Genomic DNA, 56664 nt, shown 5'->3' on the forward strand with positions numbered 1-56664 from the left:
GGAAAAGTCGTGGTGTGCGCGGCGATGAAGAAGCTGCTGCAGCTGGCTTATGGCGTGCTGAAATCGGGTCGTCCGTTCGATGCCGAAATATGTCTTGCCAGGTAACCGGCAAGACGGTATCTACAGGGTTGGGATTGTGTTTGTTTGCCGTAAATGGCAAACCCACAGGACGGTACAAGATTTTGTAGGGTGCGCATTTATGCGCACCAGGACAAAAACAAACAAATTGAACGCCGTACTCCCCTCACACCATCCGCTCAATCTCGCTCAACGGCACCGCCCGGCTGAACAAATATCCCTGCAGCTCATTACACCCGGCATCGGCCAGCGCGTTTTTCTGGCCCTCGGTTTCGACGCCTTCGGCGGTGACGGTCAGGCCCATGGCGTGGCCGAGGCGCACCACGGATTCAACAATCGCGGTGGAATTCTCCGCCACGCCCAGCGACTGGGTAAACGACCGGTCGATTTTAATCTTGTCGACCGGAAACGTGCTGAGATAATTCAGGCTCGAATAACCGGTGCCGAAATCATCCAGCGCGATACGGAACCCGGCGTCGCGCAGCGCGATGATGCTGTTGCGCGCTTCGTGTTCATCCTCAATCAACACGCCTTCGGTGATTTCCAGCTCCAGCCGCTGCGGATCGGCACCTTCCGACTGCACAATCTCAATCATGCGTTCGACGAACCCGCTGGCGCGGAACTGCACCGGCGAAACATTCACCGCCACAATCACCTGCGGTAACTTCAGGGCGGTTTTGCAGGCCTCGCGCAGCACCCATTCGCCCAGCGGAATAATCATGCCGGTCTCTTCGGCGATGGCGATAAAGTCCGCAGGCGAAACATCGCCGCGCTGCGGATGATGCCAGCGCAGCAGCGCTTCCAGTCCGACAATCCGCTGGCCGCTGATCTCCATCAGCGGCTGATACCACACCGCCAGACCGTCGTACGTGACCAGCGCCTGACGCAGATCCGCCGCTATCTGCTGCCGCGTGCGCAGCGATTCATCCATCACCTTTTCAAACTGACGATACTGACCGCGTCCGCCATTTTTCGCCTCGTACAGCGCTATGTCGGCTTTGCGCATCAGCTCCAGCCGGTCAATACCATCGCGGGGTGCCAGCGCCAGGCCAATGCTAACGCCAACCCACAGCTCGTTGCCCACCAGCTGATACGGCTCGCCCAGCGCGGCGATGATGCGCTGCGCCAGCGCCTGCACCTGACCGATATTCTCTACCTCCGGCATCACGATGATAAATTCATCGCCGCCAATACGCCCGACGGTATCGCTGGCGCGCACCAGGTGGCTCAGGCGGCGCGCCACCTCGATAATCAGGTCATCGCCGGCGTGATGGCCCCAGGTATCGTTAATGATTTTGAAGCGATCCAGATCCAGCAGCAGCAACGCCACGCGCTGGTCGTGACGGGTCGCGGCGGCCAGCGCCTGAGTCAGCCGATCTTCAACCAGCGCCCGGTTCGGCAGCCCGGTCAGCACATCGTGAAACGCCAGATGCTGCGCCTGCGCCTCGCTGGCACCGAGCTTCAGCAGCGACTGCGATAAATCGAGCGAGGAAGTCCAGATGCGCCGCACCATAAACAGACACAGCAGGGTGATCAGCAGCACCGAAATCAGCGTGGAAGGGCCGAGGGTACGCAACATCTGCGCGCCCGGCTTGTCCGGATCCCAGCTGAGGTAGCCGACGATATCGCCCTGACGCGAGGTCAGCGGATAGCGCGCTTTGTGTTCGTTCTGCGGTACGCCATCGCTAAAGAAGAGCTGCCGCAGCTGACTGCGTTCAGACAGGTTGCGCAGATAGCCATCATCAAGAAACTTAATACTCACCAGCCGGTAGCGCCCGGCCTCGCGCGTGCTGCTGATATCGCCCACCGCCAGCGCTGCCGCACGCTGGCCGATGCGCACAAAATCCGCGCGGTCGGCCGGACCGGGTACCTCATCACTGCTTTGCACCAGTGGCGTCTGCAACAGATCGCGCAGGTACGGCCCGATGCGCAGATCCGCCACCGGCTGGCCGTTGCGCCACACGGCGGTCGGCTGATTGGTGCGGTCAAGCAGCACAATCAGCTGATGATCAAACATATCGTACAGCCAGCTACCGACGTTTTGATTCAGCCAGTCGCTGTCCGGCTGCGGCTGCGCCAGTTGATCGGCAAGCGGGGACCAGCGCGTCAGGCTGCGCAGCTGGCGCAGATGTTCACTCAGGCTCTGATTGAACGAGGCGGCGATCATCCGCTGCTGCTGCTCGCGCGCCTCATGGTTGGTGGCCGAGGTGCTCCAGAACAGGCCGAAACCGGCACCGAGAAAAGTCAGCAGCAAAATCGCCACCAGCGGCAGGATCACTTCGCGCAAAAAATTGCGGCGAAAACCGTGCGAAAGTTTGAAGGTGTTTATCATTTTAAGGTTTCGCGCTCCGGGCAGGGCTTACTGATTAAATTAGCAGAATTTACGCAGCCTGCATCAGGTAAGGGAAGCGTTAAAGGCGTGAAACTGCACGCGATTTTTTTGCGCATAGTCACAAAGGTAACAGTTAAGTGGATTTTATTGAATTGGTCGCCGTCTGGCTGCCATCCTGCTGCCTTAAAGCAAATTCATCCGCACGTCACTGAGCCGTCACGGCACTGTCATCTGTCTCCCGCACTGTAGTCGCCATTCCGCAGCCTCTTCCGCTGCGCCCCTCAACCTGAAGCGAATGAGGTATTGAGCGTGATGGAGATATCCAGACATCCGACCACTGTCTATCAGGCGGTTGCCGCCCAGCTGGAGCAGGCGCTGCAGGAGCGCTATCGCTGCGGCGATTATCTGCCGTCTGAACAGCAGCTGGCCGATCACTATGCCGTCAATCGCCATACGCTGCGCCGGGCGGTAGATGAGCTGGTGAACAAAGGCCTGCTGCAGCGGCGCCATGGCGTCGGCATCCTGGTGCTGATGCGCCCGTACGACTACCCGCTGCATGCCCAGGCGCGCTTTAGCCAGAACCTGCTGGAGCAGGGCAGTCATCCCACCAGCGAACGGCTGCTGGCGGTACTGCGTCCAGCCAGCAGTGACGTGGCCGCCGCGCTGGGCAGTGACGAGGGTGCCAGCGTCATTCACTTACGCACTCTGCGCCGCGTCAACGGCGTGCCGGTGTGCGTGATCAATCACTATCTGGCCGACCTGCGCTGGTGGCCGGCGCTGCAGACGTTCCAGCACGGTTCCCTGCACGACTTCATGCAGCAGCAGCTCGGCCTGCAGCTGAGTCGCCGTCAGACCCGCATCAGTACACGCCGCGCACAGGCCAAAGAGTGCAAACAGCTGGAGATTACGCTGCACGCGCCGCTGCTGTGCGTGCGCACCCTGAATACACAGCCGGACGGTCAGGTGGCGGAGTACTCCGTCAGCCTGACGCGTGGCGACATGATTGAACTCACCCTGGAGCACCAATGAAACAGCAAACCGCCCGTCAGCACTGGCTTTCGGTGCTGGCGCACAGTGAAGCCAGCGCGCTGGCCAGCCACTGGCAGTCGCTACAGCTTACACCCGCCTTCGAGCGCCTGCGCCCGGCGGAAACCGGTTTAACCCGTCTGCAGGCGCGCATGGGCGGCAGCGGGAAACGCTTCGTCATGGGCGATGCCACCGTCACCCGCGCGGTGATCAGACTGCACGACGGCACGCTGGGTTTTAGCTATGTGCTGGGGCGCGATAAGGCGCATGCCGAACGCTGCGCGCTGATTGATGCGCTGCTGCAACAGCCGGAAACCCAGGCGCTGCTGCAGGAAAAAATTATTGCCCCGCTGGCGGCACTGCGTGAAGAGCAGCGCCAGCTGCGCGCGCGGGAGATCGCCAGCTCCAAAGTGGATTTCTTTACGCTGGTTCGCGGAGATAACGAATGACATTACTGGCAAGTTTTAACCATCCGGTTGCCGACGCCCAGCGCGCCTTCCGCCGCATTCTCAAAGCGATGAGCGAGCCGGGCGTGATGGTCTCGCTGCCGCTGGCGCAGGGCTGGGGCGATCTCTCCCCGGCCGCAACGGCGGTGCTGCTGACGCTGGTCGATCAGGAGAGCGCGCTGTGGCTGGATCGCCGCGTGGACAGCGATATCCTGCGCAGCAACCTGCGCTTTCACACCGGCGTACCGATTGTCGATGAGCGCGATGCCCCGTTTGCGCTGACCCACGCGGCGACCAATCCCGATCCCGCCTGCTTCGCTGCCGGTGACAATCTGTCCCCTGAGAAGAGCACCACGCTGATTGTCGAAGTGCCGTCGCTCAACGGCGGGCTGACGCTGCGCCTCTCCGGGCCCGGCCTGCGTGAGCCGCGCGCCATCGCGCCGCAACTGCCGGCCGCCATTCTGACCTATCTGCGTGAGCGCCCGCATCCGTTCCCGCAGGGGGTGGATCTGATTTTCACCTGCGGTGAAGCGATGATGGCGCTGCCACGCACCACCGACGTGGAGGTGTGCTGATGTATGTAGCCGTGAAAGGGGGCGAAAAGGCGATTGCCAGCGCCCATCAGCTGCAGGCCGATCTGCGCCGTGGCGATCGCAGCGTTGCGGAGCTGGGCTGCGATCAGGTGGCGCAACAGCTGGGGCTGGCGGTGGACCGGGTGATGACCGAAGGCGGCATCTTTGACACACAGCTGGCGGCCTTAGCCATCAAACAGGCCAGTGGTGATTTGGTCGAGGCGATTTTCCTGCTGCGCGCCTACCGCACCACGCTGCCGCGCCTCGCGGACAGCCTGGCGCTGGAAACCGCGGAAATGCGCATCGAGCGCCGCATCTCGGCAGTTTACAAAGATCTGCCCGGTGGCCAGGTGCTGGGCCCGACCTATGACTACAGCCACCGCCTGCTGGATTTTACCCTGCTGGCCAACGGCGAAACGCCGGCCGCCGCGCGTGACGATCAGGCGCTGGCGCAGCGTTGCCCGCATGTGTTCAGCATGATGACGCGTGAAGGGCTGGCAGCGCGTGAAGAGGATGACGGCAGCGAGCCGTGTGACATCACGCGCCAGCCGCCCGGTTATCCGGCGTCACGCGCCGCCCGCTTACAGCAGCTGGTGCGCGGCGACGAAGGGTTTCTGCTGGCGCTTGGCTATTCGACCCAGCGCGGCTATGGCCGCAACCATCCGTTTGCCGGTGAAATCCGCACCGGCTATCTCAGCGTGTCGATCTGCCCCGAAGAGCTGGGTTTTGAGATTGAAATTGGCGAGATCCTGCTGACCGAATGCGAAATGGTCAACGGCTTCACCACCCAGGGCGACAGCGCCCCACACTTTACCCGCGGCTATGGTCTGGTGTTCGGACGCGCAGAGCGTAAGGCGATGGCGATGGCGCTGGTGGACCGTGCGCTGCAGGCACCCGAGTATCAGGAGCGCATTGCCGGGCCGGCGCAGGACGAAGAGTTCGTGCTGTCGCACGCCGATAACGTCGAAGCCGCCGGCTTTGTCTCGCACCTGAAACTGCCGCACTACGTGGATTTCCAGGCGGAGCTGGAGCTGCTGCAGCGGCTGCGCCAACAGCATCAGGAGCAGAATGATGAGTGAGTTAACCGGCTACAACAACGGCTACCTGGATGAGCAGACCAAACGCACCATCCGCCGCGCCATTCTGAAAGCGGTCGCGATCCCCGGCTATCAGGTGCCGTTTGCCGGCCGCGAAATGCCGATGCCGTATGGCTGGGGTACCGGCGGCATCCAGATCACCGCCAGCATTATTGGCGACAGCGACGTGCTGAAAGTGATCGATCAGGGCGCGGATGACACCACCAACGCGGTCTCTATCCGGCGCTTCTTCCAGCGCGTCAGCGGGGCGGCAACCACCGAAGCTACCAAAGACGCCACGCTGATCCAGACGCGGCACCGCATTCCGGAGACGCCGCTTGAAGAGGATCAGGTGCTGATTTTCCAGGTGCCGATCCCGGAGCCGCTGCGCTTTATTGAGCCGCGTGAGACGGAAACCCGCACCATGCATGCGCTGGAGGAGTACGGCATCATGCAGGTCAAGCTGTATGAAGATATCGCCCGCTACGGCCATATCGCCACCACCTATGCCTATCCGGTGAAGGTTAACGATCGCTATGTGATGGATCCGTCGCCGATTCCCAAATTCGACAACCCGAAGATGCACATGATGCCGGCGCTGCAGCTGTTTGGTGCCGGACGTGAAAAACGCATTTATGCGCTGCCGCCCTACACCAAAGTGGAAAGTCTTGATTTCGACGATCACCCGTTCAGCGTGCAGAGCTGGGAACACCCCTGTGCGCTGTGCGGTTCGCGCCACAGCTATCTCGACGAAGTGGTGATGGATGATGCCGGTACGCGCATGTTTGTCTGCTCCGATACCGATTTTTGCCACCAGCAGCAGGAACAACAGCATGCACAGTGAACAGCCGCTGCTCGCGGTCAATAACCTGACGCACCTCTACGCGCCGGGCAAAGGTTTTGAAGACGTCAGTTTTGCGCTCTATCCCGGAGAGGTGCTGGGGATTGTCGGTGAATCCGGCTCGGGAAAAACCACGCTGCTGCGCAGCCTGTCGGCGCGTCTGGCGCCACAGCAGGGCAACATTCTCTACCGCGGCCGCGATCTGTATCAGCTCAGCGAGAGCGAGCGCCGGCGGTTACTGCGCACCGAGTGCGGCGTGGTGCATCAGCATCCGCTGGATGGCCTGCGTCCGCAGGTGACGGCGGGCGGCAATATTGGTGAGCGTCTGATGGCGATTGGACAGCGTCATTACGGCGACATCCGCAACGAGGCGCTGCGCTGGCTGCAGGACGTCGAAATTCCGGCCAACCGCATCGACGATCTGCCCACCACCTTTTCTGGCGGCATGCAGCAGCGTTTGCAGATTGCGCGCAACCTGGTGACGCAGCCGACGCTGGTGTTTATGGATGAGCCGACCGGCGGGCTGGATGTCTCGGTGCAGGCGCGCCTGCTGGATCTGCTGCGCACGCTGGTACGCGAACTGAATCTGGCGGTGATTATCGTCACCCACGATCTCGGCGTCGCGCGTTTGCTGGCGCACCGCCTGCTGGTAATGAAGCAGGGCAAAGTGGTGGAGAGCGGACTCACCGACCGGGTGCTCGACGATCCGCACCATCCGTACACCCAGCTGCTGGTTTCATCGGTGCTGGCATAGAACACGCTGGCGGTGCGCATTAATGCGCCCTACTCATGAGGTGTGCACCAATCGTAGCGGCGCAATTTATTGCGCCCAGTTGAACAGCGAGCGTTGCTGTTAAATGCGCGATAAATCGCGCCGCTACGGTTACGTGCGGCTGCACGAATCATTATCAGGACATCAACATGCAACCCATTTTGCGCGTAGAGAATCTCAGCAAAACCTTTGTGCTGCACAACCAGAACAGCGCCGAGCTGCCGGTGCTGCAGCACGCCAGCCTTGAGGTGGCCGCCGGCGAATGCGTGGTGCTGCACGGGCGCTCCGGCAGCGGTAAATCCACGCTGCTGCGTGCGCTGTACGGTAACTATCAGGCCAACAGCGGTCACATCTGGCTGCAGCATCACGGCCAGTGGGTCGATCTGGCACAGGCACCGGCGCGTCAGATGCTGGCGATCCGCCGTGACACCGTCGGCTGGGTCAGCCAGTTTCTGCGCGTGATTCCGCGCGTACCGACGCTGGAGATCGTCATGCAGCCGCTGCTGGAGCGCGGCGTCGAACGCGCCCGCTGTGAACAGCGCGCCCGCGAACTGCTGACGCGTCTTAACGTGCCGCAGCGCCTGTGGTCGCTGGCCCCCTCGACCTTCTCCGGCGGGGAACAGCAGCGCGTCAACATCGCACGCGGCTTTATCGCTGACTATCCGGTGCTGCTGCTGGATGAACCCACGGCGTCACTCGACAGCGCTAACAGCGCGGCGGTGGTGGAGCTGATTGAACAGGCGCGCGCCCGCGGCGCCGCTATCGTAGGTATTTTCCATGACGAAGCGGTGCGCGCCCGGGTGGCCGACCGCCTGCACGTCATGCAGCCGCTGCACACAGGAGAACAGGCATGATCGTGAATAATGTCCGGCTGGTGCTGGAAAATGAGGTCGTCAGCGGATCGCTGGAGATGCGCGGCGACCGGATCGCCAGCTTCAGCGACAGCGGCAGTCAGCAGCCAGGCGCGCTGGACGGCGGGAACGCGTTTTTGCTGCCGGGGCTGGTCGAGCTGCATACCGACAACCTCGATAAATTCTTTACGCCACGGCCCAAAGTCGACTGGCCAGCGCATTCGGCGATGAGTAGCCACGATGCACTGATGGTCGCCAGCGGCATCACCACGGTGCTGGACGCCATCGGCGTCGGTGACGTGCGCGACGGCGGTCATCGCCTCGAAAACCTGAGCAAAATGATTACGGCGATTCAGGACAGCAACCGCAAGGGCATCAACCGCGCCGACCACCAGCTGCACCTGCGCTGTGAGCTGCCGCACCACACTACGCTGCCGCTGTTTGAAGCGCTGATGAGCACCCCGGAGCTGTCGCTGGTGTCACTGATGGATCATTCACCCGGCCAGCGCCAGTATGCGTCGCTGGAGATGTACCGCACCTACTATCAGGGTAAATATCAGCTCAACGATGAGCAGATGGATCAGTTTGAGCGCGAACAGCTGGCGCTGGCTGCCGAATTTTCCACGCCGAACCGTAACGCCATCGCTGGCCTGTGCCAGGCGCGCGGTATTCCGGTTGCCAGCCACGATGATGCCACGGCGGCGCACGTTGCGGAGTCACACGCTGTTGGCAGCGCCATTGCCGAGTTTCCCACCACGCTGGAAGCGGCTCGCGCCTCGCGCGACTGCGGCATGCGGGTGCTGATGGGCGCGCCCAACATTGTGCGCGGCGGATCGCACTCCGGCAATGTCGCGGCGTGGCAGCTGGCCAGCCACGGCCTGCTGGACATCCTCTCGTCGGATTACTATCCGGCCAGCCTGCTGGATGCGGTATTCCGCCTGGTGGCCGACGAGCGTAATGCGCTGACGCTACCGCAGGCGGCGGCGCTGGTCACGCGCAACCCGGCACAGGCGATTGGCCTGCACGATCGCGGCACGATTGCGGAAGGGCTGCGCGCCGATCTGGTGCTGGCACACACCGATCACGGTCATGTGCACATTCGCCACGTCTGGTCACAGGGCAGGCTGGTGTTCTGATGGCGCGCCTCATCTGGCTGACCGGGCCCTCGGGCTCGGGTAAAGACAGCCTGCTGAACGCGCTGCGCGAGGCGCCGCCGGACAAGCTGGTGATCGCCCATCGCTATATCACGCGGCCGGCCGATGCCGGCGGTGAAAACCACGTGGCGCTGAGTGAAGCCGAATTCCGCCGGCGGGAAGCGCTCGGCCTGTTCGCCATCAGCTGGCGCGCACACGGCCTGAGCTACGCGCTCGGCGAGGAGATTGACCACTGGCTGGCGCGCGGTCTTAACGTGCTGGTCAACGGTTCACGTCTGCATCTGCCAGTCGTGCGCCAGCACTACGGCGAGCAGCTGCTGCCGCTGGTGCTGCAGGTCTCGCCAGCCGTACTGGCGGCACGGCTGCGCCAGCGCGGGCGCGAAAGTGAAGCCGACATTCAGCGACGGCTGGCGCGCGCAGCAGAACCGCTGCCTGCCCACTGCCACGCGCTCAACAACGACGGCGCGCTGATCGACACGCTCCATCAGCTGCGCCAGTTACTGGAGCATCCGCCATGAATCTGACCTTTCTCGGTACGGGCGGCGTGCAGGCCGTGCCGCTGTTCGGCTGCGACTGTCGCGCCTGTGAACGCGCCCGGCAGCAGCCACGCTATGCGCGTCACGCCACCAGCGCGCTGATCGACACCGGTCGCGAGCGCATCCTGCTCGATGCCGGTCTGCCCGATCTGCATCAGCGCTTCCAGCCCGGTGAGCTGAGCCGCATTCTGCTGACGCATTTCCACATGGATCACGTGGCCGGCCTGTTCAGTCTGCGCTGGGGCCGGGGCGCGTCGATTCCGGTGTGGGCGCCACCGGATGAAAAGGGCTGCGACGATCTGTTTAAGCATCCCGGCCTGCTGGCGTTTCGCCCGGCGCTGACGCCTTTTGTCGCGCACAGCTTCGGCAGCCTGCAGGTGACGGCGCTGCCACTGCAGCATTCGCGGCTGACTTACGGCTACCTGTTCGACTGGCATGGCACGCGGCTGGCGTGGCTGTGCGACACCTGTGGTTTGCCGCCGGACACCGCCGATTTCCTGCAGGGCCAGCCGCTCGATCAGCTGGTGATCGACTGCAACGATGCGCCGCGCGCCGCGGTGGGTAATCACAACGACGTTACCCGCGCACTGGACATCGTGGCCCGGCTGGCTCCGCGCCAGGCATGGCTGGTGCACCTGTCACATGAGATGGATAACTGGTTGCTGGACAATGGGTTACCGGAAAACGTCAGCGTACCGTTCGATGGCCAGCAGATTGCTGTCGGTTTGCGCGACGCTGTCACCGTTTAATCATGGTTCTGTCATCAGACCTTCATCGCCAGTGTCCGTAATAACGGGCAATCAACACCTCAGAAGAGATGGAGCGCAACATGGCACAGGCACTACTCAAAACCGTCGTCGACAATGCACATCCTGCCCAGCGCCATGGCGACAAGGTGCTGTCGGTGCAGGGGCTGTGCAAAGCCTTCGGTGATAACCGCGTGCTGGATGATGTCAGTTTCGATCTGCATGCGGGCGAGCTGGTGGCGGTAATCGGCCGCTCGGGCGCAGGCAAATCGACCCTGCTGCATATGCTGAACGGCACCATTGCCAGCAGCGAAGGCGCGATTCTCAGCATGCGTCACGGCGAGGCGGACCGCGATGTGGTGACGCTCAACAGCCGGCAGATGCGCGAATGGCGCAGCGAGTGCGGCATGATCTTTCAGGACTTCTGCCTGGTGCCGCGCCTCGACGTGCTGACCAACGTGCTGCTGGGCCGGCTCAGCCAGACCTCAACGCTGAAATCCTTTTTCAAAATCTTCTCCGACACCGACCGTGCGCAGGCCATTGAACTGCTGCAGTGGATGAACATGCTGCCGCAGGCGCTGCAGCGGGCGGAGAATCTGTCCGGCGGCCAGATGCAGCGCGTCGCCATCTGCCGCGCGCTGATGCAGCGCCCGAAAATCCTGCTGGCCGACGAGCCGGTGGCCTCGCTCGATCCCAAAAATACCAAACGCATCATGGATGTGCTGCGCCAGGTGAGCGAGCAGGGCATCAGCGTGATGGTCAACCTGCACTCGATTGAACTGGTGCAGCAGTATTGCACCCGGGTGATCGGCATCCAGCGCGGCAAAGTGCTGTTTGACGGCCATCCCGCTCAGTTGACCGACAGCCTGCTGCATGCGCTGTACGGCGACGAAATTAACCAGCTCCACTAACTCCCACGGCAAGAGAAAATCTCACAATGAAACTGACTGCTTTAGCTTTACTGACAGGCGCTCTGATGGCTTTTGGCGTCAACGCAGCGGATGCACCGAAACAGCTGAACCTGGGAATTCTGGGCGGGCAGAACGCCACCCAGCAGATTGGCGATAACCAGTGTGTGAAAACCTTCTTCGATAAAGAGCTGGGCGTGGATACGCAGCTGCGCAACTCGTCTGACTATGCCGGCGTGATTCAGGGGCTGCTGGGCAATAAGATCGATATGGTGCTGAGCATGTCGCCGGCCTCTTATGCCTCGGTCTATCTGCAAAACCCGAAGGCCGTGGATATCGTCGGTATCGTGGTGGACGACAAAGATGGCTCGAAAGGCTACCACTCGGTGGTGATCGTCAAAGCCGACAGCCCGTATAAGAAGCTGGAAGATCTGAAAGGTAAATCGTTTGGCATGGCCGATCCGGATTCCACCTCCGGCTTCCTGATGCCCAATCAGGCCTTTAAGAAAGAGTTTGGCGGTACGGTGGATGATAAGTACAACAATACCTTCTCCAGCGTGACGTTTTCCGGTGGCCACGAGCAGGACATCCTCGGCGTGCTGAATGGCCAGTTCGACGGCGCGGTGACCTGGACGTCGCTGATTGGCGATTACAACAGTGGTTATACCTCGGGGGCCTTTGGTCGTCTGATTCGTATGGATCACCCGGATCTGATGAAGCAGATCCGCATCATCTGGCAGTCGCCGCTGATTCCTAACGGCCCGATTCTGGTGAGTAATAACCTGCCCGCTGACTTCAAAGCGAAAGTGGTGGCCGCGATCAAAAAGCTGGATAAAGAAGATCACAGCTGCTTTGTTAAAGCGGTGGGCGGTGCCCAGCACATCGGCGCCGCCAGCGTCGCGGATTACCAGAATATCATCGATATGAAGCGCGACCTGATGAAGGGTGCTCGCGGGTAACGAGCGGGTGGCTTCGTGCGGTATTTCCCTCACCCCAGCCCTCTCCCGGGGGGAGAGGGGGCCGCACGTGCTACCGGACAATTCCCTCGCCGCTGGCAGCAAAGGATAGGGTACGTGCCTGCATCAATCTGCCGGACAATTCCCTCTCCCGCTGGCGGGAGAGGGTTAGGGTGAGGGCAATCCCTCGCCATCAACAAAGGATCTCTCCCTTGACCGATTTCGAACACTACTACCAACGTATTCGCCGCCAGCAAAAGCGCGACACGCTGCTGTGGTCGCTGCTGCTGGTGGCGCTCTATCTCGCGGCCGGCAACGTGGCGGAATTCAACCTGGTCACGGTCTGGCAATCGCTGCCTCACTTCTTTGACTACATCGGCGCGACGCTGCCGGTGCTGCACCTGCCGCTGCTGTTCGCGGACGTCAAAACCGAAGGTTCGCTGGCTTACTGGGGCTATCGCCTGCACTTTCAGCTGCCGCTGATCTGGGAAACCCTGCAGCTGGCGCTGTCCTCCACCCTGATTGCAGTGCTGATCGCCGCCGTGCTGGCGTTTTTCGCCGCTGATAACACCCAGACGCCGCGCAGCCTGCGCATGGCGATTCGCGCCTTTGTTGCCTTCCTGCGCACCATGCCGGAGCTGGCGTGGGCGGTAATGTTCGTGATGGCGTTCGGCATCGGTGCCATCCCCGGCTTTCTGGCGCTGGCGCTGCACACCATCGGCAGCCTGACCAAACTGTTCTACGAATCGATTGAGAGCGCCTCCGATAAACCGGTGCGCGGTCTCGCCGCCTGTGGTGCCAGCAAGCTGCAGCGTATGCGCTTCGCCTTCTGGCCGCAGGTGAAACCGACCTTTCTCTCCTACAGCTTTATGCGGCTGGAAATTAACTTCCGCTCCTCCACCATCCTCGGGCTGGTGGGCGCGGGCGGCATCGGTCAGGAGCTGATGACCAACATCAAACTGGATCGCTACGATCAGGTCAGCATGACGCTGCTGCTGATCATCGTGGTGGTGTCGCTGCTGGATACGCTATCCGGCTGGCTGCGCCGCCGTGTGGTTGAAGGAGACGTAAAATGATCGCCTTAGCGCCCGACGTGGCGAAACTGAAACAGCAGCACGCTGCACTGTTTGCCGCGCAAAACCGTTATCTGCGCCGCATCGCGCTGATTGTGCTGGCGCTGGTGCTCTATTATCTGTTTTTCTTCAGCGTGTTCGGCATCGACTGGCAGCGCTTTGTCATCGGCTGCCAGCAGCTCGGACGCTATTTCCTGCGCATGTTCGTCTGGCAGGATTTCGTCAACTGGCCGTTTGGCTACTATTTCTCGCAGGTCGGCATCACGCTGGCTATCGTGTTTGCCGGCACGCTCACCGCCACCGTCATCGCGCTGCCGGTCTCCTTTCTGGCGGCGCGCAATGTGATGCACGATCCGCTGATGCGGCCGATATCGCTGCTGGTGCGCCGGCTGCTGGATGTGCTGCGCGGCATCGACATGGCCATCTGGGGATTGATCTTCGTGCGGGCGGTGGGCATGGGCCCGCTGGCCGGGGTGCTGGCGATTGTGATGCAGGACATCGGCCTGCTGGGCAAGCTGTATGCGGAAGGGCATGAAGCGGTTGAACGCTCACCCAGTCGCGGCCTGAGCGCAGTGGGGGCCAACAGCCTGCAGAAACACCGTTACGGCATTTTTACCCAATCGTTTCCCACCTTTCTCGCGCTGAGTCTGTATCAGATTGAGTCCAACACCCGCTCGGCGGCGGTGCTGGGCTTTGTCGGCGCCGGTGGCGTCGGGCTGGTCTACGCCGAAAACATGCGCCTGTGGAACTGGGATGTGGTGATGTTCCTGACCGTGATTCTGGTGGTAGTCGTGATGGTGATGGACGCCATTTCCAGCCGACTGCGTAAACGCTACATCACCGGGAAAGGGGTGCCGCTGTGGCAGCCTGCCGCGCGCGACTGAGCCGTTCACTGCGCTGCCAGGCGCGCTCCAGCGCCTGCACCAGCTGCGCCTGCTGCCAGGGTTTCGCCAGCCGTTCACACAGCGGCAGCGTCACCGGCGTCTGGCGCAGATCCTGACCGCTGATCAGCAGGGTGGCCAGCTGTGGCCACTGCTGCTGCGCCTGACGAATCACATCCGCACCGTTCAGGGCACCCGGCAGCATCAGGTCACTGATCAGCAGATCGATATCCGGCGTCTGGCGCAGCAGCGTCAGCGCACTCTCGCCGTCAGCACACTCCAGCGTCAGATAACCCAGCTGATGCAGATGTTCGCACAGCGTCTGTCGCACCGCCGGCTCGTCATCCAGCACCAGTATCAGGCGATCGCGGCTGGCACGTGGCGTCAGCACCGGCGCGCTCACCAGCGGCTGCGCGGCTTCCGGCGCACGCGGCAGCAGCAGCCGCACCGTGGTGCCCTGGCCCGGCGCGGTCTCCAGTTCGATCTGTCCGCCGGACTGGCGCACAAATCCGTACACCATCGACAGCCCCAGCCCGCTGCCGCTGCCGGTGGCTTTGGTGGTAAAGAAGGGTTCAAACACCTGTTCCCGCACCTCGGCGGACATGCCGCAGCCGTGGTCAATCACTTCAATGGTGACGCGGTCGCGCTTGCCATCGGCCTCCTGATTCCGCTGATTCCAGATGCGCAGGCGGATCTCGCCGCTCTGGCGCTCCATGGCATCGCGCGCGTTCACCACCAGATTCATCAGGGCGTTCTCCAGCTGGCCGGCATCAATCCACGCCGGCCAGCCGGGGCGCTGCGCATCCACCACCAGATGCTGGCCGGGCAGCAGGGAGTGCTGCAGCAGCGACTGCAGATTTTCCACCAGCTCCACCACCGCAACGGCACGCGGATAAAGCGCCTGCTTGCGTGAGAAGGCCAGCAGACGCTGCGTCAGCTGTGCGGCACGATCGGCGGCCAGCCGCGCGCGCTCAATGCGGCTGGCCAGCGTGCCGGGCGGCAGCTGATCGACGGTCAGCGCCAGGCTGCCGATGATCACCGCCAGCAAATTATTGAAATCGTGCGCCAGGCCGCCGGTCAGCTGACCGACCGCTTTCATCTTCTGGCTGTGCAGCAGTGCCGCTTCCAGCGCCTTACGTGAGGTGCGCTCCAGCACCGTGTTGACCATGCCGCGCCGCGGCACCGGGCTGAAGCGCAGTTCCAGCGTGCGGCCATCCGGTAACCTGACTTCCTGCGCGTCGTGCAGGCTGCTGAGCTGCACATCGACGCGATCAAGCAAACGCTGATAGTGCATGCCGCGATGCAGCTCGCGCGGCGCGAAGCCCAGCAGTTCGGCGTACTGCGCGTTCCACACCACCAGCTGACCGCTGTTATCAAACAGCGCGAAGCCGTCGCGCATGGCGAGGAAGGTCGATTCCAGCTGGTTGCTTTTCTCTTTCAGCAGCTGCGAGGTGTGGGCCAGCGAAGCGGTGTTGCGCGCGAACACGTTAAAGGCGCGCGCCAGATCGCCCAGCTCATCGCGCCGTGCCAGGCCGGGCACGCTGACGCTTTTCTCCCCCTGCGCCAGCCGCGTCATGGCGTGCGCGATGGCGGTAAGGCTGGAACCGAGATTGCGGTAGATGTAGTAACCGGCGTAACCGGTAATCAGCAGCGCCAGTAACATAAACAGACCGATGAAACCGATGATTGAATCCAGTTCCTGATGGGCGGTGGCGCTGCGCGCATCGCTCTGCTGCGCTACCAGCTGAACGTAGTGGGTGATGTCTTCGTTGAGCATCGCCACCAGCGCCTTGATGCGATACGTGGCGTAGGCGATGGCGATGTCACTCTGCTCCAGCTGACCGGCCACCGGCAGCAGCTGCTGGCTGGTGCTGACCAGCCGAGCGCGCTGCATCGCCAGTACGCCCTGCAGCGGCAGCGCAGACCAGATCGGCAGCACGCTGTTGAGCTGTTGCACTGCGGCCTGCGGCGTGGCGGACTGAATCGCCACGGTTAACAGCGCGGCCGTCTGCTGGCGCAGCGGCAGAAACGCGCCGTCACTGGCCAGCAGGTCGATACGGTTGAGCAGCAGCTGCGCCTGCCACAGGCCGCTGAGCATCACGTTACGCTGTAAATGGCGCTGATGCCCCTCCAGCAGCAGCTGGCTGATGCTTTGCTCCAGCATCTGGCTGCGATCGCGGATGCGTGCCAGCAGCGCCGGCTGCTGTGCCGCCAGCGGCGCGCTGGCCAGCTGACTTAGCGATTGCTGCAGCGCCTGCTGAGTCTGCTGCAGTCGCGCCGACTCGCTCTGGTATTCGAGCGCGCCCACCACCTGCGCCAGCCGCACCGCGGCGATGGCGACATTGGCCGTATCACGCGCCAGCGCCAGGCTGCCGTTCATATCGGCCAGCGTTTGTGCCTGTGCCTGCTCCTGAATGTGACCGGCGTGGCGAAAACCGAAAATAGCCACCAGGCTCACCGCCAGCGTAACGCTCACCACCAGCAGGTTAAACATCAGCAGGCGCCCGCGCGCGCCGGCGTGCCAGTGCAGACTGTGACTCATTGCTGCCGCTCCTCACCGCTCAACTCCGGCGAGTATAGAAGCGCGGCCGGGGCGCAATATGACAAATATGAACGGCGTCTGACATTTTCCATTTATCTGGCGTTGCTTAACTCGCGGCTATCCACTGGCAGCAGGAGCCTGAAGATGGCGGCGACACCGATATTAGAAATGCGGGCAATTACCCGGCGCTTCGGCAGCTTCTATGCGCTGAAAGGCGTCGACCTGACCGTCTGGCCGGGTGAAGTGCACGCGCTGATGGGCGAAAACGGTGCCGGTAAAAGTACCTTAATGAAGATTCTGGCCGGCGCGTATACCGCCAGCAGCGGGGAAATTCTTATCGATGGTCAACCCTACGCCATCCGGGGCCCGAAAGAGGCGCTGGCGGCAGGGATCACCCTGATTTATCAGGAAATCAACCTGGCGCCGAATCTGACGGTGGCGGAAAACATCTTTCTCGGCAGTGAGATTTCCCGTGGCGGGCTGGTGAAGCGTCGCCAGATGGCGGAAGAAGCGCAGCAGGTGATTAACCGCCTTGGCGCGCAGTTCAGCGCCACCGATCTGGTGAGCCGCCTGAGCATCGCTGAACAGCAGCAGGTGGAAATTGCCCGCGCGCTGCATCGCAACAGCCGCATCCTGGTGATGGACGAACCCACCGCTGCGCTCTCGAATCGCGAAACCGAACAGCTGTTTGCACTAATCAAACGCCTGCGCAGCGAAGGCATGGCGATCATCTACATCAGCCACCGCATGGCAGAAGTGTATGAGCTCTCCGATCGCGTCAGCGTGCTGCGCGACGGGCAGTACGTCGGCAGCCTGACGCGCGAACAGCTGAACGCCAGCGAACTGGTGCGCATGATGGTTGGCCGTCCGCTCAGCGATCTGTTCAACAAAGATCGCGCCATTAGCTTCGGCGAAATTCGCCTGGCGGTAAATCATCTGACCGACAACCGCAAAGTGCATCCCAGCAGCCTCGCGGTGCGCGCCGGGGAGATTGTCGGGCTGGCCGGGCTGGTCGGTGCCGGCCGCAGCGAGCTGGCGCAGCTGATTTTTGGTGTGCATCAGCCAGCCGGCGGGGAAATCTGGATCGACGGTGAAAAAGTGCAGATTAACTCGCCGCGAGACGCCATTGCGCGCGGCATCGGTTTCCTGACCGAAAACCGCAAAGAGCAGGGGCTGTTTCTGGAACTGGCGGCGCAGGAAAACATCGTGATGGCCACGCTTGAGCGCGATGCCAGCTACGGCCTGCTTAACCGGCGCAAAGGGCAGAAGATCGCCAGCGAGGCGATTCAATCGCTGAATATCCGCGTGCCGCACGCCCAGGTGCGCGCCGGCGGCTTATCCGGCGGCAACCAGCAGAAGCTGCTGATTTCGCGCTGGGTATCGATAGCCCCCCGCATCCTGATTCTGGATGAGCCGACGCGCGGCGTAGATGTCGGTGCCAAGAGTGAAATCTACCGCATGATGAACCAGATGGCGCAGCAGGGCGTGGCAATTTTGATGATCTCCAGCGAGCTGCCGGAAGTGGTGGGCATGAGCGACCGCGTATACGTGATGCGCGAAGGCACCATCGCCGGCGAGCTGAGCGGCGAGCAGATTAGCCAGGAAAACATAATGACACTGGCCACCGGCGCGCAGCCGGTCCAGGCCTGAGGAGACGGGAATGACCAGTGAAACCGCACGCGTAAAAAGTCCAACGCTAAAACGTGCGTTGATGAGTGACCTGCTGCAAACCGTGGGTATCTTGCCGATTCTGATCCTGATCGTGGCGGTATTTGGCTTTGTCGCCCCGAACTTTTTTACCGAAGCTAACCTGCTGAATATCACGCGTCAGGCCTCCATCAACATTGTGCTGGCGGCGGGCATGACGTTTGTCATTCTCACCGGCGGCATTGACCTGTCGGTTGGCTCAATGCTGGGTACCACGGCGGTGGTGGCGATGGTGGTGTCGCTCGATCCGGCGTTTGCCGGGCTGACCATCCCGGCCGCGCTCGGAGCCGGGCTGATCATGGGGCTGTTCAACGGCATTCTGGTCGCCTGGGCGGGCCTGCCGCCGTTTATCGTCACGCTGGGCACCTATACCGCGCTGCGCGGGGCGGCCTATCTGCTGGCTAACGGCACCACGGTGATCAATTCGGATATCAACTTTGAGTGGATAGGCAACGGTTATCTCGGCCCGATCCCGTGGCTGATCATCATTGCCTTTGCGGTGATTGCGCTGTGCTGGTTTATTTTGCGCCGCACCACGCTTGGCGTGCACATCTATGCGGTGGGCGGCAACATGCAGGCAGCGCGCCTCACCGGTATTAAAGTCGGCGCGGTGCTGGTGTTTGTCTACGCCATGAGCGGCCTGCTGTCCGGGCTGGGTGGCCTGATGAGCGCATCGCGCTTGTACAGCGCTAACGGCAACCTTGGCGTGGGCTATGAGCTGGACGCGATCGCCGCGGTGATTCTTGGCGGGACCAGCTTTGTCGGCGGCATTGGCACGATTACCGGCACGCTGATTGGCGCGCTGATTATCGCCACGCTGAACAACGGCATGACGCTGATGGGCGTGTCGTACTTCTGGCAACTGGTGATTAAGGGCGGGGTGATCATCATTGCGGTGCTGATCGATAAGTACCGTACGCGGCATCACGTGGGGTGAGGGGCGGCCGCTGGCCCTGGCCCTCACCCCAACCCTCTCCCGCTTGCGGGAGAGGGGGCTGTCCGGAGAGAAGATTTAGAAAACAAGTGCTTCACCTGAACACCACGCAGAACGGTTCCCTCTCTCGCTCGCGGGAGAGGGGGCTGTCCGGAGCGAAGATCTGGAAAACGAGAGCTTCACCTGAAAACTATGCAGAACGGTTCCCTCTCCCGCACGCGGGAGAGGGTTAGGGTGAGGGCAAAGGCAAAGGCAATCAGGGCATAAAACCAAAAAAGCAGGAGAACATCGACTATGCGTTTTAATCCGATTATCACCGGACTGCTGGCCGCGACGCTGTTCAGTGCGCCATTTGTGCAGGCCAAAGAACTGAAATCCATCGGCGTGACGGTGGGCGATCTGGCTAACCCGTTCTTCGTCCAGATCACCAAAGGGGCGGAGCTCAAGGCGCGTCAGCTGGCGGGCGATAAGGTCAACGTGACGCTGGTCTCCAGCGGCTATGATCTTGGCCAGCAGGTAGCGCAGATTGACAACTTCATTGCCGCTAAAGTGGACATGATCATCCTCAACGCCGCCGACTCCAAAGGCATCGCGCCGGCGGTGAAGCGTGCGCGTGATGCCGGCATCGTGGTAGTGGCGGTGGACGTGGCTGCGGACGGTGCCAATGCCACCATCACCTCTGACAACACCCAGGCCGGGGCCATGGCCTGTAAATACATCTCCGACCGCCTGAAAGCCAAAGGCAACGTGGTCATCATCAACGGACCACCGGTGTCAGCGGTGCAGAACCGCGTGGAAGGCTGCATGAATGAGCTGAAAACCCACCCGGACATCAAACTGCTCTCTTACAACCAGAACGCCAAAGGCAGTCGCGAAGGCGGACTGGAAGTGATGACCGGCCTGCTGTCGGCCAATCCGAAGATTGATGCCGTGTTCGCCATCAACGATCCTACCGCTATCGGTGCCGATCTGGCGGCGAAACAGGCGCAGCGTAACGAGTTCTTTATCGTCGGCGTCGATGGATCGCCAGACGGCGAAGAGGCGCTGAAGCGCAAAGGCTCGCTGTTTGTCGCGACACCAGCCCAGGATCCGCAGGTGATGGCGGCCAAAGCGGTTGAGATTGGCTATGACATCCTGCAGGGCAAGCCAGCGCCGGATAAGCCGGTGCTGATTCCGGTAACGCTGATCGATCGTAACAATGTCAGCAGCTACAAAGGCTGGACGGTGAAATAAGCCACACGGGCGTCGCGGTGCACCTTGCGCGCCGCGACGTCCGCCGGAGACGCAGCTATGCAACGTTCCGAAGTTAACGCTATTTTGCAACTGACCCGCGAATTCTTTCTGCGGCAGGATGTGCATCTGCCGCCGTGGGCCGATTACGGTCTCAGCCAGTGGCGCGCGCTGGACACCTCAGCCGCTGCCGAACTGCTGGCGCTGCACCTCGGCTGGGATGTCACCAGTTTTGGTGCCGATGATTTCAGCCAGACCGGCCTGACGCTGTTTACCCTGCGCAACGGTTCACGCGGCAGACAGCCGTGGGGCAAACCGTATGCGGAGAAGATCATGCACGTGCGCGAAGGGCAGGTGACGCCGATGCATTATCATCCGCAAAAAATGGAAGACATTATCAACCGCGGCGGTGGCAACCTGATTGTCACGCTACACAATCGCGACGGCGATCGGCTGGCGGATTCGCCGGTACAGGTCACGCTGGATGGCATCTGCCAGACCCATGCCGCCGGTTCCCAGCTGCGGCTGTCACCCGGCGAGAGCGTCACGTTACTGCCCGGTGTCTGGCACAGCTTCTGGGGCGAAACCGGCTACGGCGATGTGCTGGTGGGCGAAGTCTCCATGCCCAATGACGATGAGCACGACAACGTCTTTCTTACCCCGCTGGCGCGCTTTAATCCGATTGATGAGGATGAAGCGCCGCGCTGGCTGCTGTGTAACGAATATCACCGCTGGCTGGCATAACAGGAGTGTTCCATGGCACTGATCTCTCTGGCGCAGGGCCTCGCCCATGCGCAGCAGCACGGTTACGCGCTCGGCGCGTTCAACGTTCTCGATACCCACTTTCTGCGCGCGCTGTTCCATGCGGCGGAGCAGCAGCGTTCGCCGTTTATCATCAACATTGCCGAGGTGCATTTTAAATACGTCAGCCTGGAACCGTTGATCGCCGCTATCCGTGCCGAAGCGGTGCTGCACGCCATCCCGGTGGTGCTCAACCTCGATCACGGCCTGCATTTTGATGCGGTGATGCAGGCGATTCGCCTCGGCTTCACCTCGGTAATGTTCGATGGTTCAACCCTGAGCTATGACGAGAACATTCGCCAGACGCGGGAAGTGGTGAAGATGTGCCACGCGCTGGGCATTTCGGTCGAGGCTGAGCTGGGCGCCGTGGGCGGCGATGAGGGTGGCGCGCTGTTTGGCGAAGCGGACAGCAATAAATTCACCGACCCGGCGCTGGCGGCGGAATTTGTCCAGGCAACCGGCATCGACTGCCTCGCAGTGGCCATCGGCAACGCGCACGGCAAATACAAAGGCGAGCCAAAGCTTGATTTTGACCGTCTGGCGGCGATTCGCGCAGCGGCCGGCATTCCGCTGGTACTGCACGGCGGTTCCGGCATCAGCGACGCTGATTTCCGCCGCGCCATCAGCCTCGGCATCCACAAAATCAACTTCTACACCGGTATGTCGCAGGCGGCGCTCGGGGCGATTGAAACGCAAATCACCCAGCGCGACGCGCGCTACGACTCGTTCGCCGAACTGTTAATGGCGGTTGAACGCGACATCGCCAGCGTTGTGGCCCAGCAGATGCAGGTGTTTGGCAGCGCCGGGAGGGCCTGACATGGCAGCACGCAACGGCATTCTGGCGGCGGGTAATATGCTGGTGGATCACGTGCAGCGCATCAGCCACTGGCCAGAACAGGGCTGGCTGGCGGAGATTAGCCACAGCGAGAAATGCAGCGGCGGTGCAGCGCTGAATGTGCTGTTTACCCTGGCGCGCATGCAGGTCGGTCTGCCGCTGGCCGCCGTGGGGATGCTGGGCGAGGACAGCGACGGCGATTATCTGCTGCAGCTGCTGGATGAACATCATGTGGATCGTCAGCACGTGCAGCGCACCGGTGCGTCAGCCACGGCGATGACGCAGGTGATGACCGCGCCGGACGGTCAGCGCACCTTTTTTCATGCGCGCGGGGCCAATGCGCAGCTCGATGTGGCGCACTTCGCTCACCTTGCCACCGCGCACCGCATCTTCCACCTCGGCTATCTGTTGTTACTGGATAAGCTCGACCAGCCCGATGCGCAGTACGGTACCCGCAGTGCCCGGCTGCTGGCGGAGATGCAGCAGCGCGGCTATCTCACTTCGCTCGATCTGGTCTCACGCGCCGGCGAGTATCAGACGCTGGTGAAGCCGGCGCTACGCTGGCTCGATTATCTGGTGATTAACGAACTGGAAGCGCAGGCGCTCACCGGCATCGAGCTGCGCAGCAGTGGCACGCTGGCGTCACCGGCGGCGTTTGCTGCGGCGGCACGCTGGCTGCTGGCGCAGGGTGTGCGCCAGCGCGTGGTGATTCATGCACCGGAAGGCGCCTGGGGCCAGCAGCCAGAGGGCGACGGTCTGTGGCAGCCCGCCTGGTGCTTAGCGGCAGAGGAGATTGTCGGCAGCGTCGGGGCGGGCGATGCCTTCTGCGCCGGCGTGCTGTACGCCAGCCATCAGAACTACAGCCTGCAGCAGACGTTAAAGCTGGCCCATACCTGCGCCAGCTTTAATCTGCATGCGGCCAACGCGCTGGACGGCATCCGGCCACTGAGCGAGATGCAGCGCTGGATGGATCAGGCGATTTGCGTCTCGCGCGCCGCGGCGGACGGGCGCATCACATCGGCGGAAAAAACATAGCCCAGTCCGCGAATGGTGCGGATCAGGATCGGCTGATGCGGATTAGCCTCGATTTTGCGTCTGAGGCGCATGATCAGCACATCAATGGTGCGATCGAACACGTCGAGGCTCTCGCTGTGGGTCAGCTCCAGCAGCTGGTCGCGCGTCAGGACCTTACGCGCGTGGCCGACCAGCGCGCGCAGCAGACTGTATTCGCCCTGAGTGAGCGGCACGCTTTCACGCTGCGGATTGAACAGCTGACAACGCACATCATCCAGCCGCCAGCCATTAAACTGCCAGCCGTCATCAATCACCGTTTCCGGCTGCGCCAGTCGCCCGCAGCGGCGCAGCGCCGCACGGGCCCGCGCCACCACCACGCGGGGATTAAAGGGTTTGGCGATATAGTCGTCGGCGCCCATCTCCAGCCCAACCACCATATCGGCTTCCGATCCCATGCCGGTCAGCATGATCACCAGCAGCTCAGGGCGCTGACGCTGCATCTGCTGTAATACCAGCAGGCCGTTGGTATCGGGCAGCATCATATCCAGCATCACCAGGGAGATTTCCGGATGCTGCGCCAGCAGCGCCAGGGCGTCGCGCCCCTGATGACAGCTATAAACGGTAAACACATGTTCGCTCAGCACATCGTGCAGCAATTCGCAGATGGCACGATCATCATCAACGACCAGAATCGCGGGCTTCATTGCACTGCCTCTTTTGTTGCGAAAGGGTTAAACGCAGTGTAACCCGGCGTTTTTAAGCTGCTGAAACGCGCAGCAGAAACGTGAGCGCCATCGCCTGGCAGAGTGTGAAAGCGTGCGTTACCGCAATATTTCACCCCCGGCTGCGCACGGCGGGAAAACGTTTGCGCGCAGGTGGTGCAATGCACCATAATCGCGCCTCGTTCTGGTTCAGAATTTTCTTAGCCGCAACGGCACGCTGAAACGGAAACGATTGCGTCAGGGAGTGGCATAGCAATTGCTATGTGGACAGGGGATAGCACACGACGTTCTGCTGCCAGCGGTGGCAAAACGCCGACATAAAAAAATAATTTTCCTCACTTTTTCCGCGTCAGCTTAGCCACCACGCGCGGAATAGCGGGAAAACGCCTTGGCAAGAGAGAGCAGGCCTGCGGGCCGTCTCCGCTGATGAGAGATGATGATGTTAGAAAAACTTTTTAAGTTAAAAGCTCACCACACCACGGTGCGCACCGAAATCATTGCCGGTATCACGACCTTTCTGGCAATGGCCTACATCCTGTTTGTGAACCCCAGCATCCTCGGGGCGACCGGTATGGATAAAGGCTCGGTGTTTGTTGCCACTTGTCTGGCTGCAGCCATCGGTTCGATTCTGATGGGCCTGATCGCCAACTATCCGATCGCGCTGGCACCGGGCATGGGCCTGAACGCCTTCTTCACCTACACCGTGGTGCTGCATATGGGCTACACCTGGCAGATCGCGCTGGGTGCGGTGTTCCTTTCGGCGGTGATCTTCTTTGCGCTGTCGATTTTTAAAATTCGCGAATGGATTATCGCCAGCATTCCGCTGCCGCTGCGTGCCGGGATTGCAGCAGGCATTGGCCTGTTCCTCGCACTGATTGCGCTGGAAGGAGCGGGCATCGTGGTGGATAACCCGGCTACGCTGGTCGGTCTGGGCGACCTGACCAAACCGGGTCCGCTGCTGGCGCTGCTTGGCTTCTTTATCATTGTGGTGCTGGAAGCGCGTCGCGTCACCGGAGCCGTACTGATCGGCATTCTGGTTGTTACCTTTATCTCGATGGGCATTGGCCTGACGCCGTTCGCGGGCGTGTTCTCTGCGCCGCCGTCGATTGCGCCGACCTTTATGCAGCTGGATATCGCCGGCGCGTTCAACGTTGGCCTGGTGAGCGTGATCTTTGCGTTCCTGTTTGTCGACGTGTTTGATAACACCGGCACGCTGCTGGGCGTGACGAAACGCGCCGGTCTGGCCGATGAGCAGGGCAACGTGCCGAAAATGGGCCGTGCGCTGATCGCCGATAGCGCCGCTGCACTGTTCGGTTCACTGCTGGGTACCTCAACCACCACCAGCTATGTGGAGTCCGCTGCGGGCGTCAGCGCCGGCGGCCGTACCGGTCTGACGGCGATTGTGGTCGCCATTCTGTTCCTGCTCAGCCTGTTCTTCTCGCCACTGGCGGGTAGCGTGCCGGTCTACGCCACGGCACCAGCGCTGCTGTTCGTCGCGGTGCTGATGGCTTCCGGTCTGGCAGAAATTGACTGGAAAGATGTCACCACGGCGGCACCGGTCACCGTGACCGCGCTGACCATGCCGCTGACTTACTCAATCGCTAATGGTATCGCCTTTGGTTTTATTACCTGGACGGTGGTGAAACTGCTGAGTGGCCGCACCAAAGAGGTCAATGCGGCGCTGGTGATTCTGTCGATTCTGTTTGTGATTAAACTCGGCTGGCTGAGTGCCTGATGCTGTGTAACGGAAGCCCGCCCGGGCTTCCGTGTAAGTTGTTACATGCGCGCAATGATTGTTTGCGTGATGTCTCGCAATTCCTGCCCGTACCCACTTTTCTCTTTCAGGCCTGATGTTTACTGTTTTTCCGTAAATTCTGCCATGCGCAAATTTTTTGCCTGCAGTGGCGGGATCGTGGAATGTTTAATCGCTGCCGCTCTGCTTAAATAGCGGTGGAGTGAGGCGATGACACAAGGTTGCTGAAGAAGGACAAGATAATGGATTATCCCGTTTGCACGCTGCCGCATCGGTTGCCGCCTCGCCTTCCGGCGTTAAGAAATCAGGGAGCACCGCTAATGGTACGATTAACCCAACACGTGGAACAGCTGGCGAACACCACCCGGCTGTTACAGCAGGATGTTGCGGTCCTGACCGCGCGTTTTGAAAACCTTGCCACCAGAGCGGACGTGGAACGCGTGCGTACCGAACAGGGGCTGATGTGCAATCAACTGATGAATGAGATCGGTCAGGTGGAGAAGCGTATCGATAAAAAGTTCGAACGGTTAAATGACAGACTGATCTGGACACTCATGTTACCGGCTCTCCTCGCCGTACTGGCATGGTTTGTAAAAGTGGCGGTGCTGAAAATTTAAGGTTGTCAGCAGAAATCCGGCCCGTCCATGGGCCGGAACAGCGGGTTTAGCGGAAGGGCGGTTCGTTGAAGGTGCGTAGTTTCCTGGAGTGCAGTTTGTCACCCTCGGCGCGCAGCAGCTCAACGGCGCAGATGCCAATCTGCAGATGTTCCGAGATGGCGCCCTCATAGAAACGGTTGGCCTGGCCGGGCAGTTTGATTTCACCGTGCAGCGGTTTATCCGAGACGCACAGCAGGGTGCCGTACGGTACGCGGAAACGATAACCCTGTGCGGCAATGGTGGCGCTCTCCATATCCACCGCCACCGCGCGGCTCAGGTTGAAGCGTAACGCAGATGCGGAGTAGCGCAGCTCCCAGTTGCGGTCGTCCGTGGTGACGACCGTACCGGTGCGCAGGCGCTGCTTCACCTCTTCGCCGGGCATACCGCTGACTGCTTTGGTGGCGTCGTACAGGGCACGCTGCACCTCCGCAATGCTCGGGATCGGGATATCCGGTGGTAATACGCTGTCCAGCACGTGGTCGTCACGCAGATAGGCGTGCGCTAGCACGTAATCGCCGATGCTCTGGCTTTCACGCAGGCCACCGCAGTGACCAATCATCAGCCACGCATGTGGGCGCACCACCGCGAGGTGGTCGCAGATGGTTTTGGCGTTCGACGGACCGACGCCAATATTCACCAGCGTGATGCCGCGACGATTGGGCGAGGTTAAATGCCAGGCGGGCATCTGATGCTTCTTCCACGCCAGATCCGACATCATCGCCGTTGGGTCCTGCGTTTCCGCCGTGATCACCACATCGCCGGCGCAGGCGAGACTGTCGTAAGGCGTGCTGGGGTCCTGCACCTGCTCAATCGCCCAGCGCACGAACTCATCGACGTAGCGCGTGTAGTTAGTGAACAGTACAAACGGCTGGAAGTGTTCTACCGCGGTGCCGGTGTAGTGACGCAGGCGCGCCAGGGAGAAATCGGTGCGCAGCGCGTCGAAATGCGACAGCGGGAACAGCGCGTCGGCGTTGAACAGGCCATCAGCGGTTTCATCGCCAATCTGCGACAGTTCGGTCGTCGGGAAATGGCGCGCAATACTGGCGCTCATGGAGCGGTCCAGCGACAGGTCGGAGCCATCAATCACATAGGGATAAGGGATTTCCTGCTGTGACGGACCCACCTCAATCAGCACGTCGTACTCTTTTTCGATCATCTGCAGCTGTTCGCTGAGATAGTGACGCAGCAGCGCCGGGCGCGTGATGGTGGTGCTGTAGCGACCGGTGTGGGTAAAACGTCCCCAGGCGCGGGTGCGATTTTGCTGCGGGCCTTCACCCTGCCAGGTGATGCGCAGCTCCGGATAGACAAACAGCCCCTGCTGGCGCAGCCCGGCGTCCGGCAGTGTGCCGCTGGCAGTGAACGTGCGAATGGAGTTGCGCAGCGCTTCAACCGCGTCGTCATACAGACGCTCCAGTTGATCCAGCGCCTGTTCGGTGGTCAATCCGTTCCGTTGCGTATTCATAGATTCTCCTTCAGCAATTTGGACCGATTTGACCAGAGCATAGCGGATAAACCTCTCATCACGATGAAGAATCTGTGATCGACCGCATTCTGCACCATCACGGTGCTGGTAGGCGGCAAAAGGCTGGCTATGTTTATCAGGTGCAGGGAGGCCACATCGCACGTTTTCCGCCCGGCTGCGATGCCGCTGCAAAAAAATTGTCACCGATTGTCTTCTCTGGCGAGCTTTTTGCTTAAATTTCAACCGTGGTCGCACAGACCACACTGCTCTCGAAGTGTTTCAGATTGATTTCTCCCAGGCCGTGGTATGGCTCCGTTCCTGACCCGTTGAGGATTGAAAGCATGTCTTTGAAATTCATAAAACACCCATTGAAGGTGGTGATGGCAGGTTGTTTAAGCATGGCGTTCTACGCGCAGGCTGACATAAAGATTGGCGTGGCCGGTCCGTTTACCGGACCGAATGCTACGTACGGTACGCAATACTGGAAGGGCGCCAGCCAGGCCGCGGCGGACATTAACGCTGCGGGCGGCATAAACGGTGAAAAAATTGTGCTGGTGCAGGGCGATGACGCCTGCGAACCCAAGCAGGCGGTGGCCGTTGCCAACCGGCTGGTGGATCAGGACAAAGTGATGGCGGTGGTGGGCCATTTCTGCTCATCCTCGACCATGCCAGCCTCAGAGGTGTATGACGAGGCGGGCGTACTGGCGATTACGCCCGGTTCAACCAATCCACAAATCACCGAGCGCGGCATGAAAACCCTGTTCCGCATGTGCGGGCGTGATGACCAGCAGGGAACTATCGCCGCGAACTATATTCTCGATACGCTGAAAGCGAAGAAAGTGGCGGTGATCCACGACAAAGACACCTACGGTCAGGGGCTGGCGGATGCCACCAAAGCGGCGCTGGAGAAACGCGGCGTCAAAGAGGTGCTGTATGAGGGGCTGTCGCGCGGTGAAAAAGACTTTAACGCGCTGGTCACCAAAATCGGCGCGGTGAAACCGGATGTGGTCTATTTCGGTGGCTGCCATCCGGAGGCGGGGCCGCTGGTGCGGCAGATGCGCGAGCAGGGCGTTAATGCGGCCTTCTTCTCCGGCGACTGCATCGTGACGGAAGAACTGGTGACTGCCGCCGGCGGTCCGCAGTTCACTAAAGGCGTGTACATGACCTTCGGCAATGACCCGCGCACCATCGCGGATGGCAAAGCGGTGATTGAAAAATTCCGCGCCAGCGGTTTTGAGCCGGAAGGGTATACGCTGTACGCCTACGCCTCCATTCAGGCTCTGGCCGCCGCCTACAAAGCGGCAGGTAAAGACAATGCCAAAGCCAGCGACTGGCTGAAGGCCAACAGCGTTGACACCGTGATGGGCAAGAAGGCGTGGGACGAAAAAGGCGACCTTAAAGTCTCGGATTACGTGGTCTATCAGTGGGATGACAAAGGCAAATATCACCAGCTGTAATTCGCTCTGCGGCCCCGCGCGCAGCGGGGCCGTTCGCATCTGAGCGTGTCCTGTGCACGCCTTCCACCTGCGAGAGACAATATGGACGCCTTCTTTATACAGCAGCTGATTAACGGCCTGACGCTGGGCGCGGTCTACGGGCTGATCGCCATCGGCTACACCATGGTTTACGGCATTATCGGCATGATCAACTTCGCCCACGGCGAGGTGTACATGATCTCCGCCTATCTGTGTGCGATCGGGCTGGCGCTGCTCAGCTACTTTGGCATTCACTCCTTTCCACTGCTGATCTTTGGCACGCTGTTGTTCACTATCGTGGTCACCGCCGCTTACGGCTGGGCCATTGAGCGCATTGCCTATCGCCCGCTGCGCAATTCCACCCGGCTGGCACCGCTGATCTCTGCCATTGGCATGTCGCTGATCCTGCAAAACTATGTGCAGCTTAGTCAGGGACCGAATCAGCAGGGCATTCCCACCTTGCTCAGTGGCGTGCTGCGTATGGAGATCGACGGCGGCGTGGTGCAAATCACCTGGACCAAAGTGTTTATCCTGGTGGCAGCGCTGTGCGGGATGGCGCTGCTGACCTGGATTATCCAGTACACCAAACTGGGCCGTATCTGCCGTGCGGTCCAGCAGGATCGGCGCATGGCGTCGATTCTCGGTATCAATACCGACCGGGTGATTTCGCTGGTGTTTGTCATCGGCGCGGCGATGGCCGGGCTGGCCGGGGTGCTGGTTACCATGAACTACGGCACGTTTGATTTCTACGCCGGCTTCATTATCGGCATCAAAGCCTTCACCGCGGCGGTGCTGGGGGGCATCGGTTCGCTGCCCGGCGCGATGCTGGGCGGTTTGCTGCTGGGCGTGGCCGAAGCGCAGTTCGCCGGGCTGGTGAACTCTGATTACAAAGATGTGTTCTCGTTTTCGCTGCTGGTGGTGATTTTAATCTTCCGTCCGCAGGGACTGCTGGGCCGGCCGCTGGTCGCCAAAGTGTGAGGAAGCCAGAATGAATGCAATGACGCAAACAAGCGGCATCCGTCAGGTGCTGCTCGACACGCTGCTGGCCGGTGCCGTCGCGCTGGTGGTGTTCGGCCCGGTAGTGGGCGTGGTACTCAGCGGCTACAGTTTTACGCTGTCGCCGCTGCGCGTGGCGCTGCTGGTGGCGGTGGTGATGGCAGGACGTTTGCTGCTGGGGCTGTTTCTGCATACCGCCGTGGGGCGCCGTTTTCTGCGCAAGTTTGAGGGTAACGATGACGGCGTATACGTGCGTGAACCCGGGTACCGCTCGCGCCTGCGCTGGATAATACCGCTGCTGCTGGTTGTGGCCCTGGCGTTTCCGTTTCTCTCCAGCAAGTATCTGCTGACGGTGGCGATTCTCGGGCTGATCTACGTGCTGTTGGGTCTCGGGCTCAATATCGTGGTCGGCCTCGCCGGGCTGCTCGATCTGGGCTATGTGGCATTTTACGCCATTGGTGCTTACGGGCTGGCGCTGGGCTATCAGTATCTCGGGCTGGGTTTCTGGAGCATGATCCCCATCGCTGCGCTGCTGGCGGCATTGGCCGGTGCGCTGCTTGGCTTTCCGGTGCTGCGCATGCACGGTGACTATCTGGCCATCGTCACGCTCGGCTTCGGTGAAATTATCCGGCTGGTGCTGAATAACTGGCTGTCGTTCACCGGGGGGCCGAACGGCGTCTCGGTGCCGTCACCGACCTTTCTCGGCCTTGAATTCGCCCGCCGGGCAAAAGAGGGCGGCATACCGTACCACCAGTTTCTGCATCTCGATTACAACCCCAACATGAAGTTCATCTTTATCTACGTGGTGCTGGTAATGGTGGTGCTGCTGGTGCTGTTTATCAAGCACCGGCTGACGCGCATGCCGATTGGCCGGGCGTGGGAAGCGTTGCGTGAAGATGAAATCGCCTGTCGCGCCATGGGGCTGAATCACGTGCTGGTGAAGCTGTCGGCCTTTATGCTCGGCGCCTCAACCGCCGGTATTGCCGGGGTGTTTTTTGCCAGTTACCAGGGGTTCGTTAATCCCACCTCGTTTACCTTTTTTGAGTCCGCGCTGATTCTGGCTATCGTGGTGCTGGGCGGGATGGGCTCGACGCTCGGCGTAGTGCTGGCCGCGTTTGTGCTGACGGTGGCGCCCGAACTGCTGCGCAGCTTTGCCGAGTACCGCGTGCTGCTGTTTGGCATGTTAATGGTGCTGATGATGATCTGGCGTCCGCGCGGCCTGGTGCGCACCGCACGCGTCGGTGTGCCGCTGAGAAAAGGAGTACGCCATGAGTGATGCCATCCTGCAGGTTGATAACCTGATGATGCGCTTTGGCGGCATCAAAGCGCTGAATGATGTCAGTCTGCGCGTGGAGCGCGGCTCGGTCACCGCGCTGATTGGCCCCAACGGCGCGGGCAAAACCACGGTATTTAACTGCCTGACGGGATTTTATCGCGCCAGCGGCGGGCGCATCGTGCTCAATGCCCATCAGCGCAGCACCGATGTGATTCAGGTGCTGGGCCAGAAGATTCAGCCGGGTGACTGGCTGCGGCCGGCGCGGCTGGGCTCGCGTATCTGGTACAAGATGTTTGGCGGCGCACATCTGGTCAACCGCGCCGGTCTGGCGCGCACCTTTCAGAACATCCGCCTGTTTCGCGAGATGTCGGTGGTGGAGAACCTGCTGGTGGCGCAGCATATGCAGGTCAACCGTCAGCTGCTGGCCGGCATTCTCAATACCCGCGGCTATCGGGCAGCGGAGAGTCGCGCGCTCGATCGCGCTTTTTACTGGCTGGAGCGTGTTGATCTGGTCAGCAGTGCCAACCGGCTGGCCGGTACGCTCTCTTACGGCCAGCAGCGCCGGCTGGAGATTGCGCGCGCCATGTGCACCCGGCCGGAGCTGATCTGCCTGGATGAGCCCGCAGCGGGACTCAATCCGGTCGAAACCGAGGCGCTGAGCCAGATTCTGCATCAGCTGCGCGCCGATCACCGCATCAGCGTGCTGTTGATTGAACACGATATGCCGATGGTGATGCGCATTTCCGATCACATCGTCGTACTGGATCACGGTGACGTGATCGCCCAGGGCACGCCGCAGCAGATTCGACACGATGCGAAGGTGATCGCCGCTTATCTCGGCGCGGAAGAGGAGAGCGAGCATGGCTGAAGCAATGCTGGCGTTTGAACAGGTGGATGTGTTTTACGGCCCGGTGCAGGCGCTTAAGCAGGTGTCGCTGACCGTGGCGGAAGGGGAAACCGTGGCGCTGATTGGAGCCAACGGTGCGGGAAAATCCACGCTGCTGATGTCGATTTTTGGTCAGCCGCGCATTGCCAGCGGTGAAATTCGGCTGCGCGGAGAAGCCATCAGCCAGCGGTCGACCCATTTTATCGCCGCCAGCGGTATTGCCCAGGCGCCGGAAGGACGGCGCATCTTTCCGGATATGACAGTGGAAGAGAACCTGCTGATGGGCACGATCGCCATCGGCGAGCGCTACATGAAGCAGGATAAAGAACGCATGTACACGCTGTTTCCACGCCTGCTGGAGCGGCGGAAACAGCGGGCAATGACACTCTCCGGCGGCGAGCAGCAAATGCTGGCGATCGCCCGCGCGCTGATGAGCCGGCCGCGTCTGCTGCTGCTGGATGAACCCAGCCTCGGGCTGGCCCCGCTGGTGGTAAAGCAGATTTTCAGCATCCTGCGTGAGCTGACGCAGCAGGGCATGACGCTGTTTCTGGTGGAGCAGAACGCGCGCCACGCCCTGCAACTGGCGGATCGCGGTTATGTGATGGTCAATGGCGAAATTCGTCTGAGCGGCAGCGGCAGCGAACTGTTGCACAACGAAGAGGTGCGCAGCGCCTATCTGGGCGGCAGCGTCGGCGCGGGCGGGGAGTCAGCAAAAAGTTTGTAATAATGATTAAATGGTGACGGGAAACACTTTGCATAATCGTTAGCAGCCTATCATCATTATTACTCTACTTCTTAACCAAAGTGATTTGGTACTCCCTTGCAAAATCCTGGCGTAGCAGTAATGCGGGCGATCAGAAACACGGCGTGGTATCCCAAACGCCGTGCTTATCGCACGCTGTTGTGGCGTGAAATCACGCCACTGGCGGTGCCCATCTTTATTGAGAACCTGTGCGTGATGCTGATGGGGGTTCTCAGTACCTTTCTGGTGAGCTGGCTGGGCAAAGAGGCGATGGCGGGCGTGGGGCTGGCCGACAGCTTCAACATGGTGATCATCTCCTTTTTTGCCGCCATCGATCTCGGCACCACGGTGGTGGTGGCATTCAGCCTGGCCAAACGCAACGGCAAGCGTGCGCGTGCGGCGACGCGGCAGTCGCTGGGATTGATGACGGTGCTGGCGTTTGTGCTGGTCATCGCCATCGAGTTCTGGGGGCATCTGATTGTTGATGTGATTGCCAGTAACGCCGAGCCGCAGGTCAAAGAGCTGGCGCTCAGTTATCTGCAAACCTCCGCGTGGAGCTATCCGGCGGCGGCGATTGCGCTGATAGGCAGCGGCGCGTTACGCGGTGCCGGCAACACTAAAATTCCGATGCTGATTAACGGCGGCATGAATATCCTGAATATCATCATCAGTAGCGTGCTGATCTACGGTGCGCTCGGCTGGGAAGGGATGGGATTTGTCGGTGCCGGGCTGGGATTAACCATTTCACGCTATATCGGCGCGGCGGCGGCCATTTACGTGCTGTATCGCGGCATCAGTCCGGCGCTGAAAATCACGCTGGCCAGCTATTTCCGCCGCTGGGATCGCAACATCCTGATGGAAGTGCTGGGGATTGGCGTACCGGCCAGTATCGAATCAGTACTGTTTAACGGCGGCAAACTGCTGACGCAGATTTTTGTCGCTGGCATGGGCACCAATGAGATCGCCGGTAACTTCATTGCCTTCTCCATCGCCACGCTGATCAACCTGCCGGGCAACGCGCTGGGTTCGGCGTCGACCATTATCACCGGCAGGCGGCTGGGGAAAAATCAGGTGATGCAGGCGGAGCGGCAGATCAAGCACGTATTCTGGCTGGCGATGATTGGGCTATGTACGCTGGCGTTTATCACCGTGCCGCTGGCGGGCACGCTGGCGCGATTCTACACCCGCGATCCGCAGGTGATTGAGGTAACCAAACACCTGATCTGGCTGAATGCCGCCTTTATGCCTATCTGGACCGCCTCCTGGGTACTGCCGGCCGGGCTAAAAGGCGCGCGCGACGCACGGTACACCATGTATGTATCGATGTTCAGTATGTGGGGCGCGCGCGTGGTAGCCGGTTATCTGCTGGGTATAGTGCTGGGCATGGGGGTGATTGGCGTCTGGCTCGGTATGTTCCTCGACTGGACGGTGCGCGGTATCTGTTTCTGGTGGCGTTTGACCAGCGGCAAATGGCTGAACAATTACCGCAAAATGCTCGCGAAGAGCAGTGGCCCACAGGGCTGAGGAATCCCCACAAAAAGACAGGCACAGGGTTTTGTGATCGGGTTATTGCGCCAGCAAAAACAGATCGCACCCTATGCCTGCCATACCCGGCCCCGCCTCAAGCCGCACGGCTATTTTCGGACTGACCGCTGCCTTTCCGCTGGCAACCTAACTCAGCGCTTTCGTGAATTCGAACGTGATGCGACAACTGTGCGCCTTGCCAGTAAACCTAAAAAATTTTTTTAATTTCCTTAAGAATTGTCTTTATTGCGCCGTCCTGAAAATGAGAGCTTTCTTAGTGCGATGGGTGTAGAGATGATGGCAGTCAACTGGCAGACAATAGATAAGGTTGTATACATCAACCTGAACAAACGCAAGGATCGCAGGGTACGTATCGCTCGTCAATTAAAAGCAATTGGCGTACCACGTGAAAAGATTGTCCGTTTTGAGGCTATTGAAGAAGCGCCAGGCTATATCGGCTGTATTAAATCACATATTCTCGTGCTGCAAATGGCTCAGCAAAACGGCTGGAAAAATGTATTGATTCTGGAAGACGATATGGTTTTCCATGATGATATTCAGACCAAACAGCGAATTGATCTATTTCTCTCCTCTTTACAGCAGATCAACTGGCATGTCGCGCTGCTCGCTGCCCACTATGATAACGTCGTGCCGTTAAAAAGTGTGGATTATATTGTTAAGCCGCAATATGCATGGTGCGCTTGCGCTTACATTGTGAACGGTGATTACTACGCCACCCTCATTGATAATTATGCAGAAAGCTTGCAGGGGTTGCTGGCGGGTGGCGTTCCTCAGTGCTGGGCTTTAGATGTACGCTGGAATAGTTTGATAAAACGTGACCGCTGGTTGGGTATCTTTCCCAATGCGGGCTATCAGGCCGCTGATAAAAGTGATATCGAAAAACAACCTGTTGATTATCGAGCGCATTTCGCTAAAAAATTAGAAGAAATAGTCTGGCCAGCCTATCAACCTGGCGAAGAAAAGATAAAAGTGGATATCTTTTTCCAGTGGGCCCCCGGCTGGACTAACTTTGAGTCGGTATATCGCGCTATGCAGGCCAAACCGCATTTTGATTGTCAGATTATCCTTGCGCCCTATTTCAGTCGGGGCGCAAAAGCACCGGATTACACTGCACAGCGTGATTTATTAAATGATAAGGGTATCCGGTATACCGAGTATCACGAGTATGAGATTACGGCGCGTAAGCCGCATGTGGTTTTTTTACAAAATCCTTATGATGATGCACGTCCCAATGAACTGCAAAGTTTGACGCTTAATCGACGCAATATTTCTATCGCCTATATTCCTTATGGATTAGATATGGGTGATGGTGAGAGAAACCGTGTTTATCAGTATAATCTTCCCTGTCAAAATGTTGCCAGGTGGGTATTCGTTCGCTCTCAGCGGCATAAAGATGAGTTTGCTAAATATTGCGGAAATGGCAATCATCACGTCTATGTTAGCGGACATCCAAAGCTAGATAACTATCCATCACGCTTTGGCGTCCAGACGGATGGCAAAGTTAATAAAGGCAAGCCAACGCTATTATGGGCGCCGCATTTCGTCATGCCTGATGATGAAAAGATGTGGTCTACGTTTAATTTATATACACAGGCAATGCTCGATATCATCAAACGTGATGACGTCAATTTGATTATTCGGCCACATCCGCTTTTTAAACAATTTCTGGATATTCGTAAAGAGCGCGGAACACACAGCGAAACTGCTCAGAACTGGCAAATGCTGCGCGAATACTCTCATCTCAAATCACATGTGGAGTGGGATTTTTCTGCAGATTATCGCTACGCCTTTTCACAATCAGATGCGCTGATGGCAGATGCAGGATCGTTTTTGCTGGAGTATTTACCTTCGCGTAAGCCAATCCTTTTCCTGACTCATGAAAATTGCCTCGGTATTAACAGTAGCGCTGAATTTATTTATGACGCTTATGACGTTGCGAATGAATCCGCAGATATTAAAACTTTCGTTGATAATCTTGTTTCAGGCAAGGATCCCATGCGTGATAAGCGACTGCAGGTTTTACGTGATGAACTTCATATGCCAGAGCAGGGCGCAGGCAGTGAGATTGTAAAAATCATTGAAAAAACCCTTATGCCCGCTGGAGTTCATCACAATGTCTTCTAAACGCGCCGCAATATTACTGGTTGCTGGTCAGGGAACGAGAATGGGGCATCTGACCCTGAATTATCCTAAATGCTTGCTGCCGGTCGGTGAAATCACCGTGCTGGATACGTTGCTGACTGAGCTGTTAAAATGCGGCGAGCGTGAAATTGTACTGGTTACCGGTCATCAGTCATCAGTTGTAGAACGCTGGATTAAAGATAATTATGCTGATGCTAATATTAAGTTAGCGCACAATGATAATTATAAAAATGATGTCAACATATTATCCGTTGAAAAAGGTGTCAGCGCGCTTAATCATCCTGAATATGGCTATACAATTATCGAAACGGATGTTCTGCTGGATCCACGTGTATGGCCGCGGTTAATGCAAGCTGAAATGGGCAGTGACAGTTTTTGGCTCACCCATGGTTATTACAACTCTTGCCTTACTGGCGGTATTGTCGAAGCCAGTAAAGCTGAACCTGCTATAAAGAAAATTGCCTATGTGCCCGATTACGACTCCGCATTTGATGGCTGGATGAAAATGGTCGGCTTGCTAAGTGTCTCTCCGGAACAGGTGGAAAACGATCGACGCCTGCGGCAGACGTTTTTACAGACAAGTACCCAGCAATATTACATGGCACCCTGGATTGTACACCGCTCTTGCTTACCCTGCCGTGCTGTAGATATTACGGATTTGTTTGCAAGATCTTTCAACGAAGAAGTCGATTACCGGCAGGCGGTTGCGGATTATCATTTATTATTAGAAAATTTTGAGGCACTAAAATGAATGTAGAGTTTTTTGAACCACAAAAATTGCGCCATATTGAAAAGTTCAGTTCACGTCGCGTTGAATGGTTGCGTGATAAAATTCTTCACGAAGGCGTATGGGTAAAACCTCTGGCGCTTGATCTACACCATAATCTGGTACTGGACGGCCAGCACCGTATGGAAGTCGCGCTCAGTCTGGGACTAAAAAGAGTGCCGGTCGTACGATTTGATTACGCCTCGGTGCCATTAAGATCGTTGCGCGAAAATCATCAATTTGACTGGCAGGAAGTGGCGAGACGTGCATTAATTAATGACATCTACCCTTATAAAACGGTAAAGCATGATTTCGTTGTACCCATGCCGGTATGTCAATTTTCGCTGCAGGAGTTAGGCTATCATGGTTGAAAATGCCATCATTCTGGCCGCCGGCAGAAGCCTGCAACTGGATGGTAAAAATAAAGTTTTAATTCGCCATCCCAAAACGCGGAAAACGATTCTCGACTATGCTATTGATGCCTTTCATGGGAAAAAAATCACCGTAGTGATTGGCTTTGGTGCGTTACAGATTATGGAGTCCTACCCTGATCTGAATTACGTTATCAATGACAACTGGGCAACGACTAATAATGCAATGAGTCTGGGACTGGCCCTGAATCAGATTAATAGCCCCACGTATGTTGTCTCGGGAGATATGTTTTTTTCTCCTCAACTTATCAATGAAATGGATCACGCTGAGGGAAATCTCGTTTTGACTCACCAGCGGCATAATCGCATGCTGACCTCCATTCATTGTGACGTTAATCGCCAGGGCATCGTGGAGGAGACGTATCTGGGACCGATACGCGCCGCAGAGCACCCTGAGGCTATGGGTCTGTTTAAAGTCAGTGACATGGCACTCCTGAGTCAGTGGCATAAGCAATGCCTGCGTTATGGTAATTTGTATGCCGCCCAAACGTTACCGTGTCAGAAAACGACAGCACTCTACGCTCACGACCTGGGGGCGCATGCATTTAATGAAATTAATACGCTGGCAGATTACTGGCGTCTGATGCAGGAGGATCACGGTTAATGATACGAGCTATTACGCTGGGCTTGCCTTACTCCGCTATTTCCGACGGGCATTCTGAGTCACGTTTACATCACTTTCGCACGTTAGTAATTGATAAACTCCAGTCTCGTCGTTGGCCACTGCGAACATTACGTTTAACCCTGCCACCATTGAATGATCGTGATGAAGATGAGATTTATACCCTGCCAGCACGAATAAATTCAATCAATGCGTTGGCTGAAAGACTTGATATTCGTTGGTTTTGCTTACCGCTGGACTTAACGCATGGCGATAATTACCGCGGACGGTTAGATGCCGCGTTTGCTTTACTCTTCAGGCAACCGCGTATGTTTCTGAATCTGATGGTTGCCGATGAGCAGGGTATAAATATTCGAGCCAGCCATGACGTTGCCCGTTTCATGTTACAGGTAGCACATCGCAGTAATAATGGCTTTGATAATTTTCGCCTGGGTGCCTCATTGCGCTGTCCACCAAATGCCCCGTTTTTTCCCTTTTCCCGGCATGAAGGTGAGACACTGAAGTTTAGTTTTGCCCTCGAAACTACCGATATTGCTTTGGAATTGAGTGAGCAGGTGCGGGAAGGCAACATGCTGCTGGCGGACTTTGCTGACCAGTTTATTCTTCGACTCTGCGCACGCTTACGCGAAATTGATGCATTCGGTCATGAGCTGGCGTCTGATTCAGGGCTTGACTATGCCGGTCTGGATGCCTCACTGGCGCCTTTTCCGGATGGCAGTATTTCTGTCGGCAGGTTAGTTGAAAATCTTGGTGCGCGTCCTGGTGGCGTTCAGGGATCACTCTTTATAACCAGTATTCTGACGAATGCGATTAAAAGCGCAGTCGCAATCAGTGGTGCTCGCGCAACGGGTTTCAATGGCGTCATGTTCTCAGTACTGGAAGATGATGCCCTGGCGAGTACCAATAATCGTCGTGCATTAAGCATTGATACGCTTAATGCATGGTCAACTGTTTGTGGTTGTGGATTAGATATGCTTCCGGTGCCAGGTTCGACTCTGCCTGAAGATATAGCCGCGATTATTCTTGATACGGCTGCACTCGCGGTGCGGTTAACGAAACCGCTCGGTGTACGTTTATTACCTATTCCTGGCGGAGAGGTAAATGAATTTACACGCTTTAATTATGACTTCCTCTGCAACAGCCGCATTATGAGTGTCGCGAAAAGTGATGTTGATTTTTCTGCTGATAATGAACGCTGGACGTATCGCTAAAATCAGGCTTAATGAAATGTTAGATGCAAAAAAAGTGAAGAATTTTTGGGATCGTCGAGCGGATAATTACAATAAATTATCGTTAGAAAGTTTAGCAAACCTGGAAAACGATCCAAAGTTTCTCGATATTAAAATTCGCACAGAGATGCAAAAAGTTTTTGCCTGGTTGCCTGACCTGACAGGGAAAACGGTACTTGATCTCGGCGCCGGGGTCGGGCAGTGGGCTTTTCGTTTTCAGCATGAGGGCGCAAAAAAAATCACCGCTGTAGAGTTTTCAGCTGCAATGATTGAAGTGGGTAAGCTTGAAGCCAGCAAACGCAATATTGATAATGTCGATTTCATTCTTTCATCTGCCGAGAATTATTGTAGCCAAGAGCAGTACGATGTCATTTTCATATCTGGCCTGATGATCTACCTTAATGATGAGCAAGCTGAAAAATTGTTAGGTAATTTGCGTGCTTACAGTAAACCAGAAAGCACTATATTATTGCGTGATGGTACGGGTGTCGGTGAAAGATTCGAAATCAATAACCGCTATTCTGCGAATCTGCAAGCAGAGTATTCGGCTACATATCGAACTGCTGAGCAATACGAAGACCTATTTGCGCGACATGGTTTCAGCTTAACCAGGAGTGAAAATATGTTCCCTGAAGGTCATATGCTTAATAAGTATCCTGAAACCCGATTACGCCTTTATCACTTTGAGCAAAAAAATGATTAATATCTCACCTCTCTATGACGATGTTAGCTGGCCGGCAGATGAAGGTGTTTTAGGCGTCGTAGGCGTAGCCCCCTGGGCAACACTGGATTTTTGCCAGCAGCTGTATGGCCTGGTTCAGGCAGATAAAGAGTGGCAATATCCGCGACTTATTATTGATAATAATAGTAAAATCCCCAGCCGCGGGCGTCATTTGCAACTGGGTGAACGTGATCCTTCTCCCTGGATCCACGCAACTATTACAGAACTCGCTGCTGCGGGTGCGACGGTTGCCGTTGTGCCTTGTAATACCGCTCACCTCCTTTGGTCGCGCTGGAGCAAGGACGTAGCTATTCCGGTTATTAATATTATTGATGCCACACTTGAGCATATTGCGCCTCAGGGCAAGCGGGTCGTTGTGCTCGGTTCGCAAATGTTGTACCAGAGCAGGCTGTATCAGGATGCGCTTACGCAACAGCACGCCGAGATCGTCAATGTAGCTGCATCCACCCAACAGCTAGTGACACGCTGTATTAACGAGATAAAAGCCACAAAAAGCGTGTCTGAACTATCAATGCGCCAGTTAGCGGACGCCGTAAATAGCTGGAAGCAACAGGGTGCTACGCACATTATTCTGGCTTGCACAGAGTTGAGTTTGTTAAAACACAGCGCGATCTGGCAGGAAATGACGTTAATTGATTCGAGCGAAGCTCTCGCGCGTGCCGCTTTGCGCGCCATATCATTTCGCCGCCTGCGTGATTAAGGCGGACGAATTATTTCCACGACGAAGGGCCACTTATCTCATTAATTTTCCCGCCCCCGGGCCTGTGAAAATCCTGCTTTGATTTTCCCCCGGGCGGGGTAAACACCAATTTGTATCACACTGTATCTCCCGCCACACAGCACACACGCCGTTGCATAACCCGCCAGTCTGTACATATCCGCTATACATCGCCGTGGTCTTCTGTACGCATCAACCGAATGCATGGAGATACCACGATGTTAACCCGACTGTTTATTTCAACGTTACTGATGGGCGCCTCTGCGACCTGCGCCTGGGCGGAGCGACTGAGCGCTGCTGACGTGCTCGGCCCGGCGGCCGTGGCGCCACTGGATCATCCCCAGCCGCCTGCGCGATTAATTGTCGATGCGCCGCTGGCCGGACCGCTGCGCAAGGGCGCGGTGTTTATCCAGTACCGGGCAGAAAACCTGCGCATCGAGCCAGTGTTTGGTCAGGAAGCGCTGAAAATCACGCCGCGCATCGGCCACATTCACGTCATCGTGGATGACAACCCGTGGCACTGGGCGGACACCAGCGGTGAGCCAGTGATTCTGGTCGGTCTGCCTGTCGGGCCCCACAAGGTTACCCTTATTCTTGCCGATCCCATGCATAAACCGATCGACAGCAAAACCATCACTTTTAACGTGCCCGTACAGATTGCACCGCACTGATGACCCGGAGATAAATTATGAAAACACTGTTACGTCAGACTCTGCTGGCAACGCTGGTTCTCACGGCGGCAGGCACCGCGTTTGCCGCCTCCCCGGCCTCACACGATTACGCCGCTGACTTCAGCCACGTTCAGCAGATCAATGCGGGCGTACTGAACACAGGCTATGTGGACATCGGTCCGCGTGACGGCCAGGCGGTGATTTTGCTGCACGGCTGGCCGTACGATATCCAGAGCTATGCTCAGGTGGCACCGGCGCTGGCGGCAAAAGGGTATCGGGTGATCGTGCCGTATCTGCGCGGCTTCGGCAGCACGCGTTTCCTGTCGGATAAAACGCCGCGTAACGGCCAGCCTTCGGCAATCGCAGCGGACGTCGTGGCGCTGATGGATGCGCTCAATATCAAGCAGGCCGTGCTGGGCGGCTTTGACTGGGGCGCACGCACGGCGGACATCGTCGCGGCGCTATGGCCTGAACGGGTAAAATCGCTGGTGTCGGTCAGCGGCTATCTGATCAGTAGCCAGCAGCTGGGTAAAAAACCGCTGCCGCCACAGGCGGAACAGCAGTGGTGGTATCAGTTCTATTTCGCCACTGAGCGCGGTCAGCAGGGGTATGCCGCCCATACACACGACTTTGCGAAACTGATCTGGCAGCAGGCATCGCCCGGCTGGAAATTCAGTGATGCCACCTTTAATCAGAGCGCCAAAGCGCTGGATAATCCGGATCAGGTGGCGATCACTATCAGCAACTACCGCTGGCGCCTGGGCCTGGAAAAAGGCGAGCAAAAATATGCCGCTTATGAGAAAACATTAGCCACATTACCGGCAATTCGCGTCCCCACTATCACCATCGAAGGGGATAATAACGGGGCGCCGCACCCGGCACCGGAGACGTACCGCACCAGGTTCAGCGCCAGCTACCAGCATCGCACCTTCACGGGCAATATCGGACACAATCCGCCAGCGGAAGCACCGCAGGCGTTTGTGCAAGCCGTTGAGGATGCGGCCGCACTGTAGCGGAGTAATTCACGACCCGGACCGGCCATCGCGTGCCGGTCTTTTTTGCATAAGTGGCTGACAGGAGGCTGTTTTGGAGCACGTTGATCACATTCTGGTGGTGGATGATGACCGGGAGATCCGCGAACTGATAACCGACTATCTGATTAAGTCCGGTTACCGCGCCACCGCTGCGGCCAATGGCCGCGAAATGCGCGCCGTGCTGAGCAGCAGCCTGGTGGATCTGGTGGTGCTGGATATCATGATGCCGGGTGACGATGGCCTGACGCTGTGCCGTCAGTTGCGCAGCGATCCCCGGCAGAACCTGCCGGTACTGATGCTTACTGCCCGCAGCGAAGAGACCGATCGCATTCTCGGGCTGGAGATGGGTGCGGATGATTACCTGATCAAACCCTTTGTGGCGCGTGAGCTGCTGGCGCGCATCAAAGCGATCCTGCGCCGTACCCGGGCGCTGCCGCCGAATTTACATATTACCGGGGCCGGCCGCATCATTGCCTTTGGCGAGTGGCAGCTGGATACCTCCGCGCGCCATCTGCTGGACAGCGACGGCGTGATTGTGGCGCTGAGTGGCGCAGAGTACCGCCTGCTGCGCGTGTTTCTCGACCATCCGCAGCGCGTGCTGAATCGCGATCAGCTGCTCAACCTGACGCAGGGCCGCGACGCGGAGCTGTTTGAACGCTCGATCTGCTGGTTAGCCGGCTGCGCCAGCGGTTACGCGAAGATGCCCGTGAACCGGCCTACATCAAAACGGTACGCAGCGAAGGTTACGTACTGGCGAGCACGGTGGTGATCAAAGAGGCGCATCAATGAGGCTATGGCCGCGATCGCTGCTGTCACGCCTGCTGATTATCGTGTTGGGCGGGCTGCTGCTGGCAAATACTCTCACGCTGGCAAGCCTGCTGATTGAACGCATGAGCAGCGCTAAAAGCGTGATGCTGGGCAACCTGGAGTACGATGTGGCGACCAGCGTGGCAATCCTCGATCGCCTGCCGGCGGACGAGCGTCCGGGCTGGCTGGCGAAGCTGGCGCGCGGCAACTATCGCTACAGTCTGTCGCCGGGCGAAGCGGGGCCGTATCCCTCCAGCTGGCGCACGCGCGACGCGGTACGCTCACTGCAGGAGACGCTTGGCGGGCGCTATCAGATGAGCATTCATGCGATTCCGGGGCCGCGGGAGCATATTCAGGTGCATCTGACGCTGCATGACGGCGCGCCGCTCACGCTCGATCTCTGGCCGCGCATGCCGGCGATTGCGCGCTGGCTGCCGCTGGTGCTGATGGGGCAGCTCCTGCTGCTGCTGTGCTGCGCATGGCTGGCGGTGCGGCAGGTGGTGCGGCCGTTTGTGCGCTTTACCCAGGCGGTGGATGCGCTCAAACCGGCCGCCAGCCACGCACAGCTGATGGCAGAGAACGGCCCGGATGAAGTGCAGCAGGCGGCGCGTGCGTTTAACGCTATGCAGCTGCGGATTCAGGATCACCTCAAAGCGCGTGCGCAAATCCTCGCGGCCATCTCCCACGATCTGCAAACCCCGATCACGCGCATGAAGCTGCGGGTGGAGATGGCGGAGCAGCCTGAGCTGCGCGAAAACTGCTGAGCGATCTCGATAACATGAGCCGCCTGGTGCGCGAGGGCATCGCTTATGCACGCTCATCGGAAGTGCTGGAGGAGAAGCGCCAGAGCGTCAGCCTCAACGCGCTGCTGGATAGCGTAGTCTGTGACTATCAGGATGTCGGTAAAGCGGTGAACTTTGTGCCGTGCACAGGTCATGACACCTTCGCCGTGCGGCCGCAGGCACTCCGGCGCATCATGACCAACCTGATAGATAATGCGCTCAAGTTTGGCGGCGAAGCGGAGGTTGAACTCTGTTCACCCCAGGGTGACAGCGTGGAGATTCGGGTGCGTGATAACGGGCCCGGCATCCCGGAGGAGGCGTTACAGGCGGTGCTGGAGCCCTTCTACCGCGTGGAGAGTTCGCGCAATCGCCACACCGGCGGGACCGGGCTCGGCCTGGCGATCGCCACCCAGCTGGTGAGCCAGATGGCGGGTAGCCTGCAGTTGCGTAACCGGGCAGCTGGCGGGCTGGAAGCGTGCATCATCCTGCAGCAGCAGGATATGTAACCTGATGTATCTGCCTGCCCGCTACACACATAACCCGACAAAACGGCGTTTCCCCGACACAGCCTGAACACATGCGGTGGATGTAATAGACGTACTACCGGACGCGCAGACGTTTATCCACCGTATGAGGTTCTTTATGACACTGCTTATCGCTTTTCTTGCCGGGATGCTGACGCTGCTCAGCCCCTGTACCTTACCGATTATTCCTTTTGTATTTGCCAGCGTACGCGGCCGTCGCGGACAGCTGCTGGCGCTGCTGAGCGGCATGGTCCTGATGTTCACGCTGGTGGCGCTGCTGGTATCGCTTACCAGCCACTGGGTCAGTCAGGTCACCAGCATTGGTCGCGACCTGGCGCTGTTGTTCCTGGCGATAGTCGCACTGACGTTAATCTCCACGCGCATCGCCCAACGCGTTACCCGGCCGTTTGTCGCGCTGGGTAATCGCCTCAACGATGCCAGCCAGCGGCGAAGCGGGGTGCTCGCCGCGCTGCTGGCGGGCCTGGCAACCGGTCTGCTGTGGTCGCCCTGTGCCGGACCGGTGCTGGGCGCGATCCTCAGCCTGGCCGTCGTGGGCGATCATCCCCTGTCGGTTGGCGTGTTGCTGCTGGCGTATGGCAGCGGTGCCGCGCTGATGCTGGCGCTGCTCTATTTCGCCGGACGATCGCTGGTGGCGCGACTGCGTCCGGGGCTGGCGATGAGTGCGCGGCTGCGTCAGGCGGCGGGCGTGCTGATGCTCGCCTCGGTGGGCGTGATTGTTACCGGCTCACAGAGCCAGCTGCAGGCAGCGCCCGCTTTTGCCCTGAACCTGGAGCAGCAGCTGAGCCAGTGGCTGACCACGCCGGCACCCAAAGTACGCCTGGAGCCGGTTAGCCAGCCGCAAACCAGCAGCGCGTTGCCGTCGCTGGAGGGGGGCACAGCGTGGCTGAACGGGGCGCCGGTGACGCCTGCCACGTTAAAGGGCAAAGTGGTACTGGTCGATTTCTGGACCTGGGATTGCATTAACTGCCAGCATACGCTGCCATACGTGCGCGACTGGGCCAGTAAGTACCAACGTGACGGGCTGGTCGTTGTGGGGGTGCACACGCCGGAGTACCCGTGGGAGCGGGATGAAAAGGCGCTGAAGCGCGCGATTACGCGCTGGCAGCTGCCCTACACCGTAGTGGCGGATAACCACTACAGCATCTGGAACCGTTTTGGTAATCAGTACTGGCCCGCGCACTACATCTTTGATGCACACGGACAGCTGCGCTACACCGCGTTTGGTGAAGGCAACTATGAAGAGCAGGAGAGGGTGATTCAGCAGTTGCTGAAAGAGGCGCGTGCATGACAGCTCAGGCGGCCCGCCCGGGCCGCCACTGCTTCTCATTTAGGTTGTGGTTCGCGGGGGATGACGTTGAAAGCCGGGGGTTTCACAGGGACTATCAGGTAAACAGCGTGCGGCATTGCCGGGGACCTCCCAGCCCGTAAGGTCACCCTGCAGAGTGACCGTCATGGCGCAGCCACCCTTATCACCCCGATATGCAAAATGCAGTAATCCTACGCATAACTTGTCGTTTGGTTCCGCGTCCAGGCTGGGGTTTACTGTCAGCGTTAACCTTTTTTGGAGAAGCTGACAATGAAGAAGATCCTGCAGCAGTGGCTGGCGCGTCTGGCAGCCAGCAAAGCCGCCACCCCTGACGGGCGCGAATTCGACCCCGGTGAGCATATCGATCTGCTGATCCCGATCAGCCAGCTGTACGGCGTGGAGTTTCATCCTTCCGTGTATCGCTACTATGAACGATAACCGCCGCCACCAGCGCATGCGCTATTGCTACTGGAATGAACTGTGCACGCCAGACTAAAAACCCGCTCACGCCGAGCGGGTTTTTTTATGCTGTTTACCCGCCTGATGAAAAAATTGCCGTAACCTCCCGCCGGTTTGTTCAATTGTATTGATTTCGTAATTTTAACGTAAAGAAAAGTATTCCCAAGCGGCAGCGCGCGTGTAAGAATATAAAGGTAAATGATAACCATTGGCGTTATCATTTAGGTGTTGTCTGGGAAAACCGTGTTGATTCAGTGCTATGCCTGAATGGCAGGTGCGGTTAAGACAATGAGTGCGTTAATAACGATAAGAAACTCACCTTTTAACATGGATAAAAATCGCCAGCTGCCGTTTGGTAGCTTCAATTCGCTGACCCTGTTCACCGGGCTTTGTATTGGTATTTCGCCGGCTGCGGCGCTGGGGGCCGATAACTCCGGCAAAAAATCTGATGATACGCTGGTGGTTGAAGCGCGCACGCCGTCGCTGTACGCGCCAAATGCCTCGGCCGATCCCAAATTTACCCGTCCGCTGGTGGATACCACCCGCACCATGACGGTGATTCCGGATCAGGTTATTAAAGATCAGGGCGTCACCAATCTGACCGACGCGCTGAAAAACGTGCCGGGCGTCGGGGCGTTTTATGCCGGGGAAAACGGCAGCTCAACCACCGGCGATGCGGTGTACATGCGCGGTGTCGATACCTCCAACAGCATTTACGTTGATGGCATTCGCGACATCGCCAGCGTCACGCGTGACACCTTCAACACGCAGCAGGTGGAGGTGATCAAAGGGCCTTCCGGCACCGATTATGGTCGCAGCGCGCCATCCGGCTCGATCAATATGATCAGCAAACAACCGCGGCTGGATACCGGGCTTGACGCGTCAGTCAGCGCCGGCAGCGCGTGGATGCGCCGCGGCACGCTCGATTACAACCAGGCAATCAACGACAATGCGGCGTTTCGCCTTAACCTGATGGGTGAGAAAACCCATGATGCGGCGCGCGACAACATCCAGAACGAGCGATATGGCGTCGCGCCTTCGCTGGCGCTGGGGCTGGACACCGCAACGCGGCTGTACGTCAACTATTTACACGTCCACCAGAACAACACACCGGACGGCGGTATTCCGACCGTTGGCCTGCCAGGCTATTCGGCACCGTCTGCCGCGTATGCTGCGCTGAACAATTCCGGCAAGGTCGCCACCAGCAACTACTACGGCACCGATTCTGATTTCGACAAGTCGACCACCGACAGTGCCACGCTGCGCTTTGAACACGATTTGAGCGATAACACCACGCTGCGCAACACCACGCGCTGGTCGCGGGTGAAGCAGGAGTATCTGCTGACGGCGGTGATGGGCGGAGCCAGTAACATTACTGCACCCAACCCGAACGATGTTGGCAGCTGGCGCTGGTCGCGCCTGGCAAACACTAAAGATATCAGCAACCGTATTCTCACCAACCAGACCAATATCACCTCGAAATTTGCCACCGGTTCCGTCGGGCATGATGTGAGTGCCGGGGTAGAGTTCACGCGTGAAAACCAGACCACCTATGGCGTCAACGCGCTGACCCCGCCTGCGGTGAATATCTACCATCCCATCAGCAGCATTTCGATTGGCGGTCTGGACCGCAACGGTGCGAACGCTAACGGGCAGACTGACACGTTTGGCATCTATGCATTTGATACGCTGGCGATTACCTCTGACTTTGAGCTGAACGGCGGCATTCGTCTCGACAACTATCACACCGAGTACGACAGCGCGACGGCCTGTGGCGGCACCGGACGCGGCGCGCTGGCTTGTCCGGCGGGCGTGGCGCGTAATACGCCGGTGACCACGGTGGACACGGCGAAATCCGGCAATCTGGTGAACTGGAAAGCGGGGGCGCTCTATCGTCTGACCGAACAGGGCAACCTGTATGTGAATTACGCCATCTCCCAGCAGCCACCGGGTGGCAGCAGCTTCGCGCTGGCGGCGGGTGGCAGCGGCAACAGCGCCAACCGTACTGATTTTAAACCGCAGAAGGCCAAATCCAGCGAAGTGGGCACCAAGTGGCAGGTGCTGGACAAGCGGCTGCTGCTGAACGCCGCACTGTTCCGCACCGACATCGAAAATGAGGTCGATGCCAATGATGACGGCACTTACTCGCAAACCGGCAAGAAGCGCGTGGAAGGCTATGAACTCTCAGCAACCGGCAACATAACGCCAGACTGGGAAATCATTGCCGGTTACACCATGCAGCACGCGTCGGTGCGTGAAGGTGCCAGCGTGGCGCAGGATGGCTCATCCGCGCTGGCCTATACGCCGAAGCACGCCTTTACGCTGTGGACCAACTATCAGGCCACTGATGCGTTGTCGGTGGGCGCGGGCGCACGTTACGTTGGCAGCCTGCGTCGCGGCAGCGATGGGGCCGTGGGCACGCCGGATCACACCGAAGGCTACTGGGTGGCTGACGCGAAGCTTGGGTATAAGGTCAACAATAACCTCGACCTGCAGCTCAACGTGTATAACCTGTTTGATACCAACTATGTGGCATCGATCAACAAGAGTGGCTACCGCTATCATCCGGGCGAGCCGCGTACCTTCCTGTTGACGGCTAACGTGCATTTCTGATGGTCAACCGTGGGGCGTTCGCGCTCCACGCTTAATGGCGAGAACTACGCGATGATGTATCACATTCCTGCCGTGCTTAACGCTGAACAGCTGGCGCACTTTACCGCACAGCTGCAGCAGGCTGACTGGGTTGACGGACGGGCGACGGTCGGCAGCCAGGGCGCGACCGTAAAAAATAACCAGCAGATTGACACCGGCACGCCACTTTACGATCGGCTGCAGGCTGCAGTGCTTCAGGCACTGAATAGCCATCCGCTATTCTTTGCCGCCGCGCTGCCGCGCACGCTTTCTGCGCCGCTGTTCAACCGGTATCAGCAGGGGGAAACCTACGGTTTTCACGTTGACGGTGCGGTGCGCCACAATGGCGCGGCCGGCTGGATGCGTACCGATCTCTCCGCCACGCTATTTCTGTGTGAACCCGACAGCTACGAGGGCGGGGAACTGGTGATCGAGGATACTTACGGTCAGCACCGCGTAAAACTGCCGGCGGGCGACCTGGTGCTTTATCCCTCCAGCAGCCTGCACTGCGTCACGCCGGTCACGCGCGGCGCGCGGGTCGCCTCGTTTTTATGGATTCAGTCGATGGTGCGCGATGATAAGCAACGCGCGATGCTGTTTGAACTGGACCGCAACATTCAAAGCCTGAAAGCGCGCCACGGTGACAGCGAAGAACTGCTGTCGCTGCTGAATATGTACCACAACCTGCTGCGCGGCTGGACGGAAGTTTAGCCGTCACGCAACAACAAAAAGCCCGCTCAGGTTTCCCTGAGCGGGCTTCTTTAAATCTGGCTCCTCTGACTGGACTCGAACCAGTGACATACGGATTAACAGTCCGCCGTTCTACCGACTGAACTACAGAGGAATCGTTGGAACGAGGCGAATATTAATGGCAGCCCCTGTGGGTGTCAACCGCTAAAAACACATTTGTATTCAACTGGCTAGCAAAGCGGCAAAGCGATCGTGATTTAAGCAGATTCCGGTGCCTGCTGCGCCAGACGCGCCAGCGGATCCTGATGGTAAAACTGCTGCAGGTGGCGATACATGGCCGGAAAACGGCTGGCGAGCAGGTCGGGAGCGCTGAAAAAGTACTCCGACAGCACGGCAAAACATTCCGCCGGATCGCTGGCGGCATAGGGATCGAGGGTCGCGGCCTGTTCACCCACCAGCTCTACTTCCGCTTCAATCTCGGCCATCGCCTGCAGTAAATCTTTTTCCCAGCTGGCCACATCGCGCAGCGCGATGGCCGGGATGCCGCTGGTGTAACCGCTGCCGCGCGCGTCGAGCTTGTGCGCCACTTCGTGGATCACCAGGTTGTAACCAGAGAGATCGTATGAGTCCTGGATGTCCAGCGCGTTCAGCACCACCGGTCCCTGCGTCCAGCTCTGGCCGGCATGCACGGCCGGCGCGTGGTGCACCAGGCCGCTGTCGTCCTCCCAGCGATCGTCAACGCTGAACGGCTCCGGGTAGATCAGCACTTCGTGGAAGCCGTCGAGCCATTCCAGACCCAGCTTCAATACCGGCAGGCAAAACAGCAACGACAGGCGAGTCAGGCGCAGTTCGCTGAGTTCCAGACCCTGCAGCGGGGTGATTTTTTTCTGCAGCAGGAAGCGTTGCGCCAGCGCCACCAGCGCCTGCTGTTCGTCGCTGCTCAGCAGAGAAAAGATCGGCTGCCCCAGCGCCTGTTGCCAGGGCAGGGCAGTCACGGCAGCATCTTTTTGTGCACGCCACGGCCATTTGATCATTGCGTCACTCACTCTGCAGGGCGGAAATCATATCCTGACGCGGCAAACGATAAATTGCCAGCGTGGAATCAAAGCCGCTTATTCAACCTGTTAGCGGCGGATTTGTCTGTGACAGGGATTGCAAACTGGCAAGGTGGGAAAGGGGGGGCGCAGTGCCGCCGGTGAGGAGGCAAGGGCTGGTGACTCACTGAATCGCGCAAAAGACGACGCCCTCTTCCGTGCGGAAGAGGGCAAACGCTTAGCCTTCACGCTCCACACGCTGGAATGCGATGACCCAAACCCAGGGATTCACCTCCCAGCTGGTGGCGCCGTACTGCTTTTGCCACGCCTTGCGGTAAGCTTCTTTCGGCGATTCGGAATTCATGTTCATCGTGAAGAAATTATTGAGGAAGTGCGAATCGGTCTGCACGCCTTCCGCCATGATGTCATCTTCGCTGATGTCCTGAATTTTCTCCGCGCGTACCGCCGTGATTTCCAGATCGATGCGGCTGGCCCAGCGCGGCATATGGATGGCGGTCTGCCAGCCAAACTGCTCGGCGACCTGCTGATTTTCTTCCTGTTGTCCAAGTTCATGGCTGTCGGCGCGATACTGGCAAAATGCCGGATTGCGGAACGGCAGCGGATCGCGCTCGTATTCCGCCAGCTGCGCTTCAGGCACAATCGGACCCCGCCAGGTTTCACGCACCCACAGGCGATCGCCGACCTGGCCAAACGGGCACTGGGCGCCAATGTCCGCCATCGACATCAGCTTATAGCCATGCAGATGATTAGCGCTGACATCAAACGCGTGCACGCCTTCATGATGATCCTGTCCCGGGCCAAACGCCTGAGTTTTCATAATGCGCCGGGTCTGAGTTTGCTGGCCAACCAGCAGGGCGCGCACCCGCTGTTCGGAAAAAAGAATCGGCCGTTCTTTCATTATGTACCTCATGTTGTATCACGTACCCGGAGAACTTCGACGAAACATCCGTATCCTCGGATGAGAGCATTAGCATAATGGGTTTGAATCAATTTGCTTAATAATTTGTCGCCTTATTATCGGGCAATAACTGCCGCTTCCGGTATTAAAAATGGCTCATAAGCAAACAGTGTGCTGACGAAGGCTCCGGGTACAGGTGAGAGCCGTAAATTTCCCCTATACAGTACGTTATAACGGTCGCAATGGGAATCTTTTCAGATTATGTCGCTATGCAAATGGACGTTTTAATGCTGGGGTTGCGACAGGCTAAACTGGACCTTTGGCAATGCTGAAAATTCACCCAGCGGGAAATGCATCACCGAAATTAAACAGAGTGGCTTAACTAAAACAGGTTAAGGAAATACTGAAAACCGTATCGCGACTGGGCAAGCGGCTTTAACAGCGCTATAACATGATCGGGATCGCATTTTTTTGCGCTGGACATCCGGGAAGGGTGTAAAGAAAGTGTCATCACCGGGCCGCTATGATGGGCGTAAGCCGTACCCGGTGCGAAATAATAGCAATAACAGGAGAAGCACGATGTCACTGACCCATTGGCAACACCGTTACGAAAGCTGGCTGCAGCTGAACTGGCTGCACGATGATAAAGCCCATGATATCGCGCACCTGCGCCGCGTCTGGATGAGCGCGGCCCGCATTATGCAAAACACCAATGCCGATCCGCTGGTGGTGCTGACCGCCTGCTATTTCCACGATGTGGTGAACCTGCCGAAAAACCATCCGGAGCGCCATCTGGCTTCGACTTACGCGGCGGAAGAGACGCGCCGCATTCTGCAACAGGATTTTCCGGACTTCCCCTCAGCGCTGCTGGACAGCGTGGCGCATGCGGTGCAGGCCCACAGTTTCAGCGCCCGCATTACGCCAAAAACGTTAGAAGCGAAGATCGTTCAGGACGCCGATCGTCTCGAATCATTAGGCGCGATTGGCCTTGCGCGCGTTTTCTATACCGCAGGTGCGCTGGGACGGCCGTTGTTCGACAGCGACGATCCGCTGGGTAAAGACCGTGAACTGGATGACGTAAAGTGGACGCTGGATCATTTCCAGAAGAAACTGCTGAGCCTGCCGCAGACCATGCAGACGGAAACCGGCCGTCTGCTGGCGGAACACAACGCCGATTTTCTCGTCCGCTATATGGCGAAGCTGTGCGCCGAACTGCAGGGGAATCTGACCGATATTGATGAGTCCGTGTTACGCGATTTCAGTCCCATACCGGCACAATATTAAATTTTTATGACAGTCTGTTAACTTTCATCTGCTTCCGCTACGTTGTTGTAAATCAAGAGGGAGTGTGAAGATGACCGAGACCGTTAACTTAACCATTAAAATTGACCCGGCGCTGAAAGAGCACATTAAACAGTTAGCCGCTGATAACCAAATCTCCATGAGCCAGGAGATCGTTAACCGCCTGCAGGCCAGTTTAGATGCCGTTGAGCCACCGGCCGTCGACAGCCTGCATACTGAAGAGGCGGGCGATCAACTGAGCGCCGCCGAGCTGAAGCAGGTGCGTGCACTGCTGAAGAAAAGTAAGAAAAAGAAATAATACGAAAACCCGTCGCTGACGGGTTTTTTCTTTCTGCGCCTTAGCTAACGCGGAACTGCTGCGCGCGCTGCGTCAGTCGCGCTGAAAGTTCACTCAGCTGCGCCGCTGCCTGCACCTGCTGATCAGTCAGGGCTTCGTTTTGCTGGAGCTGAAGACTCATTTCCACCACTTCCCGGGCAATTTTGCTCACGCGATGGCTCTGCGCCGTACTGTTATCCTGCAGCTCATTCAGCTGGCTGACCACGCCTGATACCGCCTGGCCAATCCGCGCAAACAGCACTTCCAGCGCCTGCACCTTCGCAAAGCCATCCTGCACGTGCTGCTGCGTGTGCTGGATTAAACCGTCGATCTGCCGCGTGGATGCGCCGCTCTGCTGCGACAGCAATCCCATCTCTTTGGCGACGACCGAAAAACTGCGCCCGTAAGCGCCAGCATGCGCAGACTCTATCGCCGCATTAAGCGACAGCAGACGCGTCTGCATCGACAGGCTGTCCAGCATGCCGACGATGCCAGCGATATCGCCGGCGGCCGCGACGATCTGCTGCATCTGGTGTTCCATATTGTCGACTTCATGGGCGCAGTGACGCATCAGCGCATCCGCGGACTGCGCGTCGTGCGTCGCCTGTTGCGAGAAGTGTGCACCTTTTTCCACCTCTTCTGACACGCGATGCAGCCGCTGCGACAGATGATGGAAGCTGGCATTTTTCGCCTGATGCTGCTGCATCACCTGCTGATTATGCTGCTGCATCTCGTCAGCGCCGGCCGCCACCCGGGTTGCTACCGTCGTAATGTCGCTGACGATCTGCTGCAAACCCTGACGCATGGTATCGATGGACAGGAGCAGCTGGCGCGTTTCCAGCGACTGACGACGCGTCGGCGCCGGGCTGGCGACCAGATCGCCCTTCGCGATTTGTGCCAGCTGGGCGTTGGCGTGACGCAGCGGCAGCAACACGCCGCGCATCAGCAGCGCGGCGGCCAGCAGCAGCAGCGCCATCAATAACGCGGCGATCGCCAGCGCCAGATTGCGGCTCTGCTTGAGCGTGCTGAGCGAATGCTGGTTGACGCTGCCGAGCTGCTGATTGGCCTGTTCGATTTCGCTAAACCAGGCATCGTTGAACTGCTGCTGGAAAGCCTGCATCGGCACCATAAAAAATGCGTTGATATCATTGGCTGCCAGCCCTTTCAGCTGCTCCTGCAGCCCGCCAGCCAGCAGCACGAATCCCTGTGCCAGCGGGCTATCGTTTTTCGCCTGATAGGCAGCAAACAGCTGCTGCGCCTGCTGCAATGAGGTAGTGGCCGCCGCCGCCAGGCTTTTCCAGCTGTCGACCGAACCGCTCTGCTGGTCCTGCATCAGATAAATACCGGCACGATGGCTGTTGTCGCTGGCGGTGAGTAGCTCAATGCGTGCTTTATCCAGCAGGGCCAGCCGTTCGCGCAGCTGGCTGGCCTGCTGCAATGAGTGTTGCGTCTGATTCACGTGCTGGTTGAGCAACAGCACCCCGGCAAACTGCAGCAGACAAAACAGTACAATAAACAGCATGAACTGGCTGCGCAGGCTGGAGAGCCAGACGGGCAGACGCAGGGTAAAACGAGGTCGCAGCCGCAGGGAAATTACAGACAGGAGAGACATCAAACAGCTCCGCAAAAAATAAAACGCAGTATTGGTTTGATGCGTGACAGTCCGGTGACAGTGCGCGCGATGTGCAGCAAAACAGCACATCGCGCGTTACTAAAGCAAATTGCGGGGCGGAAAACCGGGGCGTGAAGCGCGGCTGCGTTTTCAGCGGCGCTGACGCGCGTGCTGCTCAATCAGCGGCAGCAGCAGTTTCGCTACGGCGGCGAACACCGGCACCACCACCGAGTTACCAAACTGTTTGTAGGCTTGTGTGTCGGAGACCGGAATGCGGAAGCGCGCTTCGCCCGGCGCTTCAAAGCCCATCAGGCGGGCACATTCACGCGGCGTCAGGCGGCGCGGGCGGCGCGCCATGTTCGCGGCCTGCTGAAAATCCTGTTCGCCCAGCGCGTGATCCCAGCCGCGATCGATCAGGATTTCCGACCCGTCTTTATAGTAGCGCGCTGACAGCGTGCGCACGCAGCAGTGCGGATTGCGCGGATCGTTGAGGCCAAAGCCAAAACCGTTGCCTTTGGCTTTATGCTTCTTCGCATACTGGTAGAGATAGTGCCACAGCGTGGGCGACAGGGTATATTTTGCCGCCGGCTGCGGCTCCAGCAGGCTGTGCAGCGGCGGAACTTCAGGCGGATAGAGCGCCGCCAGCGCGCGCAGCGAAAAACCCTCGCTCAGGCCGGTATCGCGCCGGATCCCCACCAGCACGATGCGCTCGCGGTGCTGTGGCAGGAAGTGACGCGCATCGACAACTTTGGCATCCGGCGATGAGTCGTCAGCCGCGTCAGCGACGTCGTAACCCAGCTCATCCAGCGTGGCCATAATAATGGCAAAGGTGCGGCCTTTATCATGGCTCTTGAGGTTCTTCACATTCTCCAGCACGAAAAACGGCGGTTTTTTGGCGGCGAGGATGCGCGCCACATCAAAAAACAGCGTGCCCTGGGCTTCACATTCAAAACCGTGCGCGCGACCCAGCGCATTCTTCTTACTGACGCCGGCCAGCGAAAAGGGCTGACAGGGAAAGCCGGCCAGCAGCACCTGATGGTCGGGAATCGTCTTATCGATATGCTGATAAATCGCCTGCTCAT

52 protein-coding genes, 1 tRNA gene and 3 pseudogenes (1 of these 56 only partly in view) are annotated in these 56664 nt (G+C 58.6%); 47 read left to right on the forward strand and 9 right to left on the reverse strand.

The genetic code is table 11. From position 1 onward, the window contains the following. Nucleotides 1–105: pseudogene (locus C1Y43_RS15375) on the forward strand (IS110 family transposase); the annotation flags it as partial. A gap of 139 nt (nt 106–244) precedes the next feature. Here C1Y43_RS15375 and C1Y43_RS15380 read toward each other — a convergent pair. Next, nucleotides 245–2410, reverse strand: coding sequence for a bifunctional diguanylate cyclase/phosphodiesterase (locus C1Y43_RS15380; RefSeq protein WP_088518067.1), 2166 nt, complete (start codon nt 2408–2410; stop codon nt 245–247). 312 nt (nt 2411–2722) lie between these two features. On the opposite strand from C1Y43_RS15380, the gene phnF reads away from it, so the two are divergent. From phnF to phnE (C1Y43_RS15450), 14 genes are all read left to right on the forward strand, one after another. Then, complete coding sequence (gene phnF / locus C1Y43_RS15385; protein WP_088518068.1) at nt 2723–3439, forward strand: phosphonate metabolism transcriptional regulator PhnF; 717 nt, start codon at nt 2723–2725, stop codon at nt 3437–3439. Continuing rightward, a complete protein-coding gene (phnG, locus tag C1Y43_RS15390; protein ID WP_058757348.1) occupies nt 3436–3885 on the forward strand; it encodes a phosphonate C-P lyase system protein PhnG in 450 nt (149 codons plus the stop codon). The genes phnF and phnG overlap by 4 nt, the downstream gene beginning before the upstream one ends. Continuing rightward, on the forward strand, nt 3882–4457 hold the full coding sequence (gene phnH, locus C1Y43_RS15395) for a phosphonate C-P lyase system protein PhnH (RefSeq protein ID WP_104188812.1): 576 nt from the start codon (nt 3882–3884) through the stop codon (nt 4455–4457). Before phnG ends, phnH begins: the two co-directional genes overlap by 4 nt. After that, a complete protein-coding gene (locus tag C1Y43_RS15400) occupies nt 4457–5533 on the forward strand; it encodes a carbon-phosphorus lyase complex subunit PhnI (protein ID WP_021509798.1) in 1077 nt (358 codons plus the stop codon). The genes phnH and C1Y43_RS15400 overlap by 1 nt, the downstream gene beginning before the upstream one ends. Continuing rightward, nucleotides 5526–6374 carry an alpha-D-ribose 1-methylphosphonate 5-phosphate C-P-lyase PhnJ gene (locus C1Y43_RS15405; RefSeq protein WP_058782061.1) on the forward strand — a complete coding sequence of 283 codons (849 nt, stop codon included), beginning with the start codon at nt 5526–5528 and terminating at the stop codon, nt 6372–6374. The genes C1Y43_RS15400 and C1Y43_RS15405 overlap by 8 nt, the downstream gene beginning before the upstream one ends. Further along, entirely contained in the window at nt 6364–7125 is a 762-nt protein-coding gene (gene phnK / locus C1Y43_RS15410) for a phosphonate C-P lyase system protein PhnK (protein ID WP_104188814.1), read from the forward strand. Before C1Y43_RS15405 ends, phnK begins: the two co-directional genes overlap by 11 nt. Before the next feature lie 167 nt (nt 7126–7292). Then, nucleotides 7293–7997 carry a phosphonate C-P lyase system protein PhnL gene (gene phnL, locus C1Y43_RS15415; RefSeq protein ID WP_021509801.1) on the forward strand — a complete coding sequence of 235 codons (705 nt, stop codon included), beginning with the start codon at nt 7293–7295 and terminating at the stop codon, nt 7995–7997. Next, nucleotides 7994–9130, forward strand: coding sequence for an alpha-D-ribose 1-methylphosphonate 5-triphosphate diphosphatase (phnM, locus tag C1Y43_RS15420; protein ID WP_058774782.1), 1137 nt, complete (start codon nt 7994–7996; stop codon nt 9128–9130). Before phnL ends, phnM begins: the two co-directional genes overlap by 4 nt. Next, nucleotides 9130–9666, forward strand: a complete 537-nt coding sequence (phnN, locus tag C1Y43_RS15425) for a ribose 1,5-bisphosphokinase (protein ID WP_104188816.1) — start codon at nt 9130–9132, stop codon at nt 9664–9666. The genes phnM and phnN overlap by 1 nt, the downstream gene beginning before the upstream one ends. Next, the gene (gene phnP / locus C1Y43_RS15430) at nt 9663–10433 is read left to right on the forward strand and encodes a phosphonate metabolism protein PhnP (protein ID WP_104188818.1); all 771 of its coding nucleotides are present in this window, start codon (nt 9663–9665) and stop codon (nt 10431–10433) included. Before phnN ends, phnP begins: the two co-directional genes overlap by 4 nt. An 80-nt stretch (nt 10434–10513) precedes the next feature. Continuing rightward, on the forward strand, nt 10514–11341 hold the full coding sequence (gene phnC / locus C1Y43_RS15435; protein ID WP_021509805.1) for a phosphonate ABC transporter ATP-binding protein: 828 nt from the start codon (nt 10514–10516) through the stop codon (nt 11339–11341). A gap of 26 nt (nt 11342–11367) precedes the next feature. Continuing rightward, a complete protein-coding gene (gene phnD, locus C1Y43_RS15440; protein WP_031280167.1) occupies nt 11368–12297 on the forward strand; it encodes a phosphonate ABC transporter substrate-binding protein in 930 nt (309 codons plus the stop codon). A 209-nt stretch (nt 12298–12506) separates the two neighbouring features. After that, the gene (gene phnE / locus C1Y43_RS15445; RefSeq protein WP_058757354.1) at nt 12507–13370 is read left to right on the forward strand and encodes a phosphonate ABC transporter, permease protein PhnE; all 864 of its coding nucleotides are present in this window, start codon (nt 12507–12509) and stop codon (nt 13368–13370) included. Continuing rightward, the gene (phnE, locus tag C1Y43_RS15450) at nt 13367–14251 is read left to right on the forward strand and encodes a phosphonate ABC transporter, permease protein PhnE (protein ID WP_104188820.1); all 885 of its coding nucleotides are present in this window, start codon (nt 13367–13369) and stop codon (nt 14249–14251) included. Before phnE (C1Y43_RS15445) ends, phnE (C1Y43_RS15450) begins: the two co-directional genes overlap by 4 nt. Here phnE (C1Y43_RS15450) and C1Y43_RS15455 read toward each other — a convergent pair. Further along, nucleotides 14205–16790, reverse strand: a complete 2586-nt coding sequence (locus C1Y43_RS15455) for an ATP-binding protein (RefSeq protein ID WP_104188821.1) — start codon at nt 16788–16790, stop codon at nt 14205–14207. The two genes, phnE (C1Y43_RS15450) and C1Y43_RS15455, sit on opposite strands and share 47 nt — an antisense overlap. Before the next feature lie 144 nt (nt 16791–16934). Between C1Y43_RS15455 and C1Y43_RS15460 the strand changes: the two genes are divergently transcribed. From C1Y43_RS15460 to C1Y43_RS15485, 6 genes are all read left to right on the forward strand, one after another. Beyond that, the gene (locus C1Y43_RS15460; protein ID WP_104188823.1) at nt 16935–18440 is read left to right on the forward strand and encodes a sugar ABC transporter ATP-binding protein; all 1506 of its coding nucleotides are present in this window, start codon (nt 16935–16937) and stop codon (nt 18438–18440) included. A gap of 10 nt (nt 18441–18450) precedes the next feature. Next, nucleotides 18451–19434, forward strand: coding sequence for a COG4158 family protein (locus C1Y43_RS15465; protein ID WP_021509811.1), 984 nt, complete (start codon nt 18451–18453; stop codon nt 19432–19434). 291 nt (nt 19435–19725) lie between these two features. Then, nucleotides 19726–20664 carry an ABC transporter substrate-binding protein gene (locus C1Y43_RS15470; protein ID WP_021509812.1) on the forward strand — a complete coding sequence of 313 codons (939 nt, stop codon included), beginning with the start codon at nt 19726–19728 and terminating at the stop codon, nt 20662–20664. 57 nt (nt 20665–20721) lie between these two features. Then, a complete protein-coding gene (locus tag C1Y43_RS15475; protein ID WP_104188825.1) occupies nt 20722–21405 on the forward strand; it encodes a D-lyxose/D-mannose family sugar isomerase in 684 nt (227 codons plus the stop codon). 12 nt (nt 21406–21417) lie between these two features. Next, nucleotides 21418–22278, forward strand: coding sequence for a ketose 1,6-bisphosphate aldolase (locus C1Y43_RS15480; protein WP_104188827.1), 861 nt, complete (start codon nt 21418–21420; stop codon nt 22276–22278). A 1-nt stretch (nt 22279) separates the two neighbouring features. Beyond that, nucleotides 22280–23332 carry a carbohydrate kinase family protein gene (locus C1Y43_RS15485; RefSeq protein WP_104188829.1) on the forward strand — a complete coding sequence of 351 codons (1053 nt, stop codon included), beginning with the start codon at nt 22280–22282 and terminating at the stop codon, nt 23330–23332. Here C1Y43_RS15485 and C1Y43_RS15490 read toward each other — a convergent pair. Then, nucleotides 23269–24015 (reverse strand): response regulator, encoded by a 747-nt coding sequence (locus tag C1Y43_RS15490; RefSeq protein WP_104188831.1) that lies wholly within the window; start codon nt 24013–24015, stop codon nt 23269–23271. The two genes, C1Y43_RS15485 and C1Y43_RS15490, sit on opposite strands and share 64 nt — an antisense overlap. 454 nt (nt 24016–24469) lie before the next feature. Between C1Y43_RS15490 and C1Y43_RS15495 the strand changes: the two genes are divergently transcribed. Then, nucleotides 24470–25768, forward strand: coding sequence for an NCS2 family permease (locus C1Y43_RS15495; protein WP_021509817.1), 1299 nt, complete (start codon nt 24470–24472; stop codon nt 25766–25768). A 338-nt stretch (nt 25769–26106) separates the two neighbouring features. Then, entirely contained in the window at nt 26107–26403 is a 297-nt protein-coding gene (locus C1Y43_RS15500; RefSeq protein ID WP_058771127.1) for a hypothetical protein, read from the forward strand. A gap of 46 nt (nt 26404–26449) precedes the next feature. Here the strand turns inward: C1Y43_RS15500 and C1Y43_RS15505 are convergent, their stop codons facing one another. Beyond that, nucleotides 26450–27904 carry an AMP nucleosidase gene (locus tag C1Y43_RS15505; protein ID WP_058771128.1) on the reverse strand — a complete coding sequence of 485 codons (1455 nt, stop codon included), beginning with the start codon at nt 27902–27904 and terminating at the stop codon, nt 26450–26452. 74 nt (nt 27905–27978) lie between these two features. On the opposite strand from C1Y43_RS15505, the gene C1Y43_RS23825 reads away from it, so the two are divergent. The 22 genes and pseudogenes from C1Y43_RS23825 to ybiX all read left to right on the forward strand — a co-directional run bounded on the left by C1Y43_RS23825 (nt 27979) and on the right by ybiX (nt 50420). Then, complete coding sequence (locus tag C1Y43_RS23825; protein ID WP_155519940.1) at nt 27979–28140, forward strand: hypothetical protein; 162 nt, start codon at nt 27979–27981, stop codon at nt 28138–28140. 162 nt (nt 28141–28302) lie between these two features. Further along, complete coding sequence (locus tag C1Y43_RS15510; protein WP_021509821.1) at nt 28303–29361, forward strand: branched-chain amino acid ABC transporter substrate-binding protein; 1059 nt, start codon at nt 28303–28305, stop codon at nt 29359–29361. Nucleotides 29362–29442: 81 nt separating this feature from the next. Then, the gene (locus tag C1Y43_RS15515; protein ID WP_021509822.1) at nt 29443–30357 is read left to right on the forward strand and encodes a branched-chain amino acid ABC transporter permease; all 915 of its coding nucleotides are present in this window, start codon (nt 29443–29445) and stop codon (nt 30355–30357) included. Between the two features lie 10 nt (nt 30358–30367). Then, nucleotides 30368–31651, forward strand: coding sequence for a high-affinity branched-chain amino acid ABC transporter permease LivM (gene livM, locus C1Y43_RS15520; protein WP_104188833.1), 1284 nt, complete (start codon nt 30368–30370; stop codon nt 31649–31651). Continuing rightward, nucleotides 31644–32519 carry an ABC transporter ATP-binding protein gene (locus C1Y43_RS15525; RefSeq protein ID WP_021509824.1) on the forward strand — a complete coding sequence of 292 codons (876 nt, stop codon included), beginning with the start codon at nt 31644–31646 and terminating at the stop codon, nt 32517–32519. Before livM ends, C1Y43_RS15525 begins: the two co-directional genes overlap by 8 nt. Next, nucleotides 32512–33261: an ABC transporter ATP-binding protein gene (locus C1Y43_RS15530; RefSeq protein ID WP_058771132.1), complete on the forward strand. Its 750-nt coding sequence runs from the start codon at nt 32512–32514 to the stop codon at nt 33259–33261. The genes C1Y43_RS15525 and C1Y43_RS15530 overlap by 8 nt, the downstream gene beginning before the upstream one ends. 120 nt (nt 33262–33381) lie before the next feature. Then, entirely contained in the window at nt 33382–34803 is a 1422-nt protein-coding gene (locus tag C1Y43_RS15535) for an EmmdR/YeeO family multidrug/toxin efflux MATE transporter (protein ID WP_104188835.1), read from the forward strand. A 294-nt stretch (nt 34804–35097) separates the two neighbouring features. Further along, a complete protein-coding gene (locus tag C1Y43_RS15545; protein WP_104188837.1) occupies nt 35098–36948 on the forward strand; it encodes a glycosyltransferase family 25 protein in 1851 nt (616 codons plus the stop codon). Then, on the forward strand, nt 36938–37717 hold the full coding sequence (locus C1Y43_RS15550) for an NTP transferase domain-containing protein (RefSeq protein ID WP_072209734.1): 780 nt from the start codon (nt 36938–36940) through the stop codon (nt 37715–37717). Before C1Y43_RS15545 ends, C1Y43_RS15550 begins: the two co-directional genes overlap by 11 nt. Further along, nucleotides 37714–38103, forward strand: a complete 390-nt coding sequence (locus tag C1Y43_RS15555; RefSeq protein WP_059012213.1) for a hypothetical protein — start codon at nt 37714–37716, stop codon at nt 38101–38103. The genes C1Y43_RS15550 and C1Y43_RS15555 overlap by 4 nt, the downstream gene beginning before the upstream one ends. Further along, nucleotides 38096–38767 carry an NTP transferase domain-containing protein gene (locus C1Y43_RS15560; RefSeq protein ID WP_104188839.1) on the forward strand — a complete coding sequence of 224 codons (672 nt, stop codon included), beginning with the start codon at nt 38096–38098 and terminating at the stop codon, nt 38765–38767. Before C1Y43_RS15555 ends, C1Y43_RS15560 begins: the two co-directional genes overlap by 8 nt. Then, nucleotides 38767–39996 (forward strand): DUF711 family protein, encoded by a 1230-nt coding sequence (locus tag C1Y43_RS15565; RefSeq protein WP_072209931.1) that lies wholly within the window; start codon nt 38767–38769, stop codon nt 39994–39996. Before C1Y43_RS15560 ends, C1Y43_RS15565 begins: the two co-directional genes overlap by 1 nt. Before the next feature lie 16 nt (nt 39997–40012). Next, a complete protein-coding gene (locus C1Y43_RS15570) occupies nt 40013–40717 on the forward strand; it encodes a class I SAM-dependent methyltransferase (protein ID WP_158252667.1) in 705 nt (234 codons plus the stop codon). Then, on the forward strand, nt 40710–41456 hold the full coding sequence (locus C1Y43_RS15575) for an aspartate/glutamate racemase family protein (RefSeq protein WP_058771139.1): 747 nt from the start codon (nt 40710–40712) through the stop codon (nt 41454–41456). The genes C1Y43_RS15570 and C1Y43_RS15575 overlap by 8 nt, the downstream gene beginning before the upstream one ends. 236 nt (nt 41457–41692) lie before the next feature. Further along, nucleotides 41693–42145, forward strand: a complete 453-nt coding sequence (locus C1Y43_RS15580; RefSeq protein ID WP_058771140.1) for a DUF6130 family protein — start codon at nt 41693–41695, stop codon at nt 42143–42145. A gap of 17 nt (nt 42146–42162) precedes the next feature. Then, the gene (locus C1Y43_RS15585) at nt 42163–43158 is read left to right on the forward strand and encodes an alpha/beta fold hydrolase (protein ID WP_058771141.1); all 996 of its coding nucleotides are present in this window, start codon (nt 42163–42165) and stop codon (nt 43156–43158) included. A 73-nt stretch (nt 43159–43231) separates the two neighbouring features. Continuing rightward, nucleotides 43232–43968 (forward strand): annotated as a pseudogene (locus C1Y43_RS15590) (response regulator). Beyond that, nucleotides 43965–45274, forward strand: a pseudogene (locus C1Y43_RS15595) (sensor histidine kinase). Before C1Y43_RS15590 ends, C1Y43_RS15595 begins: the two co-directional pseudogenes overlap by 4 nt. A 136-nt stretch (nt 45275–45410) precedes the next feature. After that, a complete protein-coding gene (locus C1Y43_RS15600; RefSeq protein ID WP_104188843.1) occupies nt 45411–46601 on the forward strand; it encodes a cytochrome c biogenesis protein/redoxin in 1191 nt (396 codons plus the stop codon). A 288-nt stretch (nt 46602–46889) separates the two neighbouring features. Beyond that, the gene (locus C1Y43_RS23975; RefSeq protein ID WP_021313248.1) at nt 46890–47057 is read left to right on the forward strand and encodes a hypothetical protein; all 168 of its coding nucleotides are present in this window, start codon (nt 46890–46892) and stop codon (nt 47055–47057) included. Between the two features lie 348 nt (nt 47058–47405). Beyond that, on the forward strand, nt 47406–49691 hold the full coding sequence (locus tag C1Y43_RS15605) for a catecholate siderophore receptor Fiu (protein WP_088516807.1): 2286 nt from the start codon (nt 47406–47408) through the stop codon (nt 49689–49691). Nucleotides 49692–49742: 51 nt separating this feature from the next. Continuing rightward, entirely contained in the window at nt 49743–50420 is a 678-nt protein-coding gene (ybiX, locus tag C1Y43_RS15610) for a PKHD-type hydroxylase YbiX (RefSeq protein WP_058771146.1), read from the forward strand. Nucleotides 50421–50477: 57 nt separating this feature from the next. On the opposite strand, the gene C1Y43_RS15615 is transcribed toward ybiX, so the two are convergent. From C1Y43_RS15615 to C1Y43_RS15625, 3 genes are all read right to left on the reverse strand, one after another. After that, nucleotides 50478–50553 (reverse strand) — tRNA-Asn (locus C1Y43_RS15615). A 103-nt stretch (nt 50554–50656) separates the two neighbouring features. After that, a complete protein-coding gene (mtfA, locus tag C1Y43_RS15620) occupies nt 50657–51433 on the reverse strand; it encodes a DgsA anti-repressor MtfA (RefSeq protein ID WP_058780721.1) in 777 nt (258 codons plus the stop codon). A 238-nt stretch (nt 51434–51671) separates the two neighbouring features. Continuing rightward, a complete protein-coding gene (locus C1Y43_RS15625; protein ID WP_058771148.1) occupies nt 51672–52352 on the reverse strand; it encodes a hypothetical protein in 681 nt (226 codons plus the stop codon). Nucleotides 52353–52931: 579 nt separating this feature from the next. Between C1Y43_RS15625 and C1Y43_RS15630 the strand changes: the two genes are divergently transcribed. Both C1Y43_RS15630 and C1Y43_RS15635 read left to right on the forward strand, forming a co-directional pair. After that, complete coding sequence (locus C1Y43_RS15630; protein WP_058757381.1) at nt 52932–53636, forward strand: phosphohydrolase; 705 nt, start codon at nt 52932–52934, stop codon at nt 53634–53636. A gap of 70 nt (nt 53637–53706) precedes the next feature. Next, entirely contained in the window at nt 53707–53952 is a 246-nt protein-coding gene (locus C1Y43_RS15635; RefSeq protein ID WP_021509844.1) for a hypothetical protein, read from the forward strand. Between the two features lie 40 nt (nt 53953–53992). On the opposite strand, the gene C1Y43_RS15640 is transcribed toward C1Y43_RS15635, so the two are convergent. Both C1Y43_RS15640 and dcm read right to left on the reverse strand, forming a co-directional pair. Then, a complete protein-coding gene (locus C1Y43_RS15640) occupies nt 53993–55582 on the reverse strand; it encodes a methyl-accepting chemotaxis protein (protein ID WP_104188845.1) in 1590 nt (529 codons plus the stop codon). Between the two features lie 150 nt (nt 55583–55732). After that, nucleotides 55733–56664, reverse strand: the 3' portion of a protein-coding gene (gene dcm, locus C1Y43_RS15645; RefSeq protein ID WP_104188846.1) for a DNA (cytosine-5-)-methyltransferase. 466 nt of this gene lie beyond the right edge of the window; the window shows 932 of its 1398 coding nt (coding positions 467–1398); its start codon lies beyond the right edge, outside the window; the stop codon is at nt 55733–55735.

The organism is Pantoea sp. ICBG 828, assembly GCF_002928355.1.
Lineage (GTDB): Bacteria > Pseudomonadota > Gammaproteobacteria > Enterobacterales > Enterobacteriaceae > Pantoea > Pantoea dispersa.

Excerpts from the sequence above, each read along its gene's own strand:
- C1Y43_RS15380 (WP_088518067.1), bottom strand. The coding sequence starts at position 2,410 with ATGATAAACACCTTCAAACTTTCGCACGGTTTTCGCCGCAATTTTTTG.
- phnF (WP_088518068.1), top strand. The coding sequence starts at position 2,723 with ATGGAGATATCCAGACATCCGACCACTGTCTATCAGGCGGTTGCCGCC.
- phnG (WP_058757348.1), top strand. The coding sequence starts at position 3,436 with ATGAAACAGCAAACCGCCCGTCAGCACTGGCTTTCGGTGCTGGCGCAC.
- phnH (WP_104188812.1), top strand. The coding sequence starts at position 3,882 with ATGACATTACTGGCAAGTTTTAACCATCCGGTTGCCGACGCCCAGCGC.
- C1Y43_RS15400 (WP_021509798.1), top strand. The coding sequence starts at position 4,457 with ATGTATGTAGCCGTGAAAGGGGGCGAAAAGGCGATTGCCAGCGCCCAT.
- C1Y43_RS15405 (WP_058782061.1), top strand. The coding sequence starts at position 5,526 with ATGAGTGAGTTAACCGGCTACAACAACGGCTACCTGGATGAGCAGACC.
- phnK (WP_104188814.1), top strand. The coding sequence starts at position 6,364 with ATGCACAGTGAACAGCCGCTGCTCGCGGTCAATAACCTGACGCACCTC.
- phnL (WP_021509801.1), top strand. The coding sequence starts at position 7,293 with ATGCAACCCATTTTGCGCGTAGAGAATCTCAGCAAAACCTTTGTGCTG.
- phnM (WP_058774782.1), top strand. The coding sequence starts at position 7,994 with ATGATCGTGAATAATGTCCGGCTGGTGCTGGAAAATGAGGTCGTCAGC.
- phnN (WP_104188816.1), top strand. The coding sequence starts at position 9,130 with ATGGCGCGCCTCATCTGGCTGACCGGGCCCTCGGGCTCGGGTAAAGAC.
- phnP (WP_104188818.1), top strand. The coding sequence starts at position 9,663 with ATGAATCTGACCTTTCTCGGTACGGGCGGCGTGCAGGCCGTGCCGCTG.
- phnC (WP_021509805.1), top strand. The coding sequence starts at position 10,514 with ATGGCACAGGCACTACTCAAAACCGTCGTCGACAATGCACATCCTGCC.
- phnD (WP_031280167.1), top strand. The coding sequence starts at position 11,368 with ATGAAACTGACTGCTTTAGCTTTACTGACAGGCGCTCTGATGGCTTTT.
- phnE (WP_104188820.1), top strand. The coding sequence starts at position 13,367 with ATGATCGCCTTAGCGCCCGACGTGGCGAAACTGAAACAGCAGCACGCT.
- C1Y43_RS15455 (WP_104188821.1), bottom strand. The coding sequence starts at position 16,790 with ATGAGTCACAGTCTGCACTGGCACGCCGGCGCGCGCGGGCGCCTGCTG.
- C1Y43_RS15460 (WP_104188823.1), top strand. The coding sequence starts at position 16,935 with ATGGCGGCGACACCGATATTAGAAATGCGGGCAATTACCCGGCGCTTC.
- C1Y43_RS15465 (WP_021509811.1), top strand. The coding sequence starts at position 18,451 with ATGACCAGTGAAACCGCACGCGTAAAAAGTCCAACGCTAAAACGTGCG.
- C1Y43_RS15470 (WP_021509812.1), top strand. The coding sequence starts at position 19,726 with ATGCGTTTTAATCCGATTATCACCGGACTGCTGGCCGCGACGCTGTTC.
- C1Y43_RS15475 (WP_104188825.1), top strand. The coding sequence starts at position 20,722 with ATGCAACGTTCCGAAGTTAACGCTATTTTGCAACTGACCCGCGAATTC.
- C1Y43_RS15480 (WP_104188827.1), top strand. The coding sequence starts at position 21,418 with ATGGCACTGATCTCTCTGGCGCAGGGCCTCGCCCATGCGCAGCAGCAC.
- C1Y43_RS15485 (WP_104188829.1), top strand. The coding sequence starts at position 22,280 with ATGGCAGCACGCAACGGCATTCTGGCGGCGGGTAATATGCTGGTGGAT.
- C1Y43_RS15490 (WP_104188831.1), bottom strand. The coding sequence starts at position 24,015 with ATGAAGCCCGCGATTCTGGTCGTTGATGATGATCGTGCCATCTGCGAA.
- C1Y43_RS15495 (WP_021509817.1), top strand. The coding sequence starts at position 24,470 with ATGATGTTAGAAAAACTTTTTAAGTTAAAAGCTCACCACACCACGGTG.
- C1Y43_RS15500 (WP_058771127.1), top strand. The coding sequence starts at position 26,107 with ATGGTACGATTAACCCAACACGTGGAACAGCTGGCGAACACCACCCGG.
- C1Y43_RS15505 (WP_058771128.1), bottom strand. The coding sequence starts at position 27,904 with ATGAATACGCAACGGAACGGATTGACCACCGAACAGGCGCTGGATCAA.
- C1Y43_RS15510 (WP_021509821.1), top strand. The coding sequence starts at position 28,303 with ATGGCGTTCTACGCGCAGGCTGACATAAAGATTGGCGTGGCCGGTCCG.
- C1Y43_RS15515 (WP_021509822.1), top strand. The coding sequence starts at position 29,443 with ATGGACGCCTTCTTTATACAGCAGCTGATTAACGGCCTGACGCTGGGC.
- livM (WP_104188833.1), top strand. The coding sequence starts at position 30,368 with ATGAATGCAATGACGCAAACAAGCGGCATCCGTCAGGTGCTGCTCGAC.
- C1Y43_RS15525 (WP_021509824.1), top strand. The coding sequence starts at position 31,644 with ATGAGTGATGCCATCCTGCAGGTTGATAACCTGATGATGCGCTTTGGC.
- C1Y43_RS15530 (WP_058771132.1), top strand. The coding sequence starts at position 32,512 with ATGGCTGAAGCAATGCTGGCGTTTGAACAGGTGGATGTGTTTTACGGC.
- C1Y43_RS15535 (WP_104188835.1), top strand. The coding sequence starts at position 33,382 with ATGCGGGCGATCAGAAACACGGCGTGGTATCCCAAACGCCGTGCTTAT.
- C1Y43_RS15545 (WP_104188837.1), top strand. The coding sequence starts at position 35,098 with ATGATGGCAGTCAACTGGCAGACAATAGATAAGGTTGTATACATCAAC.
- C1Y43_RS15550 (WP_072209734.1), top strand. The coding sequence starts at position 36,938 with ATGTCTTCTAAACGCGCCGCAATATTACTGGTTGCTGGTCAGGGAACG.
- C1Y43_RS15555 (WP_059012213.1), top strand. The coding sequence starts at position 37,714 with ATGAATGTAGAGTTTTTTGAACCACAAAAATTGCGCCATATTGAAAAG.
- C1Y43_RS15560 (WP_104188839.1), top strand. The coding sequence starts at position 38,096 with ATGGTTGAAAATGCCATCATTCTGGCCGCCGGCAGAAGCCTGCAACTG.
- C1Y43_RS15565 (WP_072209931.1), top strand. The coding sequence starts at position 38,767 with ATGATACGAGCTATTACGCTGGGCTTGCCTTACTCCGCTATTTCCGAC.
- C1Y43_RS15570 (WP_158252667.1), top strand. The coding sequence starts at position 40,013 with ATGTTAGATGCAAAAAAAGTGAAGAATTTTTGGGATCGTCGAGCGGAT.
- C1Y43_RS15575 (WP_058771139.1), top strand. The coding sequence starts at position 40,710 with ATGATTAATATCTCACCTCTCTATGACGATGTTAGCTGGCCGGCAGAT.
- C1Y43_RS15580 (WP_058771140.1), top strand. The coding sequence starts at position 41,693 with ATGTTAACCCGACTGTTTATTTCAACGTTACTGATGGGCGCCTCTGCG.
- C1Y43_RS15585 (WP_058771141.1), top strand. The coding sequence starts at position 42,163 with ATGAAAACACTGTTACGTCAGACTCTGCTGGCAACGCTGGTTCTCACG.
- C1Y43_RS15600 (WP_104188843.1), top strand. The coding sequence starts at position 45,411 with ATGACACTGCTTATCGCTTTTCTTGCCGGGATGCTGACGCTGCTCAGC.
- C1Y43_RS23975 (WP_021313248.1), top strand. The coding sequence starts at position 46,890 with ATGAAGAAGATCCTGCAGCAGTGGCTGGCGCGTCTGGCAGCCAGCAAA.
- C1Y43_RS15605 (WP_088516807.1), top strand. The coding sequence starts at position 47,406 with ATGGATAAAAATCGCCAGCTGCCGTTTGGTAGCTTCAATTCGCTGACC.
- ybiX (WP_058771146.1), top strand. The coding sequence starts at position 49,743 with ATGATGTATCACATTCCTGCCGTGCTTAACGCTGAACAGCTGGCGCAC.
- mtfA (WP_058780721.1), bottom strand. The coding sequence starts at position 51,433 with ATGATCAAATGGCCGTGGCGTGCACAAAAAGATGCTGCCGTGACTGCC.
- C1Y43_RS15625 (WP_058771148.1), bottom strand. The coding sequence starts at position 52,352 with ATGAAAGAACGGCCGATTCTTTTTTCCGAACAGCGGGTGCGCGCCCTG.
- C1Y43_RS15630 (WP_058757381.1), top strand. The coding sequence starts at position 52,932 with ATGTCACTGACCCATTGGCAACACCGTTACGAAAGCTGGCTGCAGCTG.
- C1Y43_RS15635 (WP_021509844.1), top strand. The coding sequence starts at position 53,707 with ATGACCGAGACCGTTAACTTAACCATTAAAATTGACCCGGCGCTGAAA.
- C1Y43_RS15640 (WP_104188845.1), bottom strand. The coding sequence starts at position 55,582 with ATGTCTCTCCTGTCTGTAATTTCCCTGCGGCTGCGACCTCGTTTTACC.